Origin of the sequence: Stenotrophomonas sp. TWI809 (assembly GCF_039673205.1) — a bacterium.
GTDB lineage: Bacteria > Pseudomonadota > Gammaproteobacteria > Xanthomonadales > Xanthomonadaceae > Stenotrophomonas.
The window spans coordinates 1-57,671 of record NZ_JBDJLE010000016.1 but is presented as its reverse complement, the minus strand read 5'-3'; the positions used below and the strand labels follow the sequence as shown (position 1 = coordinate 57,671).

The following is a 57,671-nucleotide window of genomic DNA, read 5'->3' as shown; positions in this document are numbered from 1 at the left end:
GCTTCACTTCGACCGAGTCGATGATGGCGCTGTGGGTCTGGAAGACGCGCTCGACGCCGTAGCCGTGCGAGATCTTGCGGACGGTGAACGCGGAGTTCAGGCCGGCGTTCTTGGTGCCGATGACGACGCCTTCGTAAGCCTGCACGCGCTCACGGTTGCCTTCCTTCACCTTCACGTTGACGACGACGGTGTCACCCTGGCTGAACTTCGGCAGCTCGCGGGTGATCTGGGCGGATTCGAAGTCCGAGAGGATGGATTTGTTCAGCTTGCTCATGGGTGCACCGATAATGTTCGGGTGATCGTGTCGTTCGACAACGTGGGCTCATGCAGTCACCGGACTGTGCTGCACGTTTTTTGTAGGGGCTCCTGCCAACGGGCCCAAAAGGCCGATGGCAATCCCGAATTGTAAACAAGATCCCGCCCCCGCGCTAGGGGGTTGGATCCTTGGCAACGGCCTGCCGTGCCTGCGCCAGCAGGAGGCGGTCGGCCTTGGACAACTGGCCTTCGTCGAGCAGGTCCGGCCGCCGCAGCGCGGTGCGCAGCAGCGACTGCTGCCGGCGCCAGCGGGCGATGGCGGCATGGTTGCCCGAGCGCAGTACGTCCGGGACAGTGCCCCATTCATGCTGGGCCGGATGGCTGTAATGCGGGCAGTCCAGCAGCCCCTGCGGGCCTTCGAAACTGTCCTGGGCGGCCGATTCGGCATCGCCGAGGGCCCCCTCCTGCAGGCGGGTCACCGCATCGACGATCACCGCCGCGCCCAGCTCACCGCCGGACAGCACGTAATCGCCGAGGGAGATTTCCTCGGTGACCTCGGCCTCGAGGAAGCGCTCGTCGATGCCCTCATAGCGGCCGCAGAGCAGGATCATGCGCGGCAGTGCCGCCAGTTCCCGCACCTTGGCCTGGGTCAGCGGCTTGCCCTGCGGGCTGAGGTAGATCACCGGCGCGGGCGCCGGATCAGCGGCTTTCGCGGCCGCCAGACAGGCCCGCAGCGGCTCGATCAGCATGACCATGCCCGGGCCACCCCCGAATGGACGATCGTCCACCCGGCGGTAGTTGCCTTCGGCATAGTCACGCGGATTCCAGCCGTGCAGTTCCAGCAGACCGCGCTCGGCAGCACGGCCGACCACGCCCAGCGCGGCCGACTGCGCCATGAACTCGGGGAACAACGTGACGACGTCGATACGCATCCGGCTTAGAACTCCGGATCCCAGTCGACCACGATCAGGTTGGCCTCGAAATCCACCGAGACGACGAATTCGGGCTGCACGAACGGAATCATCCGCTCACGATCCCCCTGCACCACGAGCACGTCGTTGGAGCCGGTCGAGAACAGGTGTGACGCCCGCCCAAGTTCGACACCCTCTACGGTACGCACCTGCAAGCCCTCCAGATCGACCCAGTAATACTCATCGGGCTTCGGGGGCGGCAGCGCGCTGCGCGCGACATAGACTTCGGTCCCGTACATCGCCTCGACCACATCGCGGTCGGTGATATCGGGAAACACGGCGACCAGATGCTTGCCGGACTGACGTCCGCGTGCACCGGTGAGCGTGCTCTCCTGGCCGGCGGGGGTCCGCAGGATCCAGGGCTGGTAATGGAAAATGGCGGTACGCGGCTCGGTCCAGGACTCGAGCTTGATCTCGCCTCGCACACCAAAAGCGCCGACAATCCTGCCCAGCAGGATGCGGCGCTCGGTATCTTTCATCTGTATAGACCGATGGGCCGCGGCAGGCGCGGCCCTTCAGGATCAGGCCGCGGAGGCCTGGGCCTTGGTCGCTTCCTTGTACAGGTTGCGAACCTTGTCGGTCATCTGGGCGCCGTTGGCGACCCACTTGTCGACCAGCGGCAGGTCCAGCACGATGCGGGACTCGGCACCCTGGGCAACCGGGTTGTAGTAACCGACGCGCTCGATGTTGCGGCCATCACGGGCGCTACGCGAATCGGTCACGATGATGTGGTAGAAGGGACGCTTCTTGGCGCCGCCGCGGGTCAGTCGAATCTTGACCATGGTGTTGTTTCCTCAATTGCCCAGTCGCCAGGATGGCGCGGTAAGCCGACGATTATAGCGGCGGCCTCCGGTCATTCCAAGCCTGTGAAGACCGGGAAAGCTGAACAGGGCCTGCAGACCGGGCTGCTCAGGCCACCAACGGCTGCCAGGGCGCCGCCGCGAGCACCTGCCGGGCCTTGGCGCACAGCGCCGCCGAGTTCGCCAGTACGCCCCCATCGATCACCGCGATCGGCCAGAGGCCGGCAGCGTTGCAGGCAATGGCCGCGTCGAACCCGGCCAGGTCCGCCAGCGCGACCGGCCGCACCTGCTGATCGCTGCCCCACCCCGCCTGCAGCAGGCGCTCGTGGGTACCGCGCAGCGCGGGCGCCTGCGGCCAGATCAACGTGTCACCCGAGGCGAAGGCGATGTTCCAGGTGGTGCCTTCGCTGACCAGGCCGTCGTCGCCGACGAACAGCGCGTCATCCACGCCTGCCAGCAAGGCCTCGCGGCGATGCTGGAACAGCGCGAACGTACCGACATGCTTCACCTGCGGCAGTTCGCGCTGGTAGCGCACCGTCCGCAGCCGCCGCGCTATCGCCGGCAGATCGACCGCTGGCGCGACGGCGACCAGCACGTCGACGGCGACGGGTTGCAGCGGCCGCCGGAAATCGAACTGCCGCGAAAACACGGTCACCCGCAGCGAGGCATCGACCGCACCTTCGGCCTGCAGCGCATCGTGCATCCAGGCGCGCATCTGCAGCGGCTCCAGCGCGGTGCCGAACAACGCCACCGTGCCCTCCTGCAGACGCTGCAGATGCAGATCCAGCCCCTGCACCGCGCCATTGCGCACCTGCAGCGAGGTGAAATGACCGTAGTTGGTCAATGCGCCCGCCAGGTCGTCGGCACTGGCAGGGCGGCCATTGCAGTACAGCGTCATCCGAGCAACGCCTTCGCATCAGCCCACATCTGCTGCAGCACCTCGGCCGCCGGGCGCGCCGGCGCCATCCACGCGGACTGCCCCGCCCAGGCCTGCATTGCATCGAGGCTGTTGTCGCGCCCGGCCTGCGCGCGCATCGGCGCGGTCAGCCCACGCTGCACCGGATACGGCCGCGGCGGTGGTGCGTCAGCAGACGCCGCGGCGCGCACATACGCGGTGGCCAGGCCACGGCCGAGGCGACCACTGAAGGCGCGCGTCGGCCACGTGTCTTCCGGTTCGGCGTTCGCCAATGCCTGTGACCATGCCGGATTCAACTGGCACTCCGGGGTGCGCAGGAACGCGGTGCCCACCTGCACCGCACTGGCACCGAGCGTCAGGGCTGCCGCGATGCCGCGCCCATCAGCGATGCCACCGGCCGCGATGACCGGGATATCCAGATGATCGGCCAGCCGCGGCAGCAGCGCGAACAATCCGACCAGTTGGCGCTCGGCCGCCTCCGGATCGAAGGCGCCGCGATGGCCGCCCGCCTCGAACCCCTGCGCGACCACCGCGTCAGCGCCGGCCGCCTGCGCGGCACGCGCTTCGGCCAAGGTCGTCGCACACGCGATCCAGGCAATGCCCACGTCTTTCAGGCGCTGCACCTGTGCCGGAGAAAACACGCCCATGATGGTGGAGGCCACCGCCGGGCGCGCCTCGATCAAGGCATCGAACTGCGCATCGAGATCGGCCGGCCCCGCATCGGCGGCACTGGCCGGCACCTCCGGGCCCCACTTCGCCAGAAAGCGGCGTGTCGCGGCTTCAGCATCGGCATCGCGTGACGGCAGCGGATCCGGAATCCAGACATTGACCTGCGCCGGCCCAGTGGACTGCGCACGGAAATCATTCATCCACGCCACGATGTCCTGCGGTTGCGACAAAACCGCGCCCATCGCGCCCATGCTGCCGGCGTTGGCCAGCGCGGCCGACAGCGGCACGGGGCAGGCGCCGGCCATCGGCGCCAGCAGGATCGGGGCCTGCAATGCAAAACGCCGACAGAAGCTGTCGGCGCGTTCGAGAAGCGGGGAACCATTCACGCGCGGCGCACCTGTGGAAGGAGACGGTGCCAGCATACGCCGCACCGCCCCTGCCCGGAATGCGCCTGCGCAGGACTCAGCGGAACGGCATGCCGCCGCGGCCGCCCATGGCACCCATCATCCCCTTCATGCTGCGCATCATGCCCTTCATGCCGCCGCCAGCCATCTTGCTCATCATCTTTTCCATCTGCTGGAACTGCTTCATGAGCTTGTTGACGTCGGCCGGGGTCAGGCCGGAACCGCGCGCGATGCGGGCACGGCGCGAGCCGTTGAGCAGGCCCGGGTTGCGGCGCTCCTTCTTGGTCATCGAGTTGATGATCGCGATCATGCGCGGCACTTCCTTGCCTTGGCTGACCTGCTGCTTGAGGTGCTCGGGGATCTGGCCCAGGCCCGGCAGCTTGTCCATCAGGCCGCCGATGCCGCCCATGTTCTGCATCTGCTCCAGCTGGTCACGCATGTCGTTCAGATCGAACTTCTTGCCCTTGGCGACCTTCTCGGCCAGCTTCTGGGCCTTATCCTTGTCGACCTGCTGCTCGACCTGCTCCACCAGCGACAACACGTCGCCCATGTCCAGGATGCGGCTGGCGATACGGTCAGGGTGGAACACATCCAGGCCGTCCGGCTTTTCGCTCACACCGACGAACTTGATCGGCTTGCCGGTGATGTAGCGCACGCTCAGCGCGGCACCGCCGCGGGCGTCACCGTCGGTCTTGGTCAGCACCACGCCGGTCAGCGGCAGCGCATCGCCGAAGGCCTTGGCGGTATTGGCGGCATCCTGGCCGGTCATGGCATCGACCACGAACAGCGTTTCGGCCGGGTTGACCGCGGCGTGCAGCGCCTTGATCTCGGCCATCATCGCTTCGTCGATGGCCAGGCGGCCAGCGGTATCGACGATCAGCACATCCACGAACGACTTGCGCGCATCATCGATCGCAGCGCGGACGATGGCTTCCGGCTTCTGGTCGGCGGTGGACGGGAAGAACAGCACACCGACCTGGTCGGCGAGCGTCTTCAGCTGCTCGATCGCGGCCGGACGGTAGACGTCGGCCGAGACCACCATCACCTTCTTCTTGCGCTTTTCCTTGAGGTGCTTGGCCAGCTTGCCCACCGTGGTGGTCTTGCCCGCACCCTGCAGGCCGGCCATCAGGATGATCGCCGGCGCCGGCACGTTGAGGTTCAGGTCCGAGGCGGCCGAGCCCATGACCGCGGTCAGCTCGTCGCGCACGACCTTGATCAGCGCCTGCCCCGGGGTCAGCGACTTGAGCACCTCCTGGCCGACCGCGCGCACCTTGATGCGCTCGACCAGTGCCTGCACCACGGGCAGCGCGACGTCGGCTTCAAGCAGCGCGATGCGGACTTCGCGGGTGGCCTCGCGGATGTTTTCCTCGGTCAGGCGACCGCGGCCGCGCAGCCGCTCGATGGTGCCGGAGAGGCGCTGGGTCAGGGACTCGAACATGGAAGCGACCTGTTCAGAACAAAAGACAATGAGACCGCCAGTATAACGGTTCCGCCCCGGCTCCCGGACCGGCCCTGACGGCGGCGCTGCGGGCATCGCCAGCACCCCGGGGGTATGCGAAACTGACACGATGACAATCGTTCTCATCGCGACCCTGCTGTACCTGACCGCCACCGGCCTGCTGGTGCGTGCGGTCGTCCGCGATGACGCGGTGACCTCCCCGGCCTGGCTGTGGCCGGCGCTGCCGGCGATGCTGCTGCACGGCGGCTATCACGTGCTGGTGGCGATGCGTACCAGCGGCGGGCCGGACATGCACTTCTTCGCCGCCCTGTCGCTGGTCGGGCTGGGCATGGCGTGGCTGACCTCGCTGGTCGCTGCGCGCGGGCGCATGGCGGCACTTGGCGTCCTGGTGTTCCCGATGGCCGCCGTGGTGCTGTGGATTTATCACGCCTACGGCCACGAGCCGAGCAAGCCGCTGGGCTGGCAATTGGCCACGCACGCGTGGATGGCGCTGCTCGCCTACGCCACCCTGAGCGTGGCCGCGTTGCTGGCGATCATGCTGTGGCTGCAGGAACGCGCCCTGCGCCGCCGTGATTTCCGCCCGTGGCTGCGCGCCCTGCCCCCGCTGGCCGACCTGGAAGCCCTGCTGTTCCGGGTGATCGCGGTCGGCTTTGCGCTGCTCACGCTGACCCTGGTCACCGGCGTGCTGTTCGTCGATGACCTGCTGGCGCAGAAGCTGGTGCACAAGACCGTGCTCAGCATCCTGTCCTGGATCGTGTTTGGCACGCTGCTGATCGGGCGCCGCCGTTACGGCTGGCGCGGCGCGAAGGCGGTGCATTGGACCCTGACCGCGATGGCGTTGCTGCTGCTGGCGTTCTTCGGCAGCCAGTTCGTGATCGAGCTGGTGTTCGGGCGCACGCGATAGAAGCGTGCCGACCAACGGTCGGCACCTACCCGTGCACCGCATGCCGATCGTTGCTCGGCACCCACCGGTGCACCGCGTACCGATCGCTGGTCGGCACGCGGCCCCGAACATCGCAGGTAGATGCCGACCGTTGGTCGGCATGCCGCGTTACAGCGCGTCGATCGCCTCGGACAACCGCTCCACCGCGATCACCTCCATGCCCTTCACGCTGCCGGTCTTCGGCGCGTTCGCCTTGGGCACGATCGCGCGCTTGAAGCCATGCGTCGCTGCTTCGCGCAGGCGGTCTTCACCGTTGGGCACGGGGCGGATTTCGCCGGACAGGCCCACCTCGCCGAAGGCGATCGTCTTCTCGGCCAGCGGCCGGTCCTGCAGCGAGGACAGCACCGCCAGCAGCACCGGCAGATCGGCGGCGGTCTCCTGCACGCGGATGCCACCCACTACGTTGACGAACACGTCCTGGTCGCCCACCAGCACGCCGCCATGACGGTGCAGCACCGCCAGCAGCATCGCCAGGCGGTTCTGCTCCAGACCCACCGCCACCCGGCGCGGGTTGGACAGCGGTGAGGCATCCACCAGTGCCTGTACTTCCACCAGCAGCGGGCGCGTGCCCTCGCGGGTCACCATCACGCAGCTGCCCGGCTGCTGGGTGCTGCCGCCGGAGAGGAAGATCGCCGAGGGGTTGGAGACCTCTTTGAGGCCCTTCTCGCCCATCGCGAACACGCCCAGCTCGTTGACCGCGCCGAAGCGGTTCTTGAACGCCCGCAGCAGGCGGAATCGGCTGCCGCTCTCGCCTTCGAAGTACAGCACCGCGTCGACCATGTGTTCGAGCACGCGCGGGCCGGCGATGCCGCCCTCCTTGGTCACGTGACCGACCAGGAACACGGCGGTGCCGGTTTCCTTGGCAAAGCGCACCAGGCGTGCGGCGCTCTCACGCACCTGGCTGACCGAGCCGGGCGCGGCGGTCAGCGATTCGGTCCACAGCGTCTGCACCGAATCGGCCACGATCAGCCGCGGCTTGGCCACGCTGGCATGCTGCAGGATCGCCTCGACCTGGGTTTCGGCCAGCGCGTTGACGTTGTCCAGCGGCAGATCCAGGCGGACCGCACGGCCCGCGACCTGCGAGAGCGATTCCTCACCGGTGATGTACAGCACCGGCAAGCTGGCAGCCATCTTCGCCACCGCCTGCAGCAGCAGTGTGGATTTGCCGATGCCCGGATCGCCACCGACCAGCACCACCGCGCCTTCGACCAGGCCACCGCCGAGCACGCGGTCGAACTCGCCGATGCCGGTGCTCACCCGAAGGTGTTCGGTCTGCTGTACGTCCTTGAGCGCCATGATCTTCGGCGCATCGACCTTGCCGGCCCAGCCGGAACGTCGCGAGGCCGGCGAGGACTTGGTGGGCGTCGCGCTTTCCAGCGTGATTTCGCTGAGCGTGTTCCAGACCCCGCACTCGGTGCACTGGCCCTGCCACTTGCTGTATTCGGCGCCGCATTCACTGCAGACGTAAGCGGTGAGTCGCTTGGCCATGTCCACTTCCGCTTCAGAATCGATGGGGCAGGATAGCCGAGCCGCGTCGCAGCAACCGAGACGCCGAGCGCCCCCGCTCAAGATTCCGGCCCCGATGCCGATACTCCGGCGGGCCACTGCCCTCCTTCAACCTTTTCCAGGCTTCTCCATGACCGGCACCTACAGCCAGAGTCTTGTCGTGTTCTCGCTGCTGGTTGCCATCCTCGCCTCGTACACCGCGCTGGACATGGCCGGTCGCCTGGCCAGTACCCGCGGCCGGGTCGCCCGCTGGTGGCTGGCCGGTGGCGCCGGTGCGATGGGCCTGGGCATCTGGTCGATGCACTTCATCGGCATGCTCGCCTTCCACCTGCCGATCCCGGTCGGCTATGACCTGGCCATTACCCTGTACTCGCTGGCCGTGTCGGTGGGCGCCTCGGCGTATGCGTTGTGGCTGGTCTCGCGTGCAGAGCTGCCGTGGTCGCGACTGTGCGCAGGCGCGGTGCTGATGGGGCTGGGCATCGCCGCCATGCACTACCTGGGTATGGCCGCGCTGGAGATGCAGCCGGGCATCGACTACGACCCGTTGTGGTTTGCCGCCTCGATCCTGATCGCGATCGGTGCGGCCGGTGCGGCGCTGTGGATCGCCTTCCGGCTGCGCCTGGAGCAGCGCCGGCCGTTCCTGCTGCGCGGGCTGGCCTCGCTGGTGATGGGCCTGGCCATCGTCGGCATGCACTACACCGGGATGGCCGCCGCCCACTTCCCCGAGGGCGCGCTGTGCGGCGCGGCGTACGGCCAGGGCATCGATACCAAATGGCTGGCCGTGCTGGTGATCGTGACGACACTGGCCACGCTTGGGATCGCGTTGATCGCCTCGGTGTTCGATCGCCAGATGCGTACCCGCACCGGCCTGCTCGCCGATTCGCTGGCGCAGGCCAACGAGAAGCTGATGCAGGCCGCCCTGCACGACCCGCTGACCCAGCTGCCCAACCGCATGCTGCTGCAGGACCGGATCGAGCAGGCCATCGAGAAGGCACAACGCCGGCAGTTCAGCTTCGCGGTGATGTTCTGCGACCTCGATGGTTTCAAGGCGATCAACGATGCCTATGGCCACCAGCTTGGCGACAAACTCCTGATCCAGGTCAGCGAGCGGATCACCGCGCTGCTGCGTGCGCAGGACACGTTCGCGCGGCTGGGCGGGGACGAGTTCGTCATCGTGTTCCAGGTGGAAGATCCGGAAGACGCGGCGGTGGTCGCCGAACGGATCATCGCCAGCGTGGCCGAACCGTTCGAGATCGATGCGCTGGAACTGCAGGTCAGCGCCAGCCTGGGCATCGCGCTGTACCCGGCCGATGCCACCACCGAGCGCGACCTGATGGCCCACGCCGATGCGGCGATGTACCACACCAAGGATTCGGGCCGGAACGGGTATACCTTCTTTACCCAGTCACTCAACGTCAGCGCCAACCGCCAGCTGAAACTGCTGCAGGAGCTGCGCAAGGCGGTCAGCCGCAGCGAGCTGGTGCTGCACTACCAGCCCAAGTTCCAGGCCAACGGCAACGCGCTGATCGGGGCCGAGGCGCTGGTGCGCTGGCAGCACCCGGAACTGGGCCTGCTGTCGCCGGATGCGTTCATCCCGATCGCGGAGCGCAGTGGGCTGATCCTGTCCATCGGCGACTGGGTGCTCGACCGGGCCTGCGCGCAGCTGCGCCACTGGCACGATGCCGGGCATCCGGACTGGACGATGGCGGTGAACCTGTCGCCGCTGCAGTTCGGCTCCAGCACGCTGCTCGAGACCGTGCAGCGCACGCTGGACAAGCATGGGCTGGACCCGAAGCGGCTGACCCTGGAGATCACCGAGACCACCGCGATGCGCGATGTGGAAGCCAGCCTGCTGATCCTGCACGGACTGACCGCGATGGGCGTGAACATCTCCATCGATGATTTCGGCACCGGCTACTCCAGCCTGCTTTACCTCAAGCGCATGCCGGCCACGGAGCTGAAGATCGACCGCGCCTTCGTGCACGATCTGGAAGACAACGCCGAGGATGCGGCGATCGTCTCCTCGATCATCGCGCTGGGTCGCTCGCTGCAGCTGCAGATCGTCGCCGAGGGCGTGGAGACCGCCGGCCAACGCCAGTACCTGAGCGACATGGGGTGCGATCAGCTGCAGGGGTACCACCTCGGGCGGCCGGTGGATGCCGTGGAGTTCATGCGACTGGCGAAGGCGGCGTAACGCGCGGCACCACCGCCATCACATCACCCAACAAAAAGGCCGCCCGAGGGCGGCCTTTCTGCGTGTGGCAACGTCGCGAAGACGTCAGTGCATCATGTGCACGTTCATGTTGTGCATGACCCACAGCGAACCGGCGACGATGATGCCGATCACCACGACGGTGAAGGCCGCCGCGCTGACGTTCCAGCGCTGTTCCGAGGAGCGGTCCAGGTGCAGGAAGAACACCAGGTGCACCAGGATCTGCAGCACCGCGGCAACGACGATGATGACGCCGGTGGTGAAGCGCGGCAGGTCGCCATGCATGACCGCCCAGAACGGGATGATGGTCAGCACGGCGGCCAGGACGAAGCCGATCAGGTAGGACTTGACGCTGCCATGGCTTTCGCCGGCGGCGCTGTGGCCATGATCGTGTGCGTGATTGTCATGTGCGGCCATTACAGCGCTCCATTCAGATAGACGACGGAGAACACGCCGATCCAGATCAGATCCAGGAAGTGCCAGAACAGGCTCAGGCACGCCATGCGGGTCTTGTTGGTCTGGGTCAGGCCGTTCTGCTTGATCTGGATGAACATGATCAGCAGCCACAGCAGACCCGCGCTCACGTGCAGACCGTGGGTACCGACCAGCGCGAAGAACGCCGACAGGAACGCACTATGGTCCGGACCGTAGCCCTGATGGATCAGGTGGTTGAACTCCCACACTTCCATGCACATGAAGCCGAAGCCCAGCAGCCAGGTCAGGGCCAGCCATGCGTACATCTGGCCCACCTTCTGCTTGTGCATGGCGATCATGCCCAGGCCGAAGGTCAGCGAGGAGACCAGCAGCAGCGTGGTTTCCCAGGCGACGAAGGACAGTTCGAACAGGTCCTTCGGGCCGGGGCCGCCGTCGGTGCCGCCAGACAGCACGATGTAGGTCGCAAACAGCGTGGCGAAGATGAGGCAATCGCTCATCAGGTACACCCAGAAACCGAAGACGGTATTGCCGCCGGTGTCGTGGTGCTCGTGGTCGTCATGGCCGTGGGCCGCCGCGTGCGCGGCGTGCCCAGGGTTCATGGTGTTGGGGATAGTGGTGCTCATGCCTTCAGCTCCGATTTCACCAGGCCCTGCGCCACGAGGTGGCGACGGTGCTCATTTTCGATCCGCTCCACTTCCGCGGCCGGCACGTAGTAATCCACGTCCTTGTCGAAGGTGCGCCAGATGAAGGTGCCGATCATGCCGACCAGACCCACGATGGCCAGCCACCAGATGTGCCAGATCATCGCAAAGCCGAACACCAGGCTGAAGGCGCCGATCACCACACCGGTGCCGGTGTTGCGCGGCATGTGGATGTCGGTGTACTTGGCCGGGCGTTCCCACGCCTCACCGCGCTGCTTGCGCTCCCAGAACTCGTCCAGTTCGTTGACGCGCGGCAGCGAGCCGAAGTTGTAGAACGACGGCGGCGAAGAGGTTTCCCACTCCAGCGTACGGGCGTCCCACGGATCGCCGGTCAGGTCGGCGGTCTTCTTGCGGTCACGGATCGACACGGCGATCTGGATGATCTGGCACAGGATGCCGGCACCGATGATGAAGGCACCACACATGGCGATGATCAGCAGCGGCTGATATTCCATGTTCGGGTAGCTCTGCATGCGGCGGGTCATGCCCATGAAGCCCAGGATGTACAGCGGCATGAAGGCCACATAGAAGCCGATGAACCAGCACCAGAACGCGCGCTTGCCCCAGGTTTCATTGAGGCGGAAGCCGAACATCTTCGGCCACCAGTAGGTGATGCCGGCGAACATGCCGAACACCACGCCGCCGATGATGACGTTGTGGAAGTGGGCAATCAGGAACAGGCTGTTGTGCAGCACGAAATCGATGGCCGGGATCGCCAGCATCACGCCGGTCATGCCGCCGATGGTGAAGGTGACCATGAAGCCGATCGTCCACAGCACCGGGGTCGTGAACTGCACGCGACCGCGGAACATGGTGAACAGCCAGTTGAAGATTTTCACGCCGGTCGGGATCGAGATGATCATCGTCGTTATGCCGAAGAAGGCATTGACGTTGGCACCCGAGCCCATGGTGAAGAAGTGGTGCAGCCAGACCAGGAACGACAGCACGCCGATGCAGGCGGTGGCGTAGACCATGCCCTTGTAGCCGAACAGCGCCTTGCGCGAGAACGTGGCGATGACCTCGGAGAACACGCCGAAGGCCGGCAGGACCAGGATATAGACTTCCGGGTGACCCCAGATCCAGATCAGGTTGATGTACAGCATGGCGTTGCCGCCACCGTCATTGGTGAAGAAATGCGTGCCCAGGTAACGATCCAGGGTCAGCAGCACCAGGGTGATGGTCAGCACCGGGAAGGCGGCGATGATCAGCACGTTGGTGACCAGCGCGGTCCAGGTGAAGATCGGCATCTGCATCAGCTTCATGCCGGGGGTGCGCATCTTCAAGATGGTGATGAAGAAGTTGATGCCGCTCAGCGTGGTACCCAGGCCGGCGACCTGCAGGCCCCAGATGTAGTAATCGACACCTACCCCTGGACTGTATTCCTTGCCTGACAACGGCGGGAAGGCCAGCCAGCCGGTCTGCGCGAACTCACCGACACCCAGCGAGATCATCACCAGGCCCGCGCCCGCCACGAACAGCCAGAAGCTGAGCGAGTTGACGAACGGGAAGGCCACGTCGCGTGCGCCGATCTGCAGCGGCACGACAACGTTCATCAGGCCGGTGATCAGCGGCATCGCCACGAAGAAGATCATGATCACGCCGTGGGCGGTGAAGATCTGGTCGTAGTGATGCGGAGGCAGGATGCCCTCGTTGCCGCCAGCGGCCATGGCCTGCTGGACACGCATCATGATCGCGTCGGCGAAGCCGCGCAGCAGCATGACGAAGGCGACGATGAGGTACATCACGCCGATCTTCTTGTGGTCGACCGAGGTGAACCACTCTTTCCAGAGATAGCCCCACAGCTTGAACTTGGTGATCAGGGCCAACACCAGCAGGCCGCCGATACCAGCACCGATCAACGTGGTGATGATGATCGGGTCATGCGGGATGTCGGCAAAGGTCAATTTACCCAACAGATTCATGGTCATTCTCCCGAGCCGCCGTGACCGGTGTGACCGGCTGCGGCGTGCTCGTCTGCAGTGTGTTCGGCGTGTGCAGCAGCATCGCCTTCAGCCATCGCGTGGCCGTCGTGCGATTCACCGGCGGCCGGCATGGTGTGGCCTTCGTGGCTTTCGCCCTCGGCGCCGTCATGCTTCATGGCCTTGTGGTCGTGCTTCATGCCGTAGTGCTGGTTGTCGCCCATGTGCTTGGCGATGACCCAGTCGAACAGGCCGGCCTCGGTGGTACCGAAGTAGGTCACCGGGTGCCAGTCATGGTTCTTTTCGGCCGTCAGCGCAGCAAAGGCGGTCTTGTCCAGGGTCGCGCTTTCGGCACGCACCTTGGTCAGCCACTGCTGGTACTCCGCCTCGGTCACCGAGTGCGCGGAGAAATGCATCTTGCTGAAGCCCGCGCCGCTGTAATGCGAGGACATGCCCGGGAACTCACCGGTCTCGTTGGCGATCAGGTGGAGTTTGGTCTCCATGGCCGTCATCGAGTAGATCATGCTGCCCAGGTGCGGAATGAAGAACGCATTCATCACCGTATCGGACGTGATCTTGAAGTTCAGCGGGGTATCCACCGGGAAGGTGATCTCGTTGACGGTGGCGATGTTCTCTTCGGGATAGATGAAGAGCCACTTCCAGTCCAGCGAGATGGCTTCGATCACCACCGGCTTCTTGTCCGAGTCCAGCGGACGATACGGATCCAGCGCGTGCGAGGAACGCCAGGTCAGCACGGCCAGCACCAGCACGATCATGCACGGGATCGACCAGACCACCACTTCGATGGCCGTGGAATGCGACCACTTCGGCTCATAGCGGGCCTTGGTGTTGGTCGCACGGTACTTCCACGCGAAGGTGAGGGTCATGATGATGACCGGCACGACAACCAGCAGCATCAGCACGGTCGCCGTGATGAGCAGGGTCTTCTCGTCGTGGCCGATCTGGCCCTTGGGGTTGAGGATGGCCGAGTTGCAGCCCGTCAGGAACACGGACAACGCAAACAGCAGGCCCGGACGCAGGAAGCGTCCAAGGGGTTTCAACGGAATCATCGGTCGATCCAATTGCGTAGGGAATGCCAGTTCAAGCCCGCCTCCGTCCCAGCCAAAGCCGGTGGTGCCGGTCCAAGGGGACAGGCACGGAGGACGATCATGTCAGCCTTCCAATTTTAGGCCGTCACGCATCATTTAAGAAAGGCATTGACAATGATCCAGCGCAGGAAAGGCCTGTTTTGGGCTGCGACACGTTGTCGCAGTGCGGGGCAATGACCCGATTCGGCAACATTCCGGCCCTTGTATAGACATGAACGGGTCAGTTCCGGGGCTGCGGCTGCCAGCCTCGCCGGCGGCGGCGCTCAGGGGGGCAGTACCTGATTGGCGCAGCTTGCGCCACTGACGAAGTCCGCCAGGTTGCGCAGCGTGATGGCCGAGATCTCCTGCAGCGCCTCCACCGTGAAGAAGCCCTGGTGCCCGGTCACCAGCACATTGGGGAAGGTCATCAGGCGCTGGAACGCGTCATCGTCGATGATTTCGCCGGACCGGTCCTGGAAGAACAGCCCGCTCTCCTGCTCGTACACATCGATGGCCAGATGCCCCAGGCGCCGTGACTTCAGCGCGCGGATCACCGCATGAGTATCCACCAGCCCACCGCGCGAGGTATTGACCAGCATCGCCCCGGGCTTCATCCCGGCAAGTGACGCATCGTCGATCAGGTGATGGGTGTCCGGCGTCAGCGGGCAGTGCAGCGAGACGATATCCGCGCGGGCGAGCAGCTCGTCCAGCGCGACCGACGTGCCGATCGCGGCAAACGCCGCCGACGGATACGGATCGTGGCCCAGCACGGTGCAGCCCATGCCCTTGAAGATGCGGGCCGTGGCCAGGCCGATCTGCCCGGTGCCGACGATGCCCACTGTTTTGCCATGCAATGTACGGCCCAGCAGGCCATCAAGCATGAAGTTGCCCTCGCGCACCCGGTTGTAGGCGCGGTGGGTCCGGCGGTTGAGCGTCATCACCAGCGCCAGCGCGTGTTCGGCCACGGCCTCCGGCGAATACGCGGGCACACGGGCCACGAACAGGCCCAGCTGCTCCGCCGCTGCGAGGTCGACATTATTGAAGCCGGCGCAGCGCAGCAGGACCGCGCGCACGCCCATTGCCTGCAGCGCCTGCAGTACCGGGGCATCCAGCCGGTCATTCACGAACACGCAGACCGCCTCGCACTCCTGCGCCAGCGCCGCGGTATGCAGATCCAGCTCGGCATCGAAGTACAGAAACTCGAACGGCTGCCCTGCCCCGCGGCGCTGGCTGGCCTCATCGAGAAACTGCTGGTCGTACGGGCGGGCGCTGAATACTGCGATCTTCATGAGGGTGATCCCCGGGAGTTCGAGCATGACCATACCGCAGTACACTCCGGCCAACTGCCTGGAGCCTGCCGTGTCCCTGACTGCCCGCCTTCTCCGCTGGACCGCCACGCCGGTGGGCCGACGCGCCCTGTTCGCAATCACTGCCGCGATCGTGACCCTGATGGCCTGCAATCCATTGCTTGCACCACTGCTGCCGGTGGTGGATGCGCTGGGGCTGGATGTGCTGATCCTGCTGATCGGTGCCCAGGCCATGACCTTGTTGCCGTGGGTGCGGCTGCATGCCAGCCGTATCGCCCGCGCCGCAGCCCGTTTACTGCTGGATACGCTCGCAGGGGCCATCGCAGGTTTCATCGGCGGTTATCTGCGGCAACTGGTATTCAGCACGGGGGCGCGTTGGACCCACGCGCGCCCGTGACCTAGTATTCGGCCCTTGCAAGACGCCATGGGTGGATGTGCGTGAAGAGTTTCGAGCGGTTCAACGGGCGCCGAAGCGGTGCGGGTAAAGCGGTCGCGATCCTGTCACACGGCTTTGGTACCGATCAGACCGCATGGAACGCCCTGCGCCCCTGGTTTGAAGCACGCTTTGATGTGATCTCCTTCGATCTTGCCGGCTGCGGTCCGCAAGGTGCGCAGACCTACGATTTCGAACGGCACGGTTCGCTGTTCGGCTATGCCGACGATCTGATCGACATTCTGGACGAGCTGGACGTGCATGACTGCACCTACATCGGCCACTCGATGAGCGGCATGATCGGCGCGGCCGCCGCCGTTGCACGCCCAGAGCTGTTCGAGCGCCTGGTCATCATCGGTGCGTCGCCGCGTTATCTCGACGACGACGGCTACACCGGCGGCTTCCAGCCGCAGGACCTGGAGCAGCTGTTCGAGAGCATGCGCGCCAACTACCAGGCCTGGATCGCCGGCTTCGCCCCGATGGTCGTCGGCGTGGAGGACAGCGCGGTTGTCGCCGATTTCTCCAATACGCTGTTCCAGATGCGCCCGGATATCGCCCTCAATACGTCGCGCACGATCTTCACCTCCGATCTGCGCAGCCTGGCTGCGCGGGTTTCCACGCCGGTCCACCTCATCCAGACCGCGCACGACGTGGCGGTACCGGTCGCCGTCGGCCACTGGCTGGCCAACGCGATCGATGGCGCCACCCTGGATGTGATCGATGCCTCGGGTCATCTTCCGCACATGACCGCGCCGGATGACGTCATGCGCATCCTTGAACAGCGACTGGCGGGCACCGCGTTGTGACGACGTCCGACAGTGACGCGCTGGCGGCCCTGTGCCAGTTCGCCCGCCTCGCCTCCCACGCTGACCTGGTGATGGCGGTGGAGGTGGACGTCGGCGGCAGGGCGACCTGGGCGGTGTCAGCCCCGGCACTGCCCTCGCCGAGCTTCAACCTGGCGCGCAGCGGCATCCTCGAGGCGCGCTGGACCGGCGAGGCCATGGACGCAGCGGACTTCCGGCTGCCGACGGCGATCATCCATGCCCTGGAAGGCCGCCCCGCCCGCCTGCTGTACGTTCCGGCCCCCTCCCACGGCGCGCCGCTGAGTGGCCTGCTGCTGCTTTGGCGAAGCCCCCCTGCCCCGGCAGCCTTGACGGCACAGGTGCCACTGCTGGCCACGAGCGTGGCCCGGCTGCTGTCCGCACGGCGCGAAGCCGCACGCGGCACGATCGTCCGCAATCAGTTCCTGGATCTGTTTGAAAGCGTGCCGGCGGGCATCGTGCTGATCGACGGCGATGGCGTCGGGGCGGCTGTCAACGAGCACGCCGCGGAGCTGCTGGGCTGCACGGCAGGCAATCACCGCGCGGCGGATCTGGCCGGCCCGATGCGCGCCCTGCGTCAACGCTGCGACAACCACGCCGAGCTGGAAGTGGCCTACAGCGCCCAGATGAACAACGACCAGTTCGCCGCCAAGCAGAACTGGACCCTGGGCGAGCGCACCTTCGAAGTGGACACCCATCCGGTGCGCGGCAACGGCGCACACGGGCGCATCTGGCTGTTCACCGATGTCACCGCCGATCTGCTGATGGCCGCCGAGCTGCGCCGCCTCGCCTCCTCCGATCCCTTGACCGGCGCCCCCAACCGCCGTCATTTCGAAGAATGCTCGGTCCAGATCATCGCCGCCCGCGAAGCCAACGGCCGCGCTGTCGCGGTGCTGATGGTGGACGTGGATCACTTCAAGAAGATCAACGATACCTACGGCCATCCGGTCGGCGATGAAGTCCTCAAGGTGGTCGCCAAGCGCTGCCGCGACGCCCTGCGGGAGCGCGATCTGTTCGCCCGCTTCGGCGGCGAAGAGTTCATCGCCCTGCTGGCGGCGTCCGCCGTCGATGAGATTCCCGCCGCCGCCGAACGGTTGCGCAGTGCGGTGGCGGCTGAACCCATCCTCGTGGGCGGCGAGCGCATCACTGTCTCTGTCAGCGTCGGGGGCGCGATCGGCGAGGCGCTGCCGGGCGGCGACCAGCGGCTGTTGGAGGCGCTGATCGCCCGGGCGGATGAGGCGCTGTACGACGCCAAGACCAGCGGGCGCAACCGGGTCCGGATGGCGGTCCTGCAGCCTGACCTGATCGACCTCTGAGCCAACCGGGCGCCTGGGGCCCCCTCCCCCCCCTGGGCGCGCCTGAACCCATCAGCCACGTCCCTCGGGCCCCATTGGGGATCTGTGCACGGGCACTTGTCGGCGCGAACCTAACACTGTTAGATTCGCCCCCTAACAGCGTTAGGCCAGAGCACAGTGCGCCAACCCATCGCGCGGGAAGACATCGTCAAGGCGGCCTTCCGGATCCTCGACGAGGCCGGCCTGGAGGGCATTACCCTGCGCAAAGTGGCCTGCTCGCTGGGCATCCGGGCGCCGTCGTTGTACTGGCACTTCAAGAGCAAGCAGGCGCTGATCGACGCCATGGCCGACGCCATGATCTGCGACGTCGCTCGCGTGATTCCCGACGGACAGCCATGGCGGCAGACGCTGCTGCAGATCGGGCGTGAGTTCCGCCTGGCGTTCAAAGCGCGCCGCGATGGTGCGCGGGTGTATGCGGGCACCTTCCTGGCCACCGAGAACGTGCTGCGGGTAGGTGAGGCCAGCATCGCCGCGCTGATGGGCGCCGGCGCGCCGGCACGCTTTGCCGCGACCGCGGCGATGGACCTGGTGTACTACACGATGGGCTTCGTGATCGAGGAGCAGTCCTGGCCCGGCGACGGCAGCATGGAAGCGCTGGGTGAGGCCTTCATGGCGCTGGCCGAGGCGCGCTTCCCCCATTGCTGGCAGGCCCGTGATGCATGGAGCGAGGTCGATTTCGACGCCCGCTTCGAGCAGGGGCTGGGCCTGATGCTCGATGGCATCGAACGACGCCTGTCGCGCGAATCCTGATTTCCCGATTCCTTTCTTTTCCCGCTGTTCCGACCCGGAAAGCCTCTCGATGCGTGCACCCTACCTCCGCAGTTTTTCCCTGATCCTGGCTGTCGCGCTGCTGTCCGCCTGCGGCGGCAAGGACGACAAGGCCGCGGCCGACGCCACGGCCGCCAGCTCCGCGCTGCCGGTCTCGCTGGCGCCCGCGCAGCAGCAGACCATGGCCCGCACGGTGCTGGTCTCCGGGCCGGTGACCGCCTATGAAGAAATGCAGCTGGGCGTGGAGATCAGCGGCCAGCGCGTGACCGCGTTGCTGGTGGACGTGGGGCAATGGGTCAAGCAGGGCCAGGTGCTGCTGCAGGTGGACCACCGCACCCTGGACAGCGAGCTGGCGCAGGCCGACGCCTCGTTGCGACAGGCGCAGGCCTCCCAGGAACTGGCCCGCATGAACTACGAGCGCAGCGCCAAGCTGGCCGCCCAGCAACTGATCAGCGAAAGCAGCCTGGATGAGCTGCGCGCCTCACGCATCAATGCCGAAGCGCAGACCTCCACCGCACGTGCCGCGCGCGACGCGGCCAAGCTGCGCCGCGATTTCGCCGACCTGCGCGCACCCGCCGACGGCCTGATTTCCAAGCGCCTGGTGCAACCGGGCCAGGTGGTCTCCGCCGGTACCGAGCTGCTGCGCCTGATCCGCGATGGCCGCCTGGAGTGGCGTGCGGAGCTGCCGGAAAACCAGCTGGCCGATGTCGCCGTCGGCAACACGGTTGAGCTGCCGTATGCGGGCCAGGTGGTCAGTGGCCGCATCCGCGCGGTCACCCCGGGTGTCGATGGACAGACCCGCACCGGCACGATCTATGCCGACCTGCCAGCCCCCGGCCCACTCAAGCAGGGCATCTACGTGGATGGCCGCATCGTCACCGGCGACGGCCCGGTGCTGACCATCCCGACCGCGGCGATCGTGCAGCGCGACGGCCACAACTATGTGTTCACCGTGAACGACAAGCAGCAGGCCACCCGCCACCGCGTCAGCACCGGCCAGGCCGTGCAGGGCCGCACTGCGATCCTTGAAGGCCTGAAGGCCGGTGACCAGGTCGTGGTGGATGGCGCCGGCTTCCTCGGTGAGGGCGACCGCGTGCGTGTGGTCGCTGCGACCAAGGCCGCCGCACGATGAACATCTCCGCCTGGGCGATCAAACGCCCGTTGCCTGCGCTGCTGATCTTCTTCGTGCTGTGCGTGGCCGGCCTGTGGGGTTTCCATCAGTTGCCGGTGGCGCGCTTCCCGGACATCGCCTTCCCGATGACCACCGTCACCGTCACCCAGCCCGGCGCCTCGCCCAGCCAGCTGGAGGCCGAGGTGACCCGCAAGGTCGAGGACTCGGTGGCGACGGTCAACAACGTCAAGCGCGTGATGTCTTCGGTCAGCGAAGGCGTCAGCACCACCACCATCGAGTTCCAGCTGGAAGCCGATCTGGCCACCGCGCTGGACGACACCCGCGACGCGGTCACCCGCATCCGCACCGATCTGCCGCAGGACATCCAGGAGCCGGTGATCTCCAAGGTCGATATCGGCGGTTCGCTGATGACCTATGCGCTGGTCGCCCCGCACATGACCACCGATGAGGCCAGCTGGTTCGTCGACCGTGACATCTCGCGTGCGATGTACGGCGTGCCCGGTGTGGCGCGCGTCACCCGCGTAGGCGGCGTGCAGCGCCAGGTGCGGGTGGACCTGGATCCCAATGCGCTGATCGCGATGGGCATCACCGCCGGCGATGTATCGCAGCAGCTGGCCCGCATCCAGGTTGAGCGTGCCGGCGGCAAGACCGAGGTCGAAGGCGCGCAGCAGACCATCCGCACGCTGGGTACCGTCGGTGACGCACAGGCACTGCGCGACTACTCCATCGCCCTGCCGGACGGGCGCGCCGTGCGGCTCTCCACGCTGGCCACGGTGACCGATGGCGCTGCCGATCCCACCGAGGCCGCCCTGCTGGACGGCAAGGGCGTGGTGGCCTTCTCGATGTCGCGTACGCGCGGCTCCAGCGAGGTCAAGGTGGAAGCCGGCGTGCATGACGCGCTGGACAAGATCAAGGCCGAGCATCCCGGCATCGACTTCCGCCTGGTCACCACGGCGATCGACGAGACCCACCGCTCCTACGATTCCTCGATGACCATGCTCTGGGAAGGCGCGCTGTTGGCGCTGCTGGTGGTGTGGCTGTTCCTGCGCGACTGGCGCGCAACCTGGGTGTCGGCGCTGGCGCTGCCGCTGTCGATCATTCCGACGTTCGCGGTGATGTACTTCTTCGGCTTCACCCTCAACATCATCACGCTGCTGGCGTTGTCGGTGGTGGTCGGCATCCTGGTGGACGATGCGATCGTGGAGATCGAGAACATCGTGCGCCACCTGCGCATGGGCAAGCCGCCGCTGGAAGCTGCACGCGAAGCGGCCGGCGAGATCGGCAACGCGGTGATCGCCACCTCGCTGACCTTGGCGGCGGTGTTTGTGCCGGTCGCCTTCATGCCCGGGATCGCCGGCAAGTTCTTCCGCGAATTCGGCTGGACCGCCGCCACCGCCGTGCTGTTTTCGCTGCTGGTGGCCCGCCTGCTCACCCCGATGATGGCCGCCTACCTGCTCAAGCCGCATGGCGAGGAGAAGCCGGAATCCAGGCTGATGACGTGGTACCTGGGCTGGGTGGACGCCGCACTGCGCTATCGCGGCCGCACCCTGTGGCTGGCCACCGGGTTGTTCGTCGCGTCGCTCGCGCTGGTGCCGTTCATCCCGGCCACCTTCATCCCGCAGTCCGATCTGGGCCGCAGCAACCTCAATCTCGAACTGCCGCCGGGCACGCGCCTGCAGGAGACCGTGGCCGTCGCCGAACACGCGCGCGGACTGCTCAAGGACATGCCCGAACTCAAGCAGGTCTATACCGCGGTCGGCAGCGTGCTCGACCTGGGCGACCCGGGTGCGACCGGCGTCGGTGAGCCGCGCAAGGCGACCCTGGTGCTGGACTGGGGCAGCGCCGACGGGCGCGACCGCGACCAGCGCGTGCTGGAACGTGAGGCGCGTGAGCGTCTGGCCGATCTGCCCGGCGTGCGCGTCAGCTATGTCAGCTCCGAGCCCGGCAACCTGCTGCAGCTGGTGCTCTCCGGTGACGACCCGCAACGCCTGCAGGATGCCGCCACCGCGCTGGAGCGCGACCTGCGCGGCATCCAGGGCCTGGGCAGCGTCACCTCCACCGCCTCTCTGCTGCGCCCGGAACTCCAGATCGTGCCGAACCCCGCTCGCGCCGCGGACCTGGGCGTAGCGACGGCCGATATCGCCGAGGCCGCCCGCATCGCCACGGCTGGCGATTACGAGCAGCGCCTGGCCAAGCTCAACCTGCCCGACCGGCAGGTACCGATCCGGGTCGGCTTTGCCGAAGCCACCCTTGCCAACCCGGGCCTGATCAGCCAGCTGCGCGTGCCCGGCCGAAATGGCCCGGTGCCGCTGGCGGCTGTCGCCGATATCCAGCAAGGCAGTGGTCCCTCACAGATCTCGCGCTACCAACGCCAGCGCAACGTGACCCTCACCGCCGAGCTCAACGGTCGCCCTCTGGGCGATGTGATGACCGAAGTGCAGGCGTTGCCGGGCGTCAAACAGCTGCCACCGGGCGTGACCTTCCTCAACACCGGCGATGCGGAAGTGTTCGTCGAGCTGTTCATCGGCTTCATGCTGGCGATGGCCGCCGGACTGATCTGCATTTACATGGTGCTGTTGCTGCTGTTCAACCACGCGCTGATGCCGGTCACCATTCTGGCGGCGGTGCCGCTGTCGGCCGGCGGTGCGTTCGGCGCGTTGCTGATCACGCAGAACATGCTCTCGCTGCCGGCGCTGATCGGCCTGCTGATGCTGATCGGCATCGCCACCAAGAACTCCATCCTGCTGGTGGACTACGCGGTGATGGCCGAAGACGAGCACGGCATGAGCCAGCACGACGCGCTGATCGATGCCTGCCGCAAGCGTGCACAGCCGATCATCATGACCACCCTGGCGATGGGCGCGGGCATGATGCCGATCGCACTGGGCTTTGCCGGGGATTCAAGCTTCCGTGCGCCGATGGCGATCGCCGTGATCGGCGGATTGATCACCTCCACGCTGCTGAGCCTGATCGTGATTCCGGCGGCCTTCACCGTGGTGGATGATGCGGGGGATTGGCTGTCGCGGAAGTTCCGGCGGCGGTCTGCGCATCCGGCGGGGAGTGGTGCGGAGTGAGGTGACTGTCGGCTTCGCCACAAACAAAAAGCCCCGGCCAATGCCGGGGCTTTTTGCTGCATGTGGTGTCCGGAGCAGAAATTGAGCCTGCTGCCAAGCTGACGCTGGCTGCATCACCTGCTGCATAGATACGGTTGCACTTCAAAATGCAGCATGTACAGATGCGCCATCCGCCATCGAAGTCTCATCGACAAAGTTATGGCAAGGCACTTACGAACATGTCAACGGCGCAGCTCATCTGTGATGTCAGACAGAAATCTTCGCAACCCAACCGGATCGTCTTCTCCAGGGTCAAAATCCTCGACCATTCGCTCCATGACACCGCTCAAACCATGAAGACGGTCGATCACCTCGCGCATGAAATCTCGCTCTGCCGCAAACAGGGTCACGTCCTGATCGAGGCGAACCACCCAGTTGAACGAGGACGAAAACAGGTAGTGATCGCGCAGAAACCGCTCACCTTCCATCCAATACCGGCGCAGCGAGTCAAGATCGGGCTCCACGCTGCATTCTTCTTTGCCGGCAGCCAGGTCTTCAAAGGACGCAATCCCTATTGCGCTAGATGAGCGGGACTGCCGTATATGCACATCCAACCAGGCATTCCAAACGTCTGTCGGGGCAAGATCCGCATAGCAATTTCTGTCAAATGCAATCCCCGCCCAGCCATTAGCAATAATCGGATTGTCTGGCGGTTGCGCATCCGACAGAACCGAGAGCAACTTCAGCTTCCGCAAACAACCAGTCATCATATCTAGTCCCACCCCACCCCCCGTGATGAGTCTTCGTTTTGCTGGATGTTCCCGCCACGATTATCTAAAGGCAAAGTGATAATGCAAGGGATAGGCATCTTAAGTGCCTGCCGCCCATCCGGATCAGTGAACCTGTAAGGATTGCCATTCGCATACCGATAGCGATTGAACTGATCAACCGGCTTCTGATAAGCCGTCACCGCGCCCACGCACGGGCAAGTTCACTGAAACCGCATGCAGCTAGGATGCGTTCGTCCTTGCCCTTCATTATCTTCAGAAATGCGCTATTCATCATTATCTGAAGAAGCAGGCTCAGCCCCAGATAACGATGCTACCGTCGGGCCCGTTCAGCTGCATGGCCTCCGGCCCGGAGTATCCGTCGTCCGTCAAGTCGACGGTGAGAAATTTATCGCCCGAAAACATCATGGTCATTTTGACGTCATCGACCAGGCAATCGACCAATTTCAATCGGAGCGACGCATGTGTCAGTGCGCCCATCCGCACGCCGCAGGAGAGCGTGTATCCGTTATAAATATGAAGCGACCATCCATCATCAGTTCCAACCCGAAGCTGCTCATCCTCGACGGTCAACGTTACATACTTGCCTTTTAGATGTTGAAAAGTGTCTGATCGATGCTCGTTCATGTGACGTTTCTCCCGCTACTTGATTGGAAAATGCGACTTGGAATTGGGCAGGGTCTTTCCTGAATATGGATCAACACCTTGCTTACCTGCGTTCTCATATTTGATGTAGCCCGCCGGCGACAATACCCGCCCCCACGTTGCCTTGGCTAAAGCGCTGATCGTACTCGTCGCGATGTTGGCAATGTCCCATACGATCTCGACAATGCGACCGTCAGGGTCTTTGAACTTTTACAGATTGCCATTCGCATACCGATAGCGATTGAACTGATCAACCGGCTTCTGATAAGCCGTCACCGGATCAACCGACAGGAACATCCCTAGCTGCGGATCCATGTACCGCTGATGCATGTAAACCAGACCTGTTGCCGAATCGCTCACATGCCCGGTGTAGCCAGGCCCATCCTTGACCTGCCCACCCAACTCGGCACCATACGGCTCAATCCGGCCGCGCTCGACAACGCTGCCTGTGCGATCCGTGACAGCGACCGGGCTGCCCAACGCATCCACATGCGTCCAGCTAACACCTGTCGAGCTGCGGGTCGCCAGCAGTCGACCACCTACATAGATGTACTCCGAGGCGCCCTTTCCTCGTCGCTCTTCGTGCACCACCTTTCCGGCCAACGAATACATCGCGCGCAGGCGTTGCCTCTGGGCATCGTGCGCCACCGCACTCCGCCTATAGGAATTGTAGGCCTAGCGCTCCGCCTCCTCCTTCACTTCACGCAGCCTATTGCCAAAGTTGAAGTCGGACTTCCGCCCATTGCGTAGCTGGAGATGGCCTTGAACATCCCAGGCCAATCCAGTCACTAGACTTGCCTGGAACACCTGCCCTACGTGCTTGGACCGGAATACAGGACAACGCCATGCACACGCAAGTTCGGATGCACCTCGCATTCCTTGCTTTCATCGTGGAAACACGCTTGTGGAAGCCCAGCCATGTCCATCTCGAAGACCACTCTGGAGCGGTTGACGAAGTTCGCATAGCGCCTGCCGTCTTCATTTCCCGTGACAAGACGACCGTCCGGATAGGCAGCCTTCAGCGCCACCAACGTGGAGCCAACACCAACTCCCTTCTCATCTAACAATCCCTCGGAGATGGTCCGCAGCTTCTCTATCCTGCCTTGGTCGAACCAGCATTCGACAACCAGACCGTCGGGTAACGAGACATCCATGACTATGTACTCGTCTCCTTCCTGCATAACCGAACGTTCAATGATGGGATTGCCGGCTGCGAAAAGCTGGTCCTTGGTCATCCCAATACGCAGGCCCGCAAGGGAGCCACTGCTGGCATCAATGCCTGCCACCAAGGGGACAGCTTCAGTAGGCGTCTGCTTGGCCAGATCCCTTACGTCGGAGGGAGCAGGGCTGCATGCCACTAGCATCATGAGCCAAGCTCCGCCGGAGATTATCTTCATTTTTTGGGTTTCCAGTCAGTGAAACGTCCCTGCGTTCCATCCTGCTTAAGATCCACATGAACGCCGCGGCCATCAGTATATTGATTGACCCGGTTGAATTCGCCGGAACCATGGGCCGCATCAGCGGTCTGCTTAGCTGTGCTCCCATTGATCCGTATGTCTGCCGCGTTGCCCTGTAGGTGCTGGCTCCGACTAGCGCCACCCACCGTTCGGTTTTGCTCCACCGTTCTTCGGCCACTAGTCGCTTCGACATTCTTGCCGGATTTATCACTGAAGTTGAGCAGTTTGGTCGTCACTTCAGATCCGGCAAAGGCCGGGTCCACAACTGATAGCCCATTGCTGCTTTCTCCAATCGCCTGGCGACTAAAGGCGAGTCTAGGGGATTGATGCCGCACTTTGCTGCATTCGCTCTTGCAAACTAAAGCTCCAAGCTTCATGTCTTCGAGCTATTTGGTCAGGGTCCGACCCTGCTCAGTCATAAGTGCTCTGGAAGCCAGGCTTCCGAATGCGCCCCTCAACACCCATACGGATGCAAACCTTCCGCAACGAGCAGCATTGATGCTTGCGACGATCGGCTCGCAACGAATCCCTCACCAATCAATGAGTTCCACGCCGCCCCAAACAAAAAGCCCCGACCAAGGCCGGGGCTTTCTGCTGTATCTGGTGCCGGAAATAGGAATCGAACCTACGACCTACCACATGCGCACCAGGTACAAAGCGTACCTAGGCTCGTTCAAGGTTGATCTCGAATATTTCGCCATCTTCAATGTACAGCACGACATTTCTGTCGGAAGCCAAGCGAATGTCAAGGATCCAGACCTGGGGAGCACCTTCCAAAGCCTCGCATAACCCTGCGGTAGAAATGCGAGAACCTTGTTCAGAGAGCTTTTCTCTTAGTACATCGAGCGACGGAGCTTTCAATTCTCCAGATGGAACATCCAAGGAGGACAGCTCCCAGATATCCTCCGGGCTGAAGTGCCCTCTGAGCACCTGGCTGACTTTTGATCCGGTTATCGGAAAACCCCATTCGTCAGTATTCATCGCGATCAGCCTCCATTGAGTGGCCGGGCCTTCGCCCGGGATGGTGTCCCACCAGTACCGTTAGACTCGTAAGGATGCTCATGGGGACTTGTATGGCTTCCAGGTCTCCCATGGTCAGTAAAGTCGATTGTCTTGACCGGCCTGCCCTGCCCATCGAACTCACGGGCCTGGTCATACTTTCCGTTTCTGCCTTCTTTCTGTCCCAATTGAGTATGGGGCCCGCCCGCATCAGGATCAGGCGCTGGCTCGCCACTAGGCTTGGTTGGCAGCGCTCGATCAGGAAATCGATTCCCCGAGGCGCCCTCAGACGCTATCGATCCATCGCCCTGAAGAGCTGGTTGCTGCGGGGTCGACTCGGACTTCTGGAACACCCCCCTTACAGCGCTTTCCAATTTATTGCCGAGATCTGCACGCTGTTCTGAACTTGTCGTAGCGTAATAGGTGGTTGCGACTACGATCGGGATAACCACGATAGGGATGAGAAGCGTGGCACTCTGCCCGTCTGGATCCGTGAACTTGTAAGGGTTCGAGTTCGCATACCGGTATCGGTTGAACTGACCCACCGGCTGCTCATACGCCGTCACAGGGTCGATCGAGAGGAACATCCCCAGCTGCGGATCCATGTACCGCTGCTGCATCTGGCTTAGTCCAGTAGCAGCATCACTCACATGCCCCGTATACCCCGGGCCATCAGCAACCGGCGCACCTACGACAGCGCCATAAGGCTCGTAACTGATGCGCTCGATCACTTTGCCGCTCGCATCGCTCTTGGCTACTACCGAGCCCAAGGCATCGGTATGGATGTAGGTGACCGTTTGTCCCTGCGCCTGTAGCGACGCTATTGCGAGCCCACACAGAACCAGCGCCGTCAGGCCAGTCAGCCTCAGCAGCCGGTGCAATATCCCTCCCCGCATCATGGGATCACCTCGCCCGGCTTACGTGGCGGCTGTCCCGGATCGCCGTCGCCCGGGTGTGGCTCTTGTTCGAACGCGCCGGTATAGGGCTGCGACCACCCCGAACAGCCTGCTGCGTTGCACGCGCGCACGATGTAGCTGGGCGCACAATAGCTGGCCGAGTACATCGGCGATGTCACCGATGTCGCCGACCCCGAATAGAGCAGCCTGAGCCCACCAGGCGCGCTCAGCTCGTATCGATCTGCATATGGCGATGACGACCAGCTGACCGTGCACAGGGAGTACTCGCTGTTATGCGGCCCCGCGTAGTAGTTGCGTTGATGCGCGTAGCCCACATTCGTGCCGCGGGGCGGCTTCAGGACCGTCACTACCTTGGTAGCTGAGTAATTTCCGCAGCCAGAACCGTTGCACGCCTTTACCCGATAACCGTACTTGCCGGAGGTGGCAGGATCGCGGGCGATACTTGTGGCGGCCGTGTCCTGCTGCGCGCTCCACGCCCCACCGTCGATGTTCTGTTCCAGCACATAGGTGCCTGCGGTGGCTACAGTGGTCCAACTAACCGTATAGGCAGCACTGGTGCCGGTCGGAGCGGTAAGGGTCGGCGTGCCACTCGGCTTCAGCAGTACTGTGGTGGCCGCCGTCGGCGACCAGGTGCCACAACCGCCATCATTGCAGGCCTTTACTCGATATCCGTAGGTGCCATTTCCCTTACCACTGAAGGCAATGCTGCGCTCGTTCGTAGACTTCACTGACGACCAAGCGCCCCCGTTTGACTGCTGCTCGATCAAGTAGCTGGTTGCCGTCCCTACACTCGCCCAAGAGAGCGTATAGGCGCCGTTGGTGCTGCTTCCCGGAAGAGTCAGAGAGGGCGCACTGCTGGGCGGCAGAGTTACCACCGTGGAGACGGATGCCGAGTAGCTACTGCATCCACTGGTATTGCATGCCTTCGCACGGTAGCCATAGGTGGCCGAACCACGACCGGTGGTGGCCCAGCTCAAGCCGGCGGAGGTTTGCGCGCTTTTCCACGCAGCCCCATTAACACTTTCCTCCAGCTGATACGACGTTGCCGTAGACACAACGGGCCATGTAACCATCCATGCCCCGGTATTGTTAGTCGCTGGCGTCGTGAGGATTGGCCCAACCGGAGCACGCAGTACTGTAGTTGTTTTTTCCGCCGACCAGCCGCTGCAACCACTGCTGTTGCAGGCGCGCACGCGGTAGCCATAGGCGCCATTGCCCCTGCCTGTGGCAGCGTAAAGGGTGGCCGCCTCCGATTGCAGCTGAATCCAGCTTTCACCGTTGATCCTTTCCTCGAGTACATACTCTACCGAACCCGGGACGGCATTCCAGGTGACCTGGTATTCGCCGCTCCCGTTGTTGGTGGGCAAAGAGATTGCCGGAGCCGCCGCGGGCGGCAGCAGCACAATCGTAGTCACGGTGTTCGACCAAGGGCTGCAGCCGGCCGCATTGCAAGCACGAACCTGATACCCGTGACTTCCCGTCTGCTTGCCGGAAACCGCGAGCGACTCTACCGTCGTCGCCGAGATGTTGGTCCAGGCTCCGTCCCCCAGGCGCTCCTGCGGTTCGTAGCGTGTGCTGCCCGCCACTGTCGACCAGCTCACCGTATACGCACCCGTACCGCTATTGGTCGGTGCCGTGATGGCAGGCGCGGAGGCAGAAGGGTAGATAACAGTCATCGCGTGCTCTACTGACCAGCCGCTGCAGCCGGAGGCATTGCATGCCCGCCCCCGGTACGCATATGCACCAGCCGCGCGACCAGTCAATGAAACGCTGGTGCTACTGGCGCCATGAACGGATCTCCATGCAGCTGAGCCCGCACGCTCCTCGATATCGTAACGCGTGGCGCCGGCAACGGCCGCCCACGAGACCGTGTAGCTTCCGTTGAGACCCGCCGCAGGTACAACCAGCGCGGGCGCACTTGACGGTATCGGTAGAACTTGAACCACCAGAGCAATGCTCCAGCCGCCGCAGGTTGAACCCTGACAAGCCCGGACTCTATAGGAGCGGGCCCCAGTGGAAGCGCCCGTCACGGTGTAGGAGGCAGCCGGACCGCTGTAAACCGCTGTCCATGAGGCACCTCCGTTGATGGAGCCATGCAGCTCGTAGCGACTTGCATTGCCAACGCTGGTCCAAGCCGCTGTGTAGGTGCCGGTAGCTACAGTGGCTGGGCCACTTAGAGAGGGAGTCCCAAGGACCACCAGACTCTCCAACTCGGCGACCAAACTTCCGCCAAGACTGATGTACTCCAGCTCTTTCCCGGTTCGCTTGTTGTGCTGGCGACGCAGCACGCCATCATTTCCGTAGAAGGAAAGAATGTCGCCCAATGCTGCACTGTAGCTGCCAACGCGGCGACCTTGCGCATCGTAGGCGTAGCTCTCTCGACCCGCACCGTCCCTCAGACGATTGCCGTAGTCGAAACTGAAAACATCGCCGTTCTTTTTTGCCAAATTTCCCTGCGCATCATAGGCGATACCGATGACGGCACTCCCGTCATCCAGATTCACCGTCGTCATTCGATTACGTGCGTCATACCAGTAATTGTGCTGCTTTACACCACCGAGTTTGGCGCTGCGAATGTTGTCCAGTACGTCGTAGGTGTATCGGTACGTACCATCCCCACCGAACGACGAAGACTTCGCATAAGTCAGGCGATCCAGCGCGTCATACTGCATCTGCCTGGATTTGGCAGGCTCGACAGCGTCCACCGTAGCGGTGACGTTACCGTTGCTGTCATAGCTGAAGGTTGTATCGAGGACGGTTGTATCAATTGCTCGTGCCGGCATGCCCCGTGCGTTCTGAACCATGTTGCGCACGATGCCATTCCCATAAGTGAATGATCGCAACCCCCCGTTCGGGTAATAGCGAGCTCCTGATGCGTAAGGTCCCGCCTGCGTCGCCTGCCCCAACGCATTCGGCGCCAGAGCGATGACCTGACCGCTTGGATACTGCAGGCTGGCCAGCGCCGCGTTGCCGTTGTAGCCATAGCCCATTGTCCATATGCCCACGCCCTGCTGCTGCATCGTTTCACCGACTATCAGCCCGCGCTTGTTGTAAGCATAGGTATTGATGACCTGCCGACCGCCACTATTCGCTGTAACCACCTGCGATGGCTTGCCGTCTGCGGTGTAGCTCCAGTCCTGGCTGCCGTTGCCGTCCGGGAAACTCAGCCGACTGAGCCGGTTGCGACTGTCGTAGCTGCGATCCACACGCCGTCCAGATGATTGCGCGACCGATGTTTCGCAATCACTCAAAGAGGTCAATGTCAATCCCGCAGCACTCCAAAACAGATTGCCTGCCGGGTCGTACGTCATGACCGTTGCGCCGGATTCGGGCTCCACTGATTTGCAAAGCTGTTGGAAGCTGTCGTACACGTACGAACGCGTCAGCGAGGTACTGCTGTCAGCGTTACGCCGCTTGATCGAGAGAACCTTGCCGAACCGGTCGCGTGCAATTTCGGTAAGGCTCCAGCGGGATGCTCGATACGAGTCGGGGCGTCATAGTTTGGATTGTCAAACACCTGATGGCTGGTAACTGACTTCTGACCACGCGGATTGGTCGTTCGCACGCGCAGCCCCGACAAGTACTCAGTCACTGTCGTCAAGAGCCCCAGCTCGCTATCGGCGGAAATGGATGTTGGCCGGCCGAGCGCATCGAACTCACTCCATTCGCCGGCGGTCGGGCTCGCGCTGCTGCTGGGGTAAGACTGGAACGTGGCTCGCCCAGCATGATCATATGTGAAGCGCTGGTAGCGCTCCGTCTCCGCCAAGGTTGCATCAAGCTCACGGGTCAGCACCGGGCGCCATAGAGCGTCGAACCATGTGAACCTGCGATGGTTCCCGGTGCTGCTGGTCAGCCGCCAGTGTCCCGATGCGATGCCATGCTCCACCGCGTCCACCCGCTCAAAGACCTGTGTCGTCGGATTCCAGGCTACGCTGTCGCCCGCTCCATGTGTCTTCGCGGTGATGCGCCCCATTGCATCGTAGTCGTAGCTGGTCTGGTAACCCTGTTCATTGGTGACGGCGCGGATCCAGCCATTGTCATCTACGCTGGCACTGAGCGAAGTGCCATCTGCAAATCCAATGGACTGAAGTGTCCCGCGCTTCCAGTTGTTCAACGCTGTGCTGTTACCACGCCCGTCGACGAAGCTGGCAACACTGCCATCGGGGTGGTAAGTCAGCGATTGAACGAGCTTGCCGAATTGGTGCTTCTGCTGCGGCATGCCCAGTACGTTGAAACTCGTTTGGGATTCCACCAGCCCCGTGTTTACGTTGGTGGTCTTGGCAGTCTGTCCTAACAACCAACGCGCCGTATCATCGTAATAGGCGGTCACGTCGGTTCGACTGTCGCCCAGCGAGCTACTGCGCACTACCTGCAGCGGGCGGGCCTTCGCATCAAACGAGGACACGTTCCAAGACATGGTAACGCCATCACGCGTAATCACCTTCTTCGCCAACGGACGCACCAGCACGGATGACTCGTCATTCCCACCCCAGCGCGAGCCATAGCGGTCGGGAAACGGCATGGAGTTGGCCTGGGCGGAAGTTACATATGTCAGATCCTCCTGCTCAAGCTTGGTACCGTTGGCCGCCACCGTACTGCGCCCCAGTAGTTTGCCCTCATCGCGCGAGTAGACCGTTCCGTAGTGCTCCAGCAGGACGCTGCCATCCGGCTGCACGACGGCGACGCTCTTTCCACCAGTACAGGCGGTGCAGGGCGGGACCACACCTGACCAGAGGGCCGTTTCACCGTTGGCACCTTCATAGCTCCAGACCAGAGGCGCCGGCAGTCCGGGACCTTCGATGGTCTTACGCGTCAGCCCCAGTACATCGAAGTGTATTGGTACGGCCAGATGGTGGACCATGGCAGAGTTGTTTTCTGCCGAGCCGCTGACCGCTTCACCTTGGCAAAGAACGCTTGGCACACCGTCGCGATAGTGACGCTGATGATCAAAGCGGAAGGTGCCTACAGCTCCGGATGGGTGCTTCATCTGTACGCTGTAACTCTTGGGTGACAGCGGTGCGACGTTTCCACAGCCCGGGCCTGGATCTTCGGTCCAGGTCATGTATGAAACGCGCATATCCGACAGATGGTTGATTTCCCATGCCGCCTGGTCGGGCTGCACGATGCGTTGCAATAACTCGCCGTTGTAAGCGTAGATCCAGCTTCTACCATGTGCGCTGGCACTGGCGAGTCGATTGTTAGCATACTGGAGCGTTATGGCTCGGCCATCGCTCGCAGTGATGCTTGTGGGGTGGCCATTGCTGTTGTAAGCAATCGCGACCGAGTTTCCAAAACGATCTTCAATTCGGCTGGCAAGCAGAAAAACCTCGACGCGGGGCCGCGCACCGCCATTCTTGACGTCCTGCCCCATGTTGCCTGCGTAGCGTGTGGTCCCGATGTTGAACGTGTAGGTGATGCCATCGGTTGTCTGCAGTACGAAGCCCTCGCCCTCATAGCCAGCAACCATTGGCGTGCAGGTGATCGAATCCAGCGCACTGGTCGTCCATACACTTGCCTGGCGGTTGTCTGGTTTGAATTGTGCAGGCGGCAATGCGATGAGCGATCGAGCCCCTTGGCCAGGAAGATTTACCGAGTACCCGGACCAGATATCTTCTATGCGATGTGGTGGAAGCGTATAAGGATAGAAAATGTCCGTACAGCGTGGTTTGCGCATGCCAACCGTGACGTTCCATCCGTAAGCTGAGTCAAAGACACCCGAGATGCAGGGAACGTCGATGTTCCAGTCGCCGACTCCTCCGTAAATATGCGGAGCTATACCCGCAAGCGGCGTTGGCCTGATGACCAGCTTCCGGGTCAGCTTCACCGGAAGCGTGTTGGTGCCAGGAATATCGATGTCGGTTTGCTCAAACGCGACGCTCTGATCGAACATATTGATCGCGTCGCCAAACAAATCCGACTTCAGCGCACCAACCTGCTCGGCCGTGCGCAAGCGCTTGTCGTACTCCTGATAAGGCTGCATCGCCTGGGCATATGCGGCTCCGACGCTGCCTCCCATCAACAGCGTAGCCAGACCCACGCGTACAGCTCCCTTGACCGCGCTATGGCAGCCTGACTTCCTGTCCTGCATCCGTACATCCCCTGTTATCGGCGACGCCAATATTCACCTAACTTTCACCCCTGTCAAGCGCTGCGATCTCTCCGCTTCGATAGCTCTTCCGAGCAAGCCCCGAGTTCAGACGCGCTGCACTGAGACGAGCCAATTGGAGTTGACGCCATACGTCCAAGCCATGACGATCCCCAAACAAAAAGCCCCGACCAAGGCCTGGGCTTTCTGCTGTATCTGGTGCCGGAAATGGGAATCGGACCTACGATCTACACATTACGGACCAAGCCGAGTGAACCGTGCTAGCGATTGACCGGCTGCTCATACGTCGTCACCGGATCCACCGACAGGAACACGCCCAACTGCGAATCCATATACCGCTGCTGCATGTAGCTCAGGCCAGTGGCAGAGTCACTCACATGCCCCGTATACCCCGGGCCATCAGGAACCGGCGCACCTATGACAGCACCATAAGGCTCGTAAGTGATGCGCTCGATCACGTTGCCATTGGCATCACTTTTGGCTACAACCGAGCGTAGGGCATCGGTATGGATGTAGGTGACCGTTCGTGCGCTTGCGGTTGCACAGCAGCCAGACTCAGCAACAGCACAAAGCATAGCGATGCGTCTACGGCACCAAGCTTCCGAACTGGATCCTTAAATCTCCCGAAGCGGGTGGACACGCCGCTTGCAGTTTCCCCGATCCTGCGCATCCTTCCAATCCCTGAAAGAGCTTGAAGCAAGGCAGGGTATTCATAGCACAGGAATAACGCGCCATGAATCCAACGGGGCGATTGAGGCCACCCACACCATCCTGACGTGAGCAACGCCCTTGGCGCTAAGCGCCGGCGAGGCCGAACCGGATCGAGGTGCCGATGTCAGTCCGGGGTGCGTCGAACGGACCTGAGGTTGCCGGCCGCTGGCCGGCACTACCACCAAGCGAGCCACAAACAAAAAGCCCCGGCCAAGGCCGGGGCTTTTTGATGTATCTGGTGCCGGAAATAGGAATCAAACCTACGACATACGCATTACGAATTACTGAAAAAGAACAACTCATACGGATGAAATGCGTCGCTATCCACGTACTTACCGATACGCCCGTTATCGGAAATGACAAAGAATGCCCTGATGGGTCGCATGAACACATCATCGGCAATCGGACAGGAACTCGTCATCTCGCTCCAGGACACATCTAGCGGATACGCAAATCGGAAAAACGATCGAGATGAAAAATCCACCCACTCGCTTTGCCCAATATACTCAATCACTGCGAAACTCTTGGCACCTAGATCAATAGACAGCCGCTTGAAGTCGAGGAACTCCTGCTCAGTAAATAGGACGCCCCCGGGCCGGTACTCCATATTTGATTGGCATCGGATTTCAGGACCGTCGCGATTCACAACGAAAGCCTGATCAAGCAACCCCGCCCAATAACTTACCAAGCTTTCTAGATTCAACCAGTATTTCTCTAGGTAATAAATATCCAGCTCATCGAGAGAAACCTCGCCGTATCCCACAATGCCGCTTGACTGAAAGTCGATCATCACTCCACCCCCGAACCTACTTAAGCGCATCGATTCTTATCTGTAAATTTGGCCAGACTTGTTGATGTCAATAGTCGCCACGCCAGTAGTTTTTGACGTGTGGCTTCCTATGACTATTCCGTCCGGGATTCTCACCCGACCGCCAGAGGTCTTAGTGCCGCCATCGGTGATTGCATCAAATAGCTTGCCTGCGTCTCCTTCCACCCGCCCTTGGCACGGGCCGCCCTTGGCACGCGCCCCCCTTTACCCGCTCCAGCTTTCCAGCTGCATCGATCAGATGGTCCGCGTTCCACCTTGCGGCTTGCTGCTGATCGTTGACGCATGCCCATGAGGGGATTGGTCTCGATCAACTTCCACTCCACAGCCCGCGACAAGGCAGACCGCAGGCAAGCAAAGTCGCGCGCTGCGGTAGCCTTGGTGACGGCATCGGGGCCAGTGACACGCCCGCGCCACCATCGCTCCATTGTGGGCACGTCGATTTCGATGATCTGACGACGCAGCAACCACGGAAACACGGATCGGATGCGATCCGGGTACTGGCGACCACCCTTGAGTTCGGCAACCGCCCAAGGCTCGAAATGCTCGTTGAGGAGCGTTTCGAGCGTGCAACTAGTGGGCTTGGATTTTGCGAGCGTCGGCAATCCGGACTGAACGTATTCAGCGACTGCTTGCCGGGCTTGATCGCGGGCTTGATCAAGTGACAGATGCTCGACCGACCCCAAGGTACGACGCTTACCGTGCGCCCAAGTCACGATCCAAGCCTTGTGCCCAGAGGGCTGCACGCGCAGGATCAGGCCGCGAACCTGGGCATCCCTAAGCTCATAGGGGCGATCCCGGGGCTCCGACGTAAGGACGATGCGCTTGGTGAGGACGGATGACATCGGGCGGAGGGTCCGTAAGTGGCGATAAGGCCAACTTAGGACAGGATGCGAGGCGATGTTTGGATGCGGAGCGTCCGCAGCGCTCTACTCCTCCAAATAACGAGTTTAAGCTCACTCATTCATCAGACCTGTGCCTGAGTCCGGCCCGATAAAATCAATCAACGCTTCGATTTCCAGCCCACGCTCATTAGGTTCATCGTCCAATTTCAGGCCAGTATCGGAGAGCTCTCGAACAAGCGCATCAACCAACCACTCCCGATCATTGCCATCGAATAAACACTCGTCGCCCTCCAGCTTCTCAAATGACAGATCACGGCCATTTTTGGCGCAAATCTCCACAAGCAGCATGCGCAAATGCAACGGCACCTTTCCACTCATTTCACTTCACCTTTGGGTCTCTCACACCATTACTATTTCGTGGAATTGTAGTTATCACTTTTCCATCACCGTTCAGAACAACCTTGGCATCCCTCCCCGTGTATACCGTCTTGCCTCCGGCCTGCTCCGCTACCTTTAAGGGCTCTCTAACTGCCGACAAAATTGCTTTTGGAGATACACCCCTGCCGCCATCACGTGAAATCGCCTGATTCAGACCGTGCTTGGTGTATCCCGTTATCCTCCCAGCAACTGCGCCGGTCCCTGTCACTCCCGCAGCGCCAGCCCCGATTTCGGTCGCGGTAGCTACAGCAGCAGGATTGGCTAGCGCTGCCATGCCCACCTCAACTACCACGGGGGCAAGCATTACACCTGTTACGGCAATCGCAAAGGGCTGTAACGGCTTGTACACATCGCCATTGCCAGCCTCCATGTCCTTACGATGCTGTTCGACAAAACGCTCTGCTGCTTGTCGCCCATCCGGATCAGTAAAGCGATACGGATTGCCGTTCGCATACCGATACCGATTGAACTGCCCCACCGGCTGCTCATACGCAGCCACCGGATCAACAGACAGGAACACACCCAACTGCGGATCCATGTACCGCTGCTGCATGTAACTCAGCCCAGTAGCTGCATCGCTCACATGCCCTGTGTACCCCGGTCCATCCGTGACCTGACCGCCTACCACGGCACCGTAGGGCTCGTAGTCATAGCGCTTGATCACGTTGCCGTTGGCATCGCTCTCGGCCACTACCGAGCCCAAGGCGTCGGTATGGATGTAGGTGACCGTCGTCTGGGCGATTGCGGATGGTGGCATGCCAAGGCCAATCAGCAACACACAGAACATCCAGGCGCCTACCGCACCCAGCTTCCGAATTCGATCCTCAAATCCCCTGAAGCGGGTCGACACACCGCCTGCAATTTCCCCGAACCTGTGCATCCTTCCAATCCCTGAAAGAGCCTTGAAGCAAGGCTGGGTATTGATAGCACAGGAATGATCCGCCATGAATCCAACGGGGCGATTGAGGCCAACCACTCCATCCTGACGTGAGCAACGCCCTTGCCGCTAAGCGCCAGCGAAGCCGGATCGGATCGAGGTGCCGATGTCAGTCCGGGGTGCGTTGAACGGACCTGAGCTTGCCGGCCAGCGGTCGGCACTACCCGCAAGCGATCCACAAACAGAAAGCCCCGACCAAGGCCGGGGCTTTCTGCTGTATCTGGTGCCGGAAATAGGAATCGAACCTACGACCTACGCATTACGAATGCGCCGCTCTACCAACTGAGCTATTCCGGCGAGGTCGTGAATTCTAGGGGGTGCAGGCCACTTTGGTCAATCAGGGAAGCGCGCGCGCCGCCGAACCGCCGCGCGCCAACGAGCCCGCCCGACGTGCTCCAGCAGCACCAAGCCTTGACGCACCAGCCCCTACAGTGGATTCCCCACCTTCGGAGGCATCCCATGCGCCCCTGCCCCCGCTTGGCCGGTCTGCTGCTGTCATCCCTGTTGTTCAGTGTCCCCGCGCTGGCACAAGGCACGGCGCCGATGCCGCAGACGCCGGACCAGCAGTGGCAGCCGCTCTTCCAGCAGGTCCAGGGCGCACACCTGTTCAAGGATCAGAAGACCTTCGCGGATGCAGTGCCCCACCAGCCCAGCGCTGCCCTCCTCACCCAGTGGCAGCGCGCCAGGACTGGGCCCGGATTCGACCTGGCAGCCTTCGTGGCCGAGCACTTCGCGGTGCCCGGTGACACCCAGCCCTACGTGCCACCAGCGGGGGAGACGCTGCGCGCGCACATCGAGGGGCTGTGGCCCGTGCTGACCCGCAACACCGACACGGTGGATCCGAACGGCTCGCTGCTGCCGCTGCCCAGGCCCTACGTCGTGCCCGGCGGGCGCTTCCGCGAGGTGTATTACTGGGACAGCTATTTCACGCTGCTCGGGCTGGCCTCCAGTGGCCGCTGGCAGCAGGTGCGCGACATGGTGGACAACTTCGCGTTCCAGCTCGACAGCTACGGCCATGTTCCCAACGGCAACCGCAGCTACTACCTCAGCCGCTCGCAGCCGCCCTTCTTCAGCCTGATGGTGGATCTACTCGCCACCCACGAAGGCGATGATGCCTACCGCCGTTACCTGCCGCAGCTGCGCATCGAGCATGCATTCTGGATGCGCGGCGCGGAAACGCTGGCGGCGGGGGAGGCGCGCGAACGCGTCGTGCGACTGGCGGACGGGCAACTGCTCAATCGTTACTGGGACGACCGCGCGGTGCCACGCACCGAGTCCTGGATGGACGATGTGGCCACCGCCGCGCAGGCGCCGCAGCGCGCGCCTTCGCAGGTGTATCGCGACCTGCGCGCCGGTGCGGAATCGGGCTGGGATTTCAGCTCACGCTGGCTCACGGAGCCGTCTGCACTGGCGAGCATCCACACCACGGCGATCGTGCCGGTGGATCTGAACAGCCTGCTGTTCCATCTGGAAACGACCGTAGCCCGCGCCAGCAAAGCAGCCGGTGATCGCGCCGCTGTACGCACCTTCACCCAGCTGGCGAAGGCACGTCAGCACGCCATCAACCAACTGCTCTGGGATGACAAGCACGGCTGGTACGTGGACCGCGACCTGGAGCGCGGCCAGACCCGCCCTGCCCTGACCGCGGCGGCGCTGTTTCCCTTGTGGCTGGACGTCGCCGGGCGCACGCAGGCACGCCGTACCGCCCAGGCAGTCGATTCGCAGCTGCTCCGCGATGGCGGGCTGCTGACCACCACCGTGGCCACCGGTCAGCAATGGGATGCCCCGAATGGCTGGGCACCGTTGCAGTGGGTCGCGGTGGACGGGTTGCAGCGCTATGGGCAGGACACCCTCGCCCGCCGGATCGGCACGCGCTTCCTGCGCACCGTGCAGACGGTGTATGACCGCGAGGGCAAGCTGGTGGAGAAGTACGTGGTGGACGGTTCGGCCACCGGCGGAGGCGGCGGCGAGTACCCGCTGCAGGATGGCTTCGGCTGGAGCAACGGAGTCACGTTGGCGCTGCTGGATCGGCTGTGTGCGCCGAAGCGAGCGTGCGAGAGCGCCCAGGATGTGGAAGTCGCGGACTGAGCTGGCGACCTCTTGACTGCGCACGTTTTTTCGACGTTCACTCCCTGCTCCCTGCCGGAGAGCGCTGTGGCAGATGCAGATTCACCCTCGCATCCACGGGCGCTCCTTAGCTTGAGCGTATCTCAACGTGTGCGACACCTACACGGGATCCTTGCGTCTACATCTGGTGCCGTTTCGCCTACGTCACACACTTGAACACGGAAGCCTACTGCGGGCTAAGGTTTTTCGCTGACGAGCCGTTAGCAGTTCTGTTTATCCTCAACCATGAAAGGAAGCATCAAATGAATCGTCGAGAGAGGGATCTCGTGAGCCTCTTCAATACGCTGTGGTTCCGCGACTTTCCAATAACTCCCGTGCACACCGATTTCGGGCGGCGGGCAGTGTGGACGACGCACATTGCATCAGTGATAAAGCAGGCGGCTGATCTGCTGGGCTACTTCACTTGCTTTGAAACAGGCAATCGAACGGATGCAGTGATCCAGACCGCAAAGCGTCGAAGCTGGGCCAAGATTGAGTGGGAATGGATCCAACCGCGCTTTGAGGCGCGCGTCAATGAGATCCAGAAGCTGAGCGATGCCTCGAAGCTAGACCCGGAGGCACTGTCCGTCTACATCGGCTATAGCGACATCCGTCACCATGATGCGAATCTGGAGAGCATCCAGCGTCAGTGGACGTCCAGCGGGCAACTCATCGCATTCGTCATCCAGTTCGAGATCAGAGGCCGAACTCGACACTTCACGCAGTTGCGCACTTATGCGTTCCGCGGTGGCGAATTCAGATTACTGAGAAAGCAGGAGGCCCTTCCTTGGAATGTCAAGGATACCCGCTGGCAATTGGTCGCCACTGCGGCGCGGCTGGAAGATAGTGGTGCAGCAGAGCTGGGAGACGGTGACGACGAATGATATTGGCGGGGGGAGGTCAGCATTGCTGTCCTCCCCCTCCTCTCCAACATTGCCGTGCCCTTCGATTGGATGCGCCAATGGGCACCAGGATCTTGCCGGGCAAGCTGGATCTGCCAGAACCGGAACCGTTTCAGCCGCTACTGAAGTCCATTGCTGGAAACGCGCCCGACGCTGAAGACCCATCGCGTCCACTCCAGATTGGCTGCAGAGGCGTCGCGCATCGTGTGTCGAGGGACACTGTTCAGCCCACTCACCGAGCCTTCCACAACTCCGCCAACCGATCCGGCTTGCCCGCGATGCGCTCCAGCGACGGATACTTCAGCCCATCGTGATAATCCAGCGTCACCGTATCGATGCGATCGAAGCTCTTCACCAGCAGCGTCAGCGGCGCCTTGTCGGTCTTGGCCGCGGTGATCGCCTCCTTCAACTGCTCGGCCTTGAACACGCGGCCATTGAGCGCGACCACGCTCATGCCGGGAATCAGGCCGGCATTGAACGCCGGGCTGTCCCACAGCACGTCGCCGATGTAACCGGACTCGCTGACGGACAGGCCAATCGAGTACAGCAGGTTGCTGTTCTTGCCGCGGGTTTCCTGCGCCTTGAACGCTTCGTTCGGCGTATCGGTGTAGACCAGCTTCCAGCCGGCCGCCTCCAGACCGCCGGTCAGCGGCCCGTGCCCGTCCAGGCGCTCGCGCAGGAAGCTGGCCCAGTCGAACGGCGCCACGCCATTGAGCGTGCTCACCACCTCTTCGAAGGTGTACGGATGGACGTTCCAGTCACCGTCGTTCATGCCGAAGAACGCCTTGGCGAAATCATCCAGGCCGCGCTTGTTGCCGGTCAGCGCGCGCAGCTTGCCCTCCACGTCCAGCCACACCATCTGGCCGCCGGAGTAGTAGTCCTCGCTCATCTGATAGTTGCGGAACGCCAGCGCGCGGCGCTGGGCGATGGTCGGGTCGTTGGTGGTGTCCTGCAGGTTGCGCCAGGCCAGGCCGGGGCGACCGCGGTCGTAAGTGCCCGCCACATTGGCCAGCACGTCGCGGGTCTGCTGCGGGCTCCACAGCCCGGAGCGCGCGGCCAGCACCTGGCCCCAGAACTGGGTCTGGCCTTCGTACAGCCACAGCAGGCTGTCGCCCATCGGCACGTTGAAGTTGGCCGTGGTCAGATCGGCGCCACGACGGTACTTGCCGTTCCAGGAGTGATTGAACTCGTGCGGCAGCAGATCGCGGCCCAGCCAGGTCTTGTCCCACTCGGTGAAGTAGCCGGTGTCGCCGCTGTTCTCACTGGAGCGCTGATGCTCCAGGCCGATGCCGCCAAGCTTGTCGGTCAACGCCAGCAGGAACTCGTAGCGGTCGAAATGGCGTGCGCCGTAGAGCTTGTACATCTGCTGCACCAGCGCGCGATGCGCCTGGATCTGCTCGGGCTTGGCGGCCAGCGATTTGGCCTCATCGGCGAAGACATTCAGGTGCACCGGCACCTTCGCACCGGGATCCAGATCAAAGCGCTGGAAGTGGCGCCCGGCGAACAGGGGCGAGTCGACGAGGTGGTCATAGCTGATCGGCTTGAACACCACCGTGTCCCCCTCGCGGCGCTCGGTATCCAGCGCGGTGGCATATGACCAGCCCGGCGGAAGAGTGACGGTGGCCTGCGCCTGGATGTTGCGGGTGATCACCCCGGCCGGGTACAGCGAATTGGCATTCCACTGCAGGTTGAGCATGTCCGGGGTCATCACCACGCGGCCCTGGGCGCCCTGCGAAGAGAGGAACTTGAACTCGGCCACCACTTCGCTGGCGCCCTGCGGCACCTGCACGGTGAAGGCATAGACGTCGTACGGATCACGCGTCCACTGCAGCGGCGTGCCGTTGGCGGTGACGACCAGGCCGGCGAGCTTGTCGATCGGGCCGCTCGGTGAATGCGCGCCGGGCAGCCACTCCGGGTACAGCAGGGTCAGCGGGCCAGGCTTGGCCGGCACCGTGGCCTTGACCTTGAAGATGCGTCGCCCGATGTCGCGCGCGTCCACGTCGATGCGCAGCAGGCCCGGGAAGGCCACGTCCTGCGGCGGCGGTGTCTGCGCCTGCACGCCGGTGGCGGACACGGCCAGCAACACGGACAGGGCAATGGCACGCATCTTCATCAGGCAGGCTCCAGCGGGGGAAGCTTTTGATCCTAGCCCTCCGCCTGCGCCCTGCCCCATGGCCAAAGGTCATGCGTCGCGTTGCGGCCATGATTGGCACAGCGGCGCGCAGTGACGTTCTGTCTGCCGGACGGGATCAGGACCAACCGGGGTGCGCTGCCGGCCAGCGGCCGGCACTACCGGGCAGCGCCACGGCATGCGTGGCGGAAAGCTGCGGGTCAGTCGACCAACCGCAGCCGCAGTTCCTTCGGCAGCGCGAACACCATCGATTCCGGCTCGCCCTCCAGTTCGCCGACGCCGGTGGCGCCGAGTTCCTTCAGGCGGGCGATCACGCCATCCACCAGCACCTGCGGTGCCGAGGCGCCCGCGGTCAGGCCGATGTGCTTCTTGCCGGCCACCCACGCCGGATCGATCTCGTCGGCACCGTCGATCAGGTAGGACTCCACGCCATCACGGCGCGCCAGTTCACTCAGGCGGTTGGAGTTGGAGCTGTTGGGCGAACCGACCACCAGCACCAGATCACAACGCTTGGCCAGATCGCGCACAGCGTCCTGGCGGTTCTGAGTGGCGTAGCAGATGTCGTCGTTCTTCGGGCCCTGCATCGCCGGGAAGCGGGTGCGCAGCGCGTCGATGATGCTGCGGGTGTCATCCACCGAGAGCGTGGTCTGGGTGGTGTAGGCGAAGTTCTCCGGCTGGTCGATGACCAGCGTGGCGACGTCCTCCACATCCTCCACCAGATAGATCTGGCCGGTGCCGCGCTCGCGGCTCCACTGGCCCATCGTGCCTTCCACTTCCGGGTGCCCGGCGTGGCCGATCAGCACCACGTCGCGGCCGGCGCGGCAGTGGCGGGCCACTTCCAGGTGCACCTTGGTGACCAGCGGGCAGGTCGCGTCGAACACCTTCAGGCCACGTCGGTCGGCTTCCTGGCGCACGGCCTGGGAAACGCCGTGGGCACTGAAGATCACCGTGTTGTCGTCCGGCACTTCGTCGAGCTCCTCGACGAAGATCGCGCCGCGGGCCTTGAGGTCATCGACCACGAACCGGTTGTGCACGACCTCGTGGCGCACGTAGATCGGCGCACCCAGGGTCTCGATCGCGCGCTTGACGATCTCGATCGCACGATCGACACCGGCACAGAAACCACGCGGATTGGCGAGCAACACATCCATCGGTCAGATACTCCGGCCGGCGTAAGCCGGGTTGTTACGGATACAGGAGGGAATTATCCCGCTTTTTTGGCCGCCTTGCCGTCGAACAGGCCGAACAGGGCGATACCCACCGCGCCGACCACGATCGCCGAATCAGCGATGTTGAACGAGGGCCAGTAATGGTCCCCGATATGCCACTGGATGAAGTCGACCACGTGACCGTGCATCAGGCGGTCGATCACGTTGCCGATCGCCCCGCCGATCACCAGCGCGTAAGGCACGGCGCTGCGCCAGGCACCGCGCGCGGTGCCCCACATCCAGTAGGCCATCAGACCGCTGATGCCCACCGCCAGCGCGGTGAAGAACCACAGCTGCCAGCCACCGGCATCGCTCAGGAAGCTGAATGCCGCGCCGGTGTTGTAGGTGCGGTACCAGTTCCAGAAGCCCTCGATGACCACCACCGGCTCGTACTCGGGCAGGCTGGACAGCACCCAGGCCTTGCTCCACTGGTCGGCGATGATGATCGCTGCCGACAGCAGCAGCCAGATCAGCGCGTTCGGACGCGGACGGGCGGCGGCCATCAGAACCACCGCCGTTCTTCGCCGGCACCGTCGATGTTGGTCACGCAGCGGCCACACAGTTCCGGGTGCGCCGCCACCGAGCCGACATCGGCGCGGTAATGCCAGCAGCGCACGCACTTCTGCTTGCCGGTCGGCTGGGCGCTGACGAACACCTCATCGGTGGTCGCCGGGCGCACCTGCACGTCACCGCTGATCAGCAGGAAGCGCAGCTCCTCGGCCAGCGGCTGCCAGCGCGCGGCGGTCTCGGCATCGGCGGCGACGGTGATCTCCGCTTCCAGCGCCGCACCGATCGCACCGTTGGCACGCATCGGCTCGAGCACCTTGGCAACCTGCTCGCGCAGGGCCAGCAGCTGATCGAAGTCGGCGGCGTTGAGCGGTGCATCGGCCGGCAACGGGGCCAGGCCTTCGTACCACGTGGCGAACAGCACGTTCTCCTTGCGCTCGCCCGGCAGGTACCCCCACAGCTCATCGGCGGTGAAGCTCAGGATCGGCGCGATCCAGCGCGTGAACGCTTCGGCGATGTGGTACATCGCGGTCTGCGCCGAGCGGCGGCCGCGCGAGTCCACCGGCATGGTGTACAGGCGGTCCTTGGTGACATCCAGATACACCGAGCCCAGATCCACGCTGCAGAAGTTCAGCAGCAACTGCACGATCTCGGCCATGTTGTAGCCGGTGTATGCGGCCTTGATCTTCTCCTGCACCTCGAAGGCGCGATGCACGATCCAGCGGTCCAGCGCGACCATGTCGGCCGGGGCCACCAGATGCTGGGCCGGGTCGAAGCCGTCCAGGTTGCCGAGCAGGAAGCGCGCGGTGTTGCGCAGGCGCCGGTAGGCATCCGCGTTGCGCTTGAGGATTTCCTGCGACAGCGACATTTCATTGCTGTAGTCGGCCGAGGCGATCCACAGGCGCAGGATGTCCGCGCCCAGGGTCTTCATGATGTCCTGCGGCTCGATGCCGTTGCCCAGCGACTTGGACATCTTGCGGCCCTTCTCATCCACGGTGAAGCCGTGGGTGAGGCACTGCTTGTACGGGGCCTGCTTGTCGATGGCCACGCCGGTCAGCAGCGAGGACTGGAACCAGCCGCGGTGCTGGTCCGAGCCTTCCAGGTACAGATCGGCCGGCTTGCCGAAGCCACGCGCCAGCAGCACGCCTTCATGGGTCACGCCCGAGTCGAACCAGACATCGAGGATGTCGGTGACCTTCTCGTACTGCGGCGCTTCATCGCCCAGCAGCTCGGCGCTGTCCAGCGAGTACCACACGTCGATGCCTTCGGCCTGCACGCGATCGGCGACCTGCTGCATCAATTCGACGGTGCGCGGGTGCGGCTCACCGGTTTCGCGGTGGGTGAACAGCGCGATCGGCACGCCCCAGGTGCGCTGGCGGCTGATGCACCAGTCCGGGCGGCCATCGACCATCGAGCCGATGCGCGCCTTGCCCCAGCCCGGGAACCAGCCGACGCTGTCGATCGCGGCCATCGCGTCGCGGCGCAGGTTGGCCTTGTCCATCGAGATGAACCACTGCGGGGTGGCGCGGAACACGACCGGGGTCTTGTGGCGCCAGCAATGCGGGTAGCTGTGCACGATCTCAACGAAGGCCAGCAGCGCACCGGAGGCGCGCAGCACATCGATGATCAGCGGCTGCGCCTTCCACAGGTGCACGCCGGCCAGCTCGACATCGCCGGCCGGCGGGGTCGAGGACAGGTACACGCCACGGCCGTCGACCGGGTTGATCTGGCCGGCGTTGTACTTGTCCATCAGCCCGTACTGCTGGCTGACCACGAAGTCTTCCTGGCCATGGCCCGGGGCGGTATGCACCGCACCGGTACCGTCTTCGTCGGAGACGTGGTCGCCGTTGAGCAGCGGGATGTCGCGCTGCGGGTAGAACGGATGGGCCAGCAGCAGGTTTTCAAGCGCGGCGCCGGTGGCACGACCGTGCACGACCAGGCCTTCCACGCCGTAGCGCTGCAGCGAACGCTCGGCCAGCGCGGCGGCCAGCACCAGCCAACGGCGCTTGCCGTTGTGGGCCGGGCCTTCGGCCAGCACGTATTCGATCTCCGCACCGAGCGACACCGCCAGCGAGGCCGGCAGCGTCCACGGGGTGGTGGTCCAGATCGGCACCGCAACCTCGACATCAGCCGGCAGCGTCACGCCGAAGCGTTCGGCCAGCTGCTGCGCGTCACGCGAGACGTAGGCCACGTCGATCGCCGGCGAGGTCTTGTCCTGGTATTCGATTTCGGCCTCGGCCAGCGCCGAGCCACAGTCGAAGCACCAGTGCACCGGCTTGGCGCCGCGCACGATGTGACCGTTGGCGAACACCTTGGAAAGCGCACGGATTTCGTTGGCTTCGAAATCGAAGCTCAGCGTCTTGTACGGGTTGTCCCAATCGCCGATCACGCCCAGGCGCTTGAAGTCGCGGCGCTGCAGTTCGATCTGCTCTTCGGCGAACTCGCGGCACTTCTGGCGGAACGCGACCGCATCGAGCTTGACGCCGACCTTGCCCCACTTCTTCTCGACCGCGATCTCGATCGGCAGGCCGTGACAATCCCAGCCCGGCACGTAGGGCGCATCGAAGTCGGCCAGGTAGCGCGACTTGACGATGATGTCCTTGAGGATCTTGTTGACGGCGTGGCCGAGGTGGATCTGGCCATTGGCGTAGGGCGGGCCGTCGTGCAGCACGAACAGCGGGCGGCCCTGCGCGTTGTCGCGCAGGCGGGCGTAAAGGCCCTCGTCCTCCCAGCGCGACAGAATGCCCGGCTCGCGCTTGGGCAGGTCGCCGCGCATCGGGAATTCGGTTGCCGGCAGATGAAGGGTGGCTTTGTAGTCCTGGCTCACGCAGTGGCTCGCAATCTGTGTTCGGAAAGGATGTGACGGGCCTGTTCGGCGTCACGGTGCATCTGGTCGGTCAACGCAGCCAGATCTTGGAACTTTTCTTCATCGCGCAGTTTGGCGACGAACTCGACATCGATGTGGCGGCCGTACAGGTCGCCCTGGAAATCAAACAGGTGCGCTTCCAGCAGCGGCTCCACGCCATCCACGGTGGGACGCGTACCGAAGCTGGAGACCGACGGCCACGGCTGGTCGAACACACCGTGGACCCAGGTCGCGTAGATCCCCGACAGCGCCGGCGTCTTCGGAAAGCGCAGGTTGGCGGTCGGGAAGCCCAGCGTACGGCCCAATTGGCGGCCGCGCACTACCCTGCCCCCAATCGTATACGGCCTGCCCAGCAGATCGCCGGCATGGCTGAAATCACCGGCGCGCAGCAGCTGGCGGATGCGGGTGCTGGAGATGCGCTCGCCATGCAGGTCGACCGGCTCGATCTCACCGGCACTGAAGCCACGCTCGCCGCCCATCGCCTGCAGCAGGGCCAGATCGCCCTTGCGGCGGTTGCCGAAGCAGAACTCCGGCCCGATCCACACTTCACGCGCGCTCAGCCGGTGCACCAGCAGCTGCTCGACGAACGCCTCGGCCTGCATCGCGGCCATGCGCGCATCGAAGCGCAGCAGGCCGATCGCATCCACGCCGAGTTCGCGCAGCATTGCGACCTTGTCACGGGCCAGGGTCAATCGCGGCGGCGGCTCGCCCTGGGCGAAGTACTCGCGCGGCAACGGCTCGAAGGCCACCGCAACGGCGGCCACGCCCAGCGCGCGCGCGCGCGAAACGGCGTGGCGCACCAACGCACGATGGCCCAGGTGCAGGCCGTCGAATGCGCCGATGCAGACCACGCTTCCGTGCGGGAACAACTGCCCGCCTTCGACGTTTCTAAACAGCCTGCTCATCTACGTGGAATGCGGCCCACCAGGGCCGATGCTTTGCAAGAGATAGCCATGAAGTATAGCCGGGCTGCCCCCGGATCAATGCTCCCGCAGGTGGCGCGGGCGGAAGCCCATGGCGACCAGGGCCACCAGATAGGTCAGACCGCCACCGCCGACCAGCAGCGCGAGGTTGCCGATGCGGTGCCATTTATCCATGCCGGTGAAGTCCGCCATCCCGTAGCGCAGGCCCAGCAGCACCGCCACCATCGCCAGGCAGGCCAGCCCCAGCTTGGTCGCATAGCCGCCCCACCCCGCCTTGGGCTGGTAGACATCGGTCTTGCCCAGCCAATACCAGAGCAGGCCAAGGTTCAGATAACTGGACAGCGCGCTGGCGATACCCAGCGCGAGATGCAGGCCCGGCTGCTTGCCCAACGCGACCCAGACGCCCTGCGCTTTCAGCGCCTCCGGCACCATCACGTGGTACAGCACGGCCAGCAGGATGAAGTTGAAGACCATGTTGGCCACCAGCGCGACCACACCGGCGCGGACCGGGGTGCGGGTGTCCTGGCGGGCATAGAAGGCCGGCAGCACCACCTTGAGCAGCGCAAAGGCTGGCAGGGCGAAGCTCAGGCCGTACACCGACAGCGCGGTCATGCGGGTATCGAACGCGGTGAAGCGGCCGTACTGGAACACGGTGGCGATCAGCGGCTCGGCCAGCAGCAGCAGGCCCAGCATGGCGGGAATGGCGATCAACAGCGTGGTGCGCAGGCCCCAGTCCAGCGCACTGGAGAAGCCGGCCTTGTCGGTACTGACATGGTGGCGGGCCAGCGCCGGCAGGATCACCGTGCCCAGCGCCACACCGAACACGCCCAGCGGCAGTTCCAGGAAGCGGTCGGCCAGCGACAGCCAGGACTGCGAGCCGTCGGTCAGCTTGGCCGCGATCACCGTATCCAGCAGCAGGTTGATCTGCGCGATCGAGGAACCGAACAGGGTCGGCACCATCAGGGTCAGCACCTTGCGCACCCCCGGGTGCTGCCAGCCCCAGCGCGGCAGGGTCAGCAGGTTGATGCCCTTCAGCGACGGCAGCTGGAACAGCAGCTGCAGCAGGCCGGCGGCCAGTACCGCCCAGCCCAGGGCCAGGATCTGCTTCTCCGGGGTGCCCCCCAGCCGTGGGGCCAGCCACAGCGCACCGGCGATCATGCACAGGTTGAGGATCACCGGGGTCAGCGCCGGCATCGCGAACTTCTGGAAACTGTTGAGCGCCCCGCCGGCCAGCGCGGTCAGCGACACGAACAGCAGGAACGGGAAGGTCAGCCGGAACAGGTCCACCAGCAGGCCGTGCTTGGCCGGGTCGGTATCCACTCCGCTGGAGAACAGGGTCGCCAGCTGCGGCGCGAAGATCAACGCCAGTGCGGTGACCAGCAGCAGGACGGCTCCCAAGGTGCCCGCCACGCGCGACATCAGTTCGCGCAGTTCGGCATGCGAGCGGGTTTCCTTCACCTCCGTGAACACCGGGACGAACGCAGTGGCGAACGAGCCCTCGGCGAACAGCCGGCGCAGGAAATTGGGCACCCGGAAGGCGACCCAGAAGGCGTCCGTCACCGCATTGGTGCCGAACGTGGTGGTGATGACCAGGTCGCGAACCAGCCCCAACACCCGCGAAATCATGGTCATGCTGCTGAAAGACAGCAGGCCCCGCAACATCCTTGGTGAACTCACCCGTGTTCCCTCTTGACAATTGACTTGACGTACATTTTTCGAGCCATCATACTTTCCAGCTTGCTGTTCCCATTACACCGATTTTTCAGGAAACCACCACTGTGGCCAATATCAAGTCCGCCAAGAAGCGCGCCAAGCAGACCGTCGTGCGCAACGCGCGCAATACGGCTCAGCGTTCGATGCTGCGCACCGCTGTCAAGAAGGTGATCAAGGCTCTGGATGCCAATGACGCCGCCGGCGCCGAGGCAGCCTTCGCTGTTGCCCAGCCGATCCTCGACCGTTTCAGCTCGCGTGGTCTGATCCACAAGAACAAGGCTGCTCGCCATAAGAGCCGCCTGACCGCGCGCATCAAGGCCATCAAGGCCGCCTGATACGGCGCTGCGGGTGTCGTAGAGCCACGCCCCGCGTGGCTTCGATCCAGCCGCAGATAAAAACCCGGCCCCGGCCGGGTTTTTTGTTGCCTGCGATCTGCGACGTCCAGCCCGGCTGGCGGCGACGGCGGCACCACAGAAAAACCCGGCCGGAGCCGGGTTTCTCAGGGGCGCGCGGGCGCGCTCAGTACGCATCGCGCGCTTGCGCCTCGTCTTCCTTCTGGCGATCAAAGAAGGCCATGATGTTGTTCATGATCGGCCAGGTGCCTTCACGGCCGAGGGCCGAGACCAGGTACCACGGCTGGGTCCAGCCCAGCTCGGCAACGATCTTCTCGGCGGCGGCCTTGGCCTCGTCCTCGAACATCAGGTCGGCCTTGTTCAGCACCAGCCAGCGCGGCTTGTTCAGCAGCTCCGGGTCGTGCTTTTCCAGCTCACGCTCGATCGCCCGGACCTGCTCGATCGGCGACACGCCTTCCACGCCGCCTTCCATCGGGGAGATATCCACGAGGTGCAGCAGCAGGCGGGTGCGCTGCAGGTGGCGCAGGAACTGCGCGCCCAGCCCAGCGCCGTCGGCCGCACCCTCGATCAGGCCGGGAATGTCGGCGATCACGAAGCTGCGGTAGTTCTCCACGCGCACGACACCCAGATTGGGGTACAGCGTGGTGAACGGGTAATCGGCCACCTTCGGGGTCGCCGCGGACACGGCGCGGATCAGGGTGCTCTTGCCGGCATTCGGGAAGCCCAGCAGGCCCACGTCGGCCAGCAGCTTCAGCTCGAGCTTGATCAGGCGCTCTTCACCCTCTTCGCCCGGCAGCGCCTGGCGCGGCGAGCGGTTGGTGGAGCTCTTGAAATGCATGTTGCCCAAGCCGCCGCGGCCACCTTTGGCCACCAGCAGGCGGTCGCCATGGCTGGTCAGGTCGCCGATCACTTCGTCGGTACTGACGTTCATGATCACGGTGCCGATCGGCACGGTGATGACCAGGTCTTCGCCGCCCTTGCCATAGGCCTGGCGGCCCATGCCGTTCTCGCCGCGCTGCGCCTTGAAGATGCGGTCATGGCGGAAATCGACCAGGGTGTTGAGGTTCTCGTCGGCGCGGATCCACACGCTGCCGCCATTACCGCCGTCGCCACCGTCCGGCCCGCCCAGCGGAATGAACTTCTCGCGACGGAAACCGATGCAGCCGTTGCCGCCATTGCCGGCGATCACCTGGATTTCTGCTTCGTCTACAAGTTTCATGATTCTGGATGCCAATCTGGAGGCGGCGGGCGCGAGGTGCACCCCACCGCAGAGTCTAACGGCCCCGGTACGATCCAGGGCCGGCGGCGGGAAATGTCCCGCCCGATAGTTGATACCAACGAAAAACCCCGCCGAAGCGGGGCTTTCGTCAGCGACCCCACGCCGTGGCGTGGGCGCCTGCGTACCGCTGAAGATCAGGCTTCGGCGACGACGCTGACGGTACGACGCTTCTTCGGGCCCTTGACCGAGAACTCCACCTTGCCGTCGACGAGCGCGAACAGGGTGTGGTCACGGCCGAGGCCAACGCCGGTACCCGGATGGAACTGGGTGCCGCGCTGACGCACGATGATGTTGCCGGCATCGATGGCCTGGCCACCGAAAATCTTGACGCCGAGGTACTTCGGGTTGGAGTCGCGACCGTTGCGCGATGAGCCTACGCCCTTCTTATGTGCCATGACTGCTTCTCCTTATTACTTGCTGCCACCGGCAATGCCGGTGATCTCGATTTCGGTGTAGTACTGACGGTGACCCTGGCGCTTCATGTGGTGCTTACGGCGACGGAACTTGATGATCCGGACCTTGTCGGCACGACCCTGGGACACGACCTTGGCAGTGACCGAAGCGCCGCTCAGCGCGTCGCCCAGCTTGATGCCATCGCTGTCGCCCAGCATCAGGATGTTGTCGAACTTGATCTCGTTGCCGACTTCGACTTCGAGCTTTTCAACGCGGAGCGTTTCGCCCTGCGCCACGCGGTATTGCTTACCGCCGGTTACCAGTACTGCGTACATGACCAGACTTCCTCTGTAGTTATTGTGGTCTATGGACTGCCGCCATCGAGGGCGGACAGAAGCGGAATTTTAATGACTTCAACCACTTCGGGTCAACCCACCCCCTGCTCTGACCCGGATTTGGCTGAATACGGTTCAGGAAACCGGCTGGCGGGGTCTCAGGGAATGAGACATGGGGGTGGCAAAGTCCGCGATTGCCCCCAAATCCCAAGCTCGGTAGGCTGACCGATTGCCGTTTCCGATTGCCCCACCCGCTTGCCGGCTCCCTGAGCCGAAGCCCCACAACGGATCCCCCATGGCGATGGATTTCATCCGCATCCGCGGCGCGCGGACGCACAATCTCAAGAACATCGATCTCGACCTGCCCCGCGACAAGCTGATTGTCATCACCGGCCTGTCCGGCTCGGGCAAGTCCTCGTTGGCGTTCGACACCATTTACGCCGAGGGCCAGCGTCGTTACGTGGAGTCGCTGTCGGCCTATGCCCGCCAGTTCCTCAGCGTGATGGAAAAGCCGGACCTGGACCACATCGAGGGCCTGTCCCCGGCGATCTCGATCGAGCAGAAATCGACCTCGCACAACCCGCGCTCGACCGTCGGCACGATCACCGAGATCTACGACTACCTGCGCCTGCTGTATGCCCGCGTCGGCAGCCCGCGCTGCCCGGACCACGGCTATCCGCTGGAAGCGCAGACGGTCAGCCAGATGGTCGACCACGTGCTGACCCTGGATGCCGAGCAGCGCTACATGCTGCTGGCCCCGGTGATCCGCGAGCGCAAGGGCGAGCACGCCCAGGTGTTCGACCAGCTGCGCGCGCAAGGCTATGTGCGCGTGCGCGTGGACGGCCAGCTGCATGAAATCGACGCGGTGCCGCCGCTGGCACTGCGCCAGAAGCACACCATCGAAGCGGTGATCGACCGTTTCCGCCCGCGCGAGGACATCAAGCAGCGCCTGGCCGAGAGCTTTGAAACCGCGCTGAAGCTGGGCGACGGCATGGTCTCGGTGCAGTCGCTGGATGTGGAGGATGCGCCTGCGCATCTGTTCTCTTCCAAGTACAGCTGCCCGGTCTGCGATTACTCGCTGCCGGAGCTGGAACCGCGCCTGTTCTCGTTCAACTCGCCGGTCGGCGCCTGCCCGGGCTGCGATGGCCTGGGCATGGCCGAGTTCTTCGATCCCTCGCGCGTGGTGGTGCACCCGGAGCTGTCGCTCTCGGCCGGCGCCGTGCGCGGCTGGGACCGTCGCAATGCGTACTACTTCCAGCTGATCGCCTCGCTGGCCAAGCACTACAAGTTCGACACCGATGCCCCCTGGCAGAGCCTGCCCGAGGACGTGCGCCAGGCCGTGCTGTACGGCAGCGGTGAGGAGACGATCACCTTCACCTACTTCACCGAAGCCGGTGGCCGCACCCAGCGCAAGCATCGCTTCGAGGGCATCATTCCCAACCTCGAACGCCGCTACAAAGAGACCGAATCCTCGGCCGTCCGCGAAGAGCTGGCCAAGTACATCAGCGAGCGCAACTGCCCCGAGTGCCAGGGCCAGCGCCTGAACAGGGCCGCACGCAACGTGTTCGTGGCCGACCGTGCGCTGCCCGAACTGGTGGTGATGCCGATCGACGATGCGCTGAAGTTCTTCAGCAGCATGACCCTGCCCGGCTGGCGCGGCGAGATCGCCGGCAAGATCGTCAAGGAGATCGGTGAACGTCTCGGCTTCCTGGTCGATGTCGGCCTGGATTACCTCACCCTGGAGCGCAAGGCCGACACACTGTCCGGTGGCGAAGCCCAGCGCATCCGGCTGGCCTCGCAGATCGGTGCCGGCCTGGTCGGCGTCATGTACGTGCTGGATGAGCCGTCGATCGGCCTGCACCAGCGCGACAACGAGCGCCTGCTCGGCACCCTGACCCGCCTGCGCGACCTCGGCAACACGGTGATCGTGGTCGAGCATGACGAAGACGCGATCCGCCTGGCCGACTACGTGCTGGACATCGGTCCGGGCGCGGGTGTGCACGGCGGCGAGATCGTCGGCCAGGGCACGCTGCAGGACATCCTGGATGCGCCGCGTTCGCTGACCGGCCAGTACCTGTCGGGCAAGCGCGCCATCGAGATCCCGGCGCGCCGGCACAAGCCCAACCCGAAGATGACGCTGCACCTGCGCGGTGCCAGCGGCAACAACCTCAAGGGCGTGGACCTGGATATTCCCTCGGGCCTGCTGACCTGCATCACCGGCGTGTCCGGCTCGGGCAAGTCGACCCTGATCAACGACACCCTGTTCTCGCTGGCCGCCAACGAGATCAACGGTTCCTCGCACCCGATCGCGCCCTACAAGGAAGTGGACGGGCTGGATCTGTTCGACAAGGTGGTGGACATCGATCAGTCGCCGATCGGCCGCACCCCGCGCTCGAACCCGGCCACCTACACCGGTCTGTTCACGCCGCTGCGCGAGCTGTATGCGCAAGTGCCCGAAGCGCGTGCGCGCGGTTATTCGCCGGGCCGTTTCAGCTTCAACGTGCGTGGCGGCCGCTGCGAAGCGTGCCAGGGCGATGGCCTGATCAAGGTGGAAATGCACTTCCTGCCGGACGTGTACGTGCCCTGCGATGTCTGCCACGGCAAGCGCTACAACCGCGAAACGCTGGAGATCCTCTACAAGGGCTACAACATCAACGACGTGCTGCAGATGACCGTCGAAGATGCGCTGAAGCTGTTCGAGCCGGTGCCGAGCATCGCGCGCAAGCTGGAAACGCTGGTCGATGTGGGCCTGAGCTACATCAAGCTGGGCCAGAGCGCGACCACGCTGTCCGGTGGTGAAGCGCAGCGCGTGAAGCTGTCCAAGGAACTGTCGCGCCGCGATACCGGGCGCACGCTGTACATCCTGGATGAGCCGACCACCGGCCTGCACTTCCACGACATCGAAGCGCTGCTCGGCGTGCTGCACAAGCTGCGCGACGAAGGCAACACGGTGGTGGTGATCGAGCACAACCTGGATGTGATCAAGACCGCCGACTGGATTGTCGATCTGGGTCCGGAAGGCGGCCATCGCGGTGGCACCATCCTGGTCACCGGTACGCCGGAAGACGTGGCGGCCTGCCCGACCTCGTACACCGGCCAGTTCCTGGCCAAGATGCTGCCCTCCACCAGCGCGCGCCCGGAACAGCCGGCGGCCGTGGCCAACAAGCCCGACGCCCGCCCGCCGCGCAAGGCCAAGCCGGAACCGAAGAAGGCCGTGCGCAAGACCGCCGCGACCAAAGCCCCCAGCAAGACCAGGAAGAAGACCGCATGAGCAACGAGCACAAGATCCTCGCCCGCGTGCCGATCAGCGTCCGCTGGCGCGACATGGACAGCATGGGCCACGTGAACAACGCCAAGTACATCTCCTACCTGGAAGAAGCGCGCGTGCGCTGGATGCTGGGCGTGGAAGGCGTTTCGATGACCGACCGCATCGCCCCGGTGGTGGCGGCCACGAACGTCAACTACCGCCTGCCGATCGTGTGGCCCAACGACATCGTGGTGGAGCTGTTCGTCGAGCGCCTCGGCAACAGCAGCGTGACCATCGGCCACCGCATCGTGGACGAGAAGAACGACAGCACGCTGTATTCGGATGGCAACGTGGTGGTGGTCTGGATGGACACGCAGACCGGCAAGAGCGCGCCGTTGCCCGAGGCGATCCGCACCGCGTCCACCTGAGGGGTAGTGCCGGCCGCTGGCCGGCAACCTCATGACGCCGGACGGATGTGCGTGGGTGCCGGCCAGCGGCCGGCACTACCGTTCCATACCCCATGGGGCCTTACGGTACCGCGCTGCGCACCTGCATCATCCCATCCACCTTGCGCCCATCTTCCAGGCTCAGCCGCAACCGCAGCTGTGCGCCTTCCTTCAGTGCCACCTCCGGCTGCATGAGCATCAGGTGCAAGCCCCCCGGCTTCAGCTCGACGGTCGCACCGGCCGCGATCGGCAATCGCTCCACCGCGCGCATCCGGCTGACCCCGTCGACCAGCGTGGTTTCATGTAGGGACACATCGCCGAACGCCTTGCTGCCTGCGGCGATCACCACGACCGCCTCGCGGCAGTCGTTGCGGATCCGCCCGTAACCGGCGGCCATCGGCATCGCGGCCGGCGGCAACCGCAGCCAGCCGTCGCGCAGTGACACACAGGAAGGTTCTGCGGCCACTGTCGGCGCCGATGCTGCGAACGCACACAACCCCAACAATACGCACACGAATGGTTTGGTTATCATCGGCTTCGTTCCCTGTCCGCAACGAGACTGCAGCATGACGACGCTCATCGAGGTGATCAACCATGGCCCCATCCGCGAACTGCGGCTGGCGCGTCCGCCGGTCAATGCGTTGGACACCGAGCTGTGCCGGCACCTGATCCAGGCGATCAACCAGGCCATGTCCGAGGACGTGCACGGCATCGTGCTGTCCGGGAGCGAGCGCATCTTCAGTGCCGGCATGGACGTGCCGCACCTGCTCGGCCATGGCGATGACAAGCACAAGCTGCTGGACAGTTGGCAGGCCTTCTTCGGCGCCGTGCGCACCCTGGCCGAATGCCGCGTGCCGGTGGTGGCGGCCATGACCGGGCACGCCCCTGCCGGCGGCTGCGTGCTGGCGCTGTGCTGCGACTACCGGATCATCGCGCGCAGCCCCGATGCCGCCCATCCCACGGTGATCGGCCTGAACGAAGTGCAGGTCGGGCTGGTCGCGCCGGAAGGCATCCAGCGCCTGATGCGCCGCGTGGTCGGCCACCATCGGGCCACCACCCTGCTGGTCGGCGGCGAGATGGTGCCGGCCGAGCGTGCACTGCAGATCGGGCTGGTCGATGAGGTGGTCGATGCCGATCTGGTGGTCGCCCGCGCCGTGGCCTGGCTGCAGAGCTTGCTGAAGCTGCCGCGCCAACCGATGCTGCTGACCCGCGCCATCGCCCGCGCCGACCTGCATGAGGCGCTGCACGCCGACCTCATCCAGCTCGACCGCTTCGTGGACGCCTGGTACGCCCCGGACGCCCAGCAGGCGCTGCACGGGCTGGTCGCCAGACTCGGCAAGGCCTGAAACCCGGCAAACGCCAACGCCCCGGTAGTGCCGGCCGCTGGCCGGCAACCAGACAATGAACGATCGAAGTGGTGCGGGGTTGCCGGCCATGGGCCGGCAC

51 protein-coding genes and 1 tRNA gene (1 of these 52 running past the window's edge) are annotated in these 57,671 nt (G+C 63.8%); 14 read left to right on the top strand and 38 right to left on the bottom strand.

The window, feature by feature from the left end:
- The 7 genes from rplS to ffh form a co-directional block, all read right to left on the bottom strand.
- On the bottom strand, nt 1–274 hold the 5' portion of the coding sequence (gene rplS / locus ABE472_RS12950; RefSeq protein WP_019184486.1) for a 50S ribosomal protein L19. It extends 134 nt beyond the left edge of the window; 274 of the gene's 408 nt are visible here — the first part of the coding sequence; it begins with the start codon at nt 272–274; its stop codon lies off the left edge, out of view.
- 154 nt (nt 275–428) lie between these two features.
- On the bottom strand, nt 429–1,187 hold the full coding sequence (trmD, locus tag ABE472_RS12945; RefSeq protein ID WP_346466364.1) for a tRNA (guanosine(37)-N1)-methyltransferase TrmD: 759 nt from the start codon (nt 1,185–1,187) through the stop codon (nt 429–431).
- A 5-nt stretch (nt 1,188–1,192) separates the two neighbouring features.
- The gene (rimM, locus tag ABE472_RS12940; RefSeq protein ID WP_121043481.1) at nt 1,193–1,705 is read right to left on the bottom strand and encodes a ribosome maturation factor RimM; all 513 of its coding nucleotides are present in this window, start codon (nt 1,703–1,705) and stop codon (nt 1,193–1,195) included.
- A gap of 42 nt (nt 1,706–1,747) precedes the next feature.
- Nucleotides 1,748–2,008, bottom strand: coding sequence for a 30S ribosomal protein S16 (gene rpsP / locus ABE472_RS12935; protein WP_017356068.1), 261 nt, complete (start codon nt 2,006–2,008; stop codon nt 1,748–1,750).
- Nucleotides 2,009–2,135: 127 nt separating this feature from the next.
- Nucleotides 2,136–2,924, bottom strand: a complete 789-nt coding sequence (locus ABE472_RS12930) for an aminotransferase class IV (RefSeq protein ID WP_346466363.1) — start codon at nt 2,922–2,924, stop codon at nt 2,136–2,138.
- Nucleotides 2,921–3,997, bottom strand: a complete 1,077-nt coding sequence (locus ABE472_RS12925; RefSeq protein ID WP_346466362.1) for a nitronate monooxygenase — start codon at nt 3,995–3,997, stop codon at nt 2,921–2,923. The genes ABE472_RS12930 and ABE472_RS12925 overlap by 4 nt, the downstream gene beginning before the upstream one ends.
- Before the next feature lie 76 nt (nt 3,998–4,073).
- Nucleotides 4,074–5,453 carry a signal recognition particle protein gene (gene ffh / locus ABE472_RS12920; RefSeq protein ID WP_019184491.1) on the bottom strand — a complete coding sequence of 460 codons (1,380 nt, stop codon included), beginning with the start codon at nt 5,451–5,453 and terminating at the stop codon, nt 4,074–4,076.
- Nucleotides 5,454–5,583: 130 nt separating this feature from the next.
- Here ffh and ccsA point away from each other — a divergent pair, with 130 nt between their 5' ends.
- Nucleotides 5,584–6,378 (top strand): cytochrome c biogenesis protein CcsA, encoded by a 795-nt coding sequence (gene ccsA, locus ABE472_RS12915; RefSeq protein ID WP_121043472.1) that lies wholly within the window; start codon nt 5,584–5,586, stop codon nt 6,376–6,378.
- 147 nt (nt 6,379–6,525) lie between these two features.
- Here ccsA and radA read toward each other — a convergent pair whose 3' ends face one another.
- Nucleotides 6,526–7,905, bottom strand: a complete 1,380-nt coding sequence (gene radA / locus ABE472_RS12910) for a DNA repair protein RadA (RefSeq protein ID WP_121043463.1) — start codon at nt 7,903–7,905, stop codon at nt 6,526–6,528.
- A 148-nt stretch (nt 7,906–8,053) separates the two neighbouring features.
- On the opposite strand from radA, the gene ABE472_RS12905 reads away from it, so the two are divergent.
- Complete coding sequence (locus ABE472_RS12905; protein ID WP_346466361.1) at nt 8,054–10,117, top strand: bifunctional diguanylate cyclase/phosphodiesterase; 2,064 nt, start codon at nt 8,054–8,056, stop codon at nt 10,115–10,117.
- A gap of 84 nt (nt 10,118–10,201) precedes the next feature.
- On the opposite strand, the gene cyoD is transcribed toward ABE472_RS12905, so the two are convergent.
- The 5 genes from cyoD to ABE472_RS12880 form a co-directional block, all read right to left on the bottom strand.
- On the bottom strand, nt 10,202–10,552 hold the full coding sequence (cyoD, locus tag ABE472_RS12900) for a cytochrome o ubiquinol oxidase subunit IV (protein WP_121043457.1): 351 nt from the start codon (nt 10,550–10,552) through the stop codon (nt 10,202–10,204).
- Nucleotides 10,552–11,193: a cytochrome o ubiquinol oxidase subunit III gene (cyoC, locus tag ABE472_RS12895; RefSeq protein ID WP_183073819.1), complete on the bottom strand. Its 642-nt coding sequence runs from the start codon at nt 11,191–11,193 to the stop codon at nt 10,552–10,554. Before cyoC ends, cyoD begins: the two co-directional genes overlap by 1 nt.
- A complete protein-coding gene (gene cyoB, locus ABE472_RS12890; protein WP_313211122.1) occupies nt 11,190–13,187 on the bottom strand; it encodes a cytochrome o ubiquinol oxidase subunit I in 1,998 nt (665 codons plus the stop codon). Before cyoB ends, cyoC begins: the two co-directional genes overlap by 4 nt.
- A gap of 8 nt (nt 13,188–13,195) precedes the next feature.
- Nucleotides 13,196–14,260, bottom strand: a complete 1,065-nt coding sequence (gene cyoA / locus ABE472_RS12885; protein ID WP_313211101.1) for a ubiquinol oxidase subunit II — start codon at nt 14,258–14,260, stop codon at nt 13,196–13,198.
- Nucleotides 14,261–14,562: 302 nt separating this feature from the next.
- On the bottom strand, nt 14,563–15,567 hold the full coding sequence (locus tag ABE472_RS12880) for a 2-hydroxyacid dehydrogenase (protein ID WP_346466360.1): 1,005 nt from the start codon (nt 15,565–15,567) through the stop codon (nt 14,563–14,565).
- A 70-nt stretch (nt 15,568–15,637) separates the two neighbouring features.
- On the opposite strand from ABE472_RS12880, the gene ABE472_RS12875 reads away from it, so the two are divergent.
- From ABE472_RS12875 to ABE472_RS12850, 6 genes are all read left to right on the top strand, one after another.
- Entirely contained in the window at nt 15,638–15,982 is a 345-nt protein-coding gene (locus ABE472_RS12875; protein WP_313211099.1) for a hypothetical protein, read from the top strand.
- Nucleotides 15,983–16,017: 35 nt separating this feature from the next.
- The gene (locus ABE472_RS12870; RefSeq protein WP_313211098.1) at nt 16,018–16,824 is read left to right on the top strand and encodes an alpha/beta hydrolase; all 807 of its coding nucleotides are present in this window, start codon (nt 16,018–16,020) and stop codon (nt 16,822–16,824) included.
- Nucleotides 16,821–18,155: a sensor domain-containing diguanylate cyclase gene (locus tag ABE472_RS12865; protein WP_346464339.1), complete on the top strand. Its 1,335-nt coding sequence runs from the start codon at nt 16,821–16,823 to the stop codon at nt 18,153–18,155. Before ABE472_RS12870 ends, ABE472_RS12865 begins: the two co-directional genes overlap by 4 nt.
- A 156-nt stretch (nt 18,156–18,311) precedes the next feature.
- The gene (locus tag ABE472_RS12860; protein ID WP_019184505.1) at nt 18,312–18,944 is read left to right on the top strand and encodes a TetR/AcrR family transcriptional regulator C-terminal domain-containing protein; all 633 of its coding nucleotides are present in this window, start codon (nt 18,312–18,314) and stop codon (nt 18,942–18,944) included.
- A gap of 49 nt (nt 18,945–18,993) precedes the next feature.
- Complete coding sequence (locus ABE472_RS12855) at nt 18,994–20,094, top strand: efflux RND transporter periplasmic adaptor subunit (RefSeq protein ID WP_346464341.1); 1,101 nt, start codon at nt 18,994–18,996, stop codon at nt 20,092–20,094.
- On the top strand, nt 20,091–23,168 hold the full coding sequence (locus ABE472_RS12850) for an efflux RND transporter permease subunit (protein ID WP_346464343.1): 3,078 nt from the start codon (nt 20,091–20,093) through the stop codon (nt 23,166–23,168). Before ABE472_RS12855 ends, ABE472_RS12850 begins: the two co-directional genes overlap by 4 nt.
- 221 nt (nt 23,169–23,389) lie before the next feature.
- Here the strand turns inward: ABE472_RS12850 and ABE472_RS12845 are convergent, their stop codons facing one another.
- The 15 genes from ABE472_RS12845 to ABE472_RS12775 all read right to left on the bottom strand — a co-directional run bounded on the left by ABE472_RS12845 (nt 23,390) and on the right by ABE472_RS12775 (nt 38,113).
- Nucleotides 23,390–23,902, bottom strand: a complete 513-nt coding sequence (locus tag ABE472_RS12845; protein ID WP_346466359.1) for a hypothetical protein — start codon at nt 23,900–23,902, stop codon at nt 23,390–23,392.
- Nucleotides 23,903–24,229: 327 nt separating this feature from the next.
- The gene (locus tag ABE472_RS12840; protein ID WP_313211092.1) at nt 24,230–24,562 is read right to left on the bottom strand and encodes a hypothetical protein; all 333 of its coding nucleotides are present in this window, start codon (nt 24,560–24,562) and stop codon (nt 24,230–24,232) included.
- Nucleotides 24,563–24,790: 228 nt separating this feature from the next.
- A complete protein-coding gene (locus ABE472_RS12835; RefSeq protein WP_346466358.1) occupies nt 24,791–25,228 on the bottom strand; it encodes an RHS repeat-associated core domain-containing protein in 438 nt (145 codons plus the stop codon).
- A gap of 164 nt (nt 25,229–25,392) precedes the next feature.
- Nucleotides 25,393–25,977 (bottom strand): hypothetical protein, encoded by a 585-nt coding sequence (locus ABE472_RS12830; RefSeq protein ID WP_346466357.1) that lies wholly within the window; start codon nt 25,975–25,977, stop codon nt 25,393–25,395.
- A complete protein-coding gene (locus ABE472_RS12825) occupies nt 25,974–26,414 on the bottom strand; it encodes a D-Ala-D-Ala carboxypeptidase family metallohydrolase (RefSeq protein WP_346466356.1) in 441 nt (146 codons plus the stop codon). Before ABE472_RS12825 ends, ABE472_RS12830 begins: the two co-directional genes overlap by 4 nt.
- Nucleotides 26,415–26,700: 286 nt before the next feature.
- The gene (locus tag ABE472_RS12820; RefSeq protein WP_137188916.1) at nt 26,701–27,018 is read right to left on the bottom strand and encodes a hypothetical protein; all 318 of its coding nucleotides are present in this window, start codon (nt 27,016–27,018) and stop codon (nt 26,701–26,703) included.
- 5 nt (nt 27,019–27,023) lie between these two features.
- On the bottom strand, nt 27,024–27,917 hold the full coding sequence (locus tag ABE472_RS12815) for an RHS repeat-associated core domain-containing protein (RefSeq protein ID WP_346466355.1): 894 nt from the start codon (nt 27,915–27,917) through the stop codon (nt 27,024–27,026).
- A 14-nt stretch (nt 27,918–27,931) separates the two neighbouring features.
- Nucleotides 27,932–31,324: a hypothetical protein gene (locus tag ABE472_RS12810; RefSeq protein ID WP_346466354.1), complete on the bottom strand. Its 3,393-nt coding sequence runs from the start codon at nt 31,322–31,324 to the stop codon at nt 27,932–27,934.
- 11 nt (nt 31,325–31,335) lie between these two features.
- Nucleotides 31,336–33,933, bottom strand: coding sequence for an RHS repeat domain-containing protein (locus ABE472_RS12805; RefSeq protein ID WP_346466353.1), 2,598 nt, complete (start codon nt 33,931–33,933; stop codon nt 31,336–31,338).
- A 386-nt stretch (nt 33,934–34,319) separates the two neighbouring features.
- The gene (locus ABE472_RS12800; RefSeq protein ID WP_346466352.1) at nt 34,320–34,634 is read right to left on the bottom strand and encodes an RHS repeat-associated core domain-containing protein; all 315 of its coding nucleotides are present in this window, start codon (nt 34,632–34,634) and stop codon (nt 34,320–34,322) included.
- Nucleotides 34,635–35,044: 410 nt separating this feature from the next.
- Entirely contained in the window at nt 35,045–35,560 is a 516-nt protein-coding gene (locus tag ABE472_RS12795; RefSeq protein ID WP_346466351.1) for a hypothetical protein, read from the bottom strand.
- Nucleotides 35,561–35,691: 131 nt separating this feature from the next.
- Nucleotides 35,692–36,441 (bottom strand): Arm DNA-binding domain-containing protein, encoded by a 750-nt coding sequence (locus ABE472_RS12790; RefSeq protein WP_346466350.1) that lies wholly within the window; start codon nt 36,439–36,441, stop codon nt 35,692–35,694.
- Nucleotides 36,442–36,552: 111 nt separating this feature from the next.
- Nucleotides 36,553–36,819, bottom strand: a complete 267-nt coding sequence (locus ABE472_RS12785; RefSeq protein ID WP_346466349.1) for a hypothetical protein — start codon at nt 36,817–36,819, stop codon at nt 36,553–36,555.
- A 1-nt stretch (nt 36,820) separates the two neighbouring features.
- Nucleotides 36,821–37,825, bottom strand: coding sequence for an RHS repeat-associated core domain-containing protein (locus ABE472_RS12780; protein WP_346466348.1), 1,005 nt, complete (start codon nt 37,823–37,825; stop codon nt 36,821–36,823).
- Between the two features lie 212 nt (nt 37,826–38,037).
- A tRNA-Thr gene (locus ABE472_RS12775) sits at nt 38,038–38,113 on the bottom strand.
- 162 nt (nt 38,114–38,275) lie between these two features.
- Here ABE472_RS12775 and treA point away from each other — a divergent pair.
- Nucleotides 38,276–39,904: an alpha,alpha-trehalase TreA gene (gene treA / locus ABE472_RS12770; RefSeq protein WP_346466347.1), complete on the top strand. Its 1,629-nt coding sequence runs from the start codon at nt 38,276–38,278 to the stop codon at nt 39,902–39,904.
- A 281-nt stretch (nt 39,905–40,185) separates the two neighbouring features.
- Nucleotides 40,186–40,806 (top strand): hypothetical protein, encoded by a 621-nt coding sequence (locus ABE472_RS12765; RefSeq protein WP_346466346.1) that lies wholly within the window; start codon nt 40,186–40,188, stop codon nt 40,804–40,806.
- A gap of 250 nt (nt 40,807–41,056) precedes the next feature.
- Here ABE472_RS12765 and ABE472_RS12760 read toward each other — a convergent pair whose 3' ends face one another.
- From ABE472_RS12760 to murJ, 6 genes are all read right to left on the bottom strand, one after another.
- Nucleotides 41,057–42,937, bottom strand: a complete 1,881-nt coding sequence (locus ABE472_RS12760; protein ID WP_346466345.1) for a peptidase M61 — start codon at nt 42,935–42,937, stop codon at nt 41,057–41,059.
- Nucleotides 42,938–43,155: 218 nt separating this feature from the next.
- Nucleotides 43,156–44,106: a 4-hydroxy-3-methylbut-2-enyl diphosphate reductase gene (ispH, locus tag ABE472_RS12755; RefSeq protein WP_123728670.1), complete on the bottom strand. Its 951-nt coding sequence runs from the start codon at nt 44,104–44,106 to the stop codon at nt 43,156–43,158.
- Between the two features lie 53 nt (nt 44,107–44,159).
- Nucleotides 44,160–44,666, bottom strand: a complete 507-nt coding sequence (lspA, locus tag ABE472_RS12750) for a signal peptidase II (RefSeq protein WP_313211085.1) — start codon at nt 44,664–44,666, stop codon at nt 44,160–44,162.
- Entirely contained in the window at nt 44,666–47,497 is a 2,832-nt protein-coding gene (gene ileS, locus ABE472_RS12745) for an isoleucine--tRNA ligase (RefSeq protein ID WP_346466344.1), read from the bottom strand. The genes lspA and ileS overlap by 1 nt, the downstream gene beginning before the upstream one ends.
- Entirely contained in the window at nt 47,494–48,441 is a 948-nt protein-coding gene (locus tag ABE472_RS12740) for a bifunctional riboflavin kinase/FAD synthetase (protein ID WP_346466343.1), read from the bottom strand. Before ABE472_RS12740 ends, ileS begins: the two co-directional genes overlap by 4 nt.
- A 75-nt stretch (nt 48,442–48,516) precedes the next feature.
- Nucleotides 48,517–50,121, bottom strand: coding sequence for a murein biosynthesis integral membrane protein MurJ (gene murJ / locus ABE472_RS12735; protein ID WP_313211121.1), 1,605 nt, complete (start codon nt 50,119–50,121; stop codon nt 48,517–48,519).
- 116 nt (nt 50,122–50,237) lie between these two features.
- Here murJ and rpsT point away from each other — a divergent pair, with 116 nt between their 5' ends.
- Nucleotides 50,238–50,507, top strand: coding sequence for a 30S ribosomal protein S20 (rpsT, locus tag ABE472_RS12730; RefSeq protein WP_019184515.1), 270 nt, complete (start codon nt 50,238–50,240; stop codon nt 50,505–50,507).
- A 184-nt stretch (nt 50,508–50,691) separates the two neighbouring features.
- On the opposite strand, the gene obgE is transcribed toward rpsT, so the two are convergent.
- From obgE to rplU, 3 genes are all read right to left on the bottom strand, one after another.
- Nucleotides 50,692–51,744: a GTPase ObgE gene (obgE, locus tag ABE472_RS12725; protein ID WP_313217598.1), complete on the bottom strand. Its 1,053-nt coding sequence runs from the start codon at nt 51,742–51,744 to the stop codon at nt 50,692–50,694.
- A gap of 194 nt (nt 51,745–51,938) precedes the next feature.
- On the bottom strand, nt 51,939–52,199 hold the full coding sequence (gene rpmA, locus ABE472_RS12720) for a 50S ribosomal protein L27 (protein WP_019184517.1): 261 nt from the start codon (nt 52,197–52,199) through the stop codon (nt 51,939–51,941).
- A gap of 15 nt (nt 52,200–52,214) precedes the next feature.
- Nucleotides 52,215–52,532: a 50S ribosomal protein L21 gene (gene rplU / locus ABE472_RS12715; protein WP_019184518.1), complete on the bottom strand. Its 318-nt coding sequence runs from the start codon at nt 52,530–52,532 to the stop codon at nt 52,215–52,217.
- Between the two features lie 295 nt (nt 52,533–52,827).
- Here rplU and uvrA point away from each other — a divergent pair, with 295 nt between their 5' ends.
- Complete coding sequence (gene uvrA / locus ABE472_RS12710) at nt 52,828–55,803, top strand: excinuclease ABC subunit UvrA (RefSeq protein WP_346466342.1); 2,976 nt, start codon at nt 52,828–52,830, stop codon at nt 55,801–55,803.
- Nucleotides 55,800–56,207, top strand: a complete 408-nt coding sequence (locus tag ABE472_RS12705; RefSeq protein ID WP_265309403.1) for a thioesterase family protein — start codon at nt 55,800–55,802, stop codon at nt 56,205–56,207. Before uvrA ends, ABE472_RS12705 begins: the two co-directional genes overlap by 4 nt.
- A gap of 100 nt (nt 56,208–56,307) precedes the next feature.
- On the opposite strand, the gene ABE472_RS12700 is transcribed toward ABE472_RS12705, so the two are convergent.
- On the bottom strand, nt 56,308–56,757 hold the full coding sequence (locus ABE472_RS12700) for a copper chaperone PCu(A)C (RefSeq protein WP_346466392.1): 450 nt from the start codon (nt 56,755–56,757) through the stop codon (nt 56,308–56,310).
- 34 nt (nt 56,758–56,791) lie between these two features.
- On the opposite strand from ABE472_RS12700, the gene ABE472_RS12695 reads away from it, so the two are divergent.
- Nucleotides 56,792–57,571, top strand: coding sequence for an enoyl-CoA hydratase/isomerase family protein (locus tag ABE472_RS12695; RefSeq protein ID WP_346466341.1), 780 nt, complete (start codon nt 56,792–56,794; stop codon nt 57,569–57,571).
- Nucleotides 57,572–57,671: the final 100 nt, after the last annotated feature.

Coding starts and splice junctions, on each gene's coding strand:
- cyoA (WP_313211101.1), bottom strand. CDS start 14,260: ATGATTCCGTTGAAACCCCTTGGACGCTTCCTGCGTCCGGGCCTGCTG.
- cyoC (WP_183073819.1), bottom strand. CDS start 11,193: ATGAGCACCACTATCCCCAACACCATGAACCCTGGGCACGCCGCGCAC.
- ABE472_RS12780 (WP_346466348.1), bottom strand. CDS start 37,825: ATGGCGGATCATTCCTGTGCTATCAATACCCAGCCTTGCTTCAAGGCT.
- ABE472_RS12790 (WP_346466350.1), bottom strand. CDS start 36,441: ATGTCATCCGTCCTCACCAAGCGCATCGTCCTTACGTCGGAGCCCCGG.
- ABE472_RS12785 (WP_346466349.1), bottom strand. CDS start 36,819: ATGAGTGGAAAGGTGCCGTTGCATTTGCGCATGCTGCTTGTGGAGATT.
- ABE472_RS12905 (WP_346466361.1), top strand. CDS start 8,054: ATGACCGGCACCTACAGCCAGAGTCTTGTCGTGTTCTCGCTGCTGGTT.
- cyoD (WP_121043457.1), bottom strand. CDS start 10,552: ATGGCCGCACATGACAATCACGCACACGATCATGGCCACAGCGCCGCC.
- rplU (WP_019184518.1), bottom strand. CDS start 52,532: ATGTACGCAGTACTGGTAACCGGCGGTAAGCAATACCGCGTGGCGCAG.
- radA (WP_121043463.1), bottom strand. CDS start 7,905: ATGGCCAAGCGACTCACCGCTTACGTCTGCAGTGAATGCGGCGCCGAA.
- lspA (WP_313211085.1), bottom strand. CDS start 44,666: ATGGCCGCCGCCCGTCCGCGTCCGAACGCGCTGATCTGGCTGCTGCTG.
- ABE472_RS12765 (WP_346466346.1), top strand. CDS start 40,186: ATGAATCGTCGAGAGAGGGATCTCGTGAGCCTCTTCAATACGCTGTGG.
- ABE472_RS12695 (WP_346466341.1), top strand. CDS start 56,792: ATGACGACGCTCATCGAGGTGATCAACCATGGCCCCATCCGCGAACTG.
- ABE472_RS12880 (WP_346466360.1), bottom strand. CDS start 15,567: ATGAAGATCGCAGTATTCAGCGCCCGCCCGTACGACCAGCAGTTTCTC.
- ffh (WP_019184491.1), bottom strand. CDS start 5,453: ATGTTCGAGTCCCTGACCCAGCGCCTCTCCGGCACCATCGAGCGGCTG.
- ABE472_RS12850 (WP_346464343.1), top strand. CDS start 20,091: ATGAACATCTCCGCCTGGGCGATCAAACGCCCGTTGCCTGCGCTGCTG.
- rpmA (WP_019184517.1), bottom strand. CDS start 52,199: ATGGCACATAAGAAGGGCGTAGGCTCATCGCGCAACGGTCGCGACTCC.
- ABE472_RS12700 (WP_346466392.1), bottom strand. CDS start 56,757: ATGATAACCAAACCATTCGTGTGCGTATTGTTGGGGTTGTGTGCGTTC.
- trmD (WP_346466364.1), bottom strand. CDS start 1,187: ATGCGTATCGACGTCGTCACGTTGTTCCCCGAGTTCATGGCGCAGTCG.
- rpsP (WP_017356068.1), bottom strand. CDS start 2,008: ATGGTCAAGATTCGACTGACCCGCGGCGGCGCCAAGAAGCGTCCCTTC.
- ABE472_RS12825 (WP_346466356.1), bottom strand. CDS start 26,414: ATGAAGCTTGGAGCTTTAGTTTGCAAGAGCGAATGCAGCAAAGTGCGG.
- uvrA (WP_346466342.1), top strand. CDS start 52,828: ATGGCGATGGATTTCATCCGCATCCGCGGCGCGCGGACGCACAATCTC.
- ABE472_RS12870 (WP_313211098.1), top strand. CDS start 16,018: ATGTGCGTGAAGAGTTTCGAGCGGTTCAACGGGCGCCGAAGCGGTGCG.
- ABE472_RS12930 (WP_346466363.1), bottom strand. CDS start 2,924: ATGACGCTGTACTGCAATGGCCGCCCTGCCAGTGCCGACGACCTGGCG.
- ABE472_RS12805 (WP_346466353.1), bottom strand. CDS start 33,933: ATGCAGCCTTATCAGGAGTACGACAAGCGCTTGCGCACGGCCGAGCAG.
- ABE472_RS12705 (WP_265309403.1), top strand. CDS start 55,800: ATGAGCAACGAGCACAAGATCCTCGCCCGCGTGCCGATCAGCGTCCGC.
- ABE472_RS12740 (WP_346466343.1), bottom strand. CDS start 48,441: ATGAGCAGGCTGTTTAGAAACGTCGAAGGCGGGCAGTTGTTCCCGCAC.
- ABE472_RS12795 (WP_346466351.1), bottom strand. CDS start 35,560: ATGATCGACTTTCAGTCAAGCGGCATTGTGGGATACGGCGAGGTTTCT.
- ispH (WP_123728670.1), bottom strand. CDS start 44,106: ATGGATGTGTTGCTCGCCAATCCGCGTGGTTTCTGTGCCGGTGTCGAT.
- ABE472_RS12830 (WP_346466357.1), bottom strand. CDS start 25,977: ATGAAGATAATCTCCGGCGGAGCTTGGCTCATGATGCTAGTGGCATGC.
- rimM (WP_121043481.1), bottom strand. CDS start 1,705: ATGAAAGATACCGAGCGCCGCATCCTGCTGGGCAGGATTGTCGGCGCT.
- ccsA (WP_121043472.1), top strand. CDS start 5,584: ATGACAATCGTTCTCATCGCGACCCTGCTGTACCTGACCGCCACCGGC.
- ABE472_RS12760 (WP_346466345.1), bottom strand. CDS start 42,937: ATGAAGATGCGTGCCATTGCCCTGTCCGTGTTGCTGGCCGTGTCCGCC.
- murJ (WP_313211121.1), bottom strand. CDS start 50,121: ATGTTGCGGGGCCTGCTGTCTTTCAGCAGCATGACCATGATTTCGCGG.
- ABE472_RS12840 (WP_313211092.1), bottom strand. CDS start 24,562: ATGAACGAGCATCGATCAGACACTTTTCAACATCTAAAAGGCAAGTAT.
- ABE472_RS12855 (WP_346464341.1), top strand. CDS start 18,994: ATGCGTGCACCCTACCTCCGCAGTTTTTCCCTGATCCTGGCTGTCGCG.
- ABE472_RS12800 (WP_346466352.1), bottom strand. CDS start 34,634: ATGCTTTGTGCTGTTGCTGAGTCTGGCTGCTGTGCAACCGCAAGCGCA.
- obgE (WP_313217598.1), bottom strand. CDS start 51,744: ATGAAACTTGTAGACGAAGCAGAAATCCAGGTGATCGCCGGCAATGGC.
- ABE472_RS12820 (WP_137188916.1), bottom strand. CDS start 27,018: ATGAATACTGACGAATGGGGTTTTCCGATAACCGGATCAAAAGTCAGC.
- treA (WP_346466347.1), top strand. CDS start 38,276: ATGCGCCCCTGCCCCCGCTTGGCCGGTCTGCTGCTGTCATCCCTGTTG.